We start from the raw sequence: 47,266 nt of genomic DNA on the forward strand, positions 1-47,266 counted from the left end.
CGGACCATATAATTAGCCCCTGACACGTTAATCATCAGGGGCTTTTTAAAATTTCATGCGTCAAAACACGTTACTTTCTGCGCTTGTAAACCACGCAGAAGTTGCCACGCTTGGTGCGACACTTAGAGCAACGTTCGCAGTCCACTTCGGCGCGGTTACCGTCTTTCCAGCGCTTGATCAATTGTGGCTCTGCCAATAACGGGCGAGAAAGCGCGAAGAACTGAATCTTGGTATTTTCAGCCAAGTCTTCAATCGCGCAGAAGTCGTTTAAGCCACCTACGGTAATTACCGGTACGTTCACATCTTGGCTGATCACTTGACCGTATTCATGGAAGTAGCCTTCTTCTTGTAGCGTGTAACCGTCGAACGAATCACCTACCATGGTACTTGCGTTGCCGTGAATGTTACCCGATACGATGATCGCATCCACGCCCACTTCTTCTAGCTTCTTACAAACAATGCGCGTTTCATCGAACGTCAAACCGCCATCGAAGAATTCCGTTGCTGTCAGTTTCACCAGAATCGGGAAATCGTCACCAACTAGCTTGCGTGTTTCGGCATAGATCTCCATAAGGAAACGCATGCGGTTCTCAAGACTGCCGCCGTATTGGTCTTCGCGACGATTGTAATATGGGCTCAAGAACTGGTTGATCAAGTACGTGTGCGCCGCGTGAATTTCTACACCATCAAAGCCAGAATCTTGTGCACGCTTGCTCGCTAGCGCAAATGCTTTAACGATGTAGTCGATCTCATCTTGAGTCATCGCTTTGCCTTCAGTTTTGGTGCCGCGCTCTGGCACTTCACTTGGAGCAAAAATCACACGCTCGCCAACGTTGAAGGTCGTTTTTGTGCCGCCGTAAGCGATCTGCATGACGATCTTAGCGTCATGTTCGTGGACAAGGTCAGTCAGCTTTTTGTATTCATCGATGAAAGAGTCGTTGTAGATCCCCATCATGCCTGCGTTCGGCTTCTCTTCTTCTACGATGTTTGCGTAGCCGGTAACGATCAGCCCCACTTCACCTTTGGCAAGTTCTTCATAAATGTCGTACAACTTCTCGGTCATGTGACCGTCTTCTGTCGCCATATTTTCCCACGTTGCACTACGTACAAAGCGGTTCTTTAGTGTCATGTTGCCAATGCGGGCTTCTGAAAACAAAATGCTCAAGTCCAGTCCTCTTAAAATCTGTCTTTTTAGATACATCACTACCGAGCAGGAACGAAAAAGGAACAGCGATACACAAAGCATGGCTGTTCCTTCTCTGAATTTCTGTTCAGTGCGATGAGCGACGCGAACCTTACCGCCGAAACCGCGGCAAAACTTTAATCTGGATTAAGGTTTGGTGAGATAAATAGGTAAGCGAACAAACTCTATTCTACCTCTTCGTGTTCTTTTACTGAGCATTCTGGCTGCATGATTTTTCCTTTGTTGAATGAGACTTCACAGTCGACAAGGACACTCCCACTTTGCAAATAAAAATAATCCAATACAAAAAACAGCTTAGTGCCTCGTTTTCCGTAATCTTCGACAAAAACGCCTGCAGAGTCAGTGAAAGCTAAAACCTCTTTATCTAATAGAATAGCGTTTATTTTCTTGGAGTCGTTTAGCGTATAACTGGGTGTATCAATGGTATCGACCTCAATTAAGGGATTTACTTCCATATTGTGAATCGCAATCCTCACTAACTGCTCATTTACTCGATAGCTACTTACAGAGCTTAAAGATGCAGGGAGTGCACCGTAAACACTATAAGGAATCAAAAAAACGATGCACATCAAGATTGAGAATAGGTAGGTCCTTTTTACGATTGAAAACAATAGAAGAGCCTGGATTTTCTTTACATCACTACTTTTGTTAGCTCTATTTTTTCCTACTGGTTTCTCTATTGTTAATAGCACTTTATATTGCCTAGTCGAAATATGATCAAACTCATCGATGAACAAACATGTTAAACGTGACCAATTTAACTAGGCTTTACTTAGTAAGAAAATTTAGGCATTACTTTTTCGATACTAGCTTAATAAAAATGCAATATATATGTTTATCATAAAAAGCAAATCACGTAGATACGCTCTTTAATGAATAAACGGCAGTGGAATCAACTCTAAGCCAAGCACGCCGCTGATGCTCATTACGACCAATAACGACACCTTAAACACCGCTTTGGACCATTGGATGTAGTTGTTGTAATTCACTTTTTGGAATGTCACTCGTGTCCACATAAAGCACACCGCTGCCGAGACCGCTAAATACTCGTACCCAGCTTCACCCAACATAAACAACCCGATAGCAACTACACCAAAAGCAACCACGTACGCTTTCATATGTTGATGCGCTTTAGCGATCCCCTCTTTAACAGGAAGTACTGGAATGCCTGCGTCACGGTAATCTTGCATGCGGAACATGGCAATCGCGTAAGAGTGCGGCATCTGCCAAAGGCAAAACATAATGAAGAGTAAAATCGCTTCTAAGCTGATGTAGTTCGTCACAGCAAGGTAGCCCACCAGCGGAGGAACCGCGCCAGAAATGCTGCCGACTAAAGTGCCATAGACCGAATTTCGCTTGTACCACATGGTGTAGAAGAAGACGTAAAACACGTAACCCAAGAGTACTACCACAGCCGAGAGCGGATTCACCAATTGGAACAATAACGCTGTGCCGTTAAGCAGCAATACCAAAGCGTAAACAAACGCCGCATCGATGTTGATGTTTCCCATCACCAATTCACGGTTTTGCGTGCGCTTCATTTTTTGGTCGATATCGCGGTCGAAGATGTTGTTCACCACGCATCCTGATGCAATCACAAGCCCCACGCCAACTAACGTTGTTAGCAACAACAGAAAGTTAGCGGGTTCTGATTTTGCGGCGAGGAAGAACCCCGCCGCAACAGAAATCAGGTTGCCGAAAATGATGCCCGGTTTAGTAATAGACAAATAACTTTTCAGCATACTCTAGCCTACAACTTCATGTTGACGTTCATGTTGTAGATGATCCAGATCGAACCAGCGATCAGAATCAACACAACGATGGCGGTAAACATCAATGACACCACGTTCCACTGACCTTCTGACGTTTTCACTTCCATGTGCAGGAAGTACTTAAAGTGCACGAAGATCTGCACAATCGCACAACCAAATAACACAGCATAAGTTGCGGTATCTGGCAGCACTTGCGCCCACACACAGTAGAAAGGAATCACGGTCAGGATCAGAGACGCAATAAAGCCTTTTACGTAATCAGAGGCACCTGTATCTAGATGTTGTTCCATTACATAACCCCCAATAAGTAAACGATGGTGAATACACAAATCCAAACGATGTCTAGGAAGTGCCAGAACAAGCTCAAGCACTGGAATCGCATCGACATATTATCGTTCAAGCCTTTGGTTGAAAGTTGGTGGTAGCACACGGCTAGCCAGATCAAACCAAAGGTTACGTGCAGACCGTGTGTTCCAACCAAAGTGAAGAACGCAGATAGAAATGCACTTTCTTGTGGACCATAGCCTTCAACAATCAGGTGATGGAACTCGTACACTTCCATTCCGATAAAGCCAGCGCCAAGTAAGAAGGTCACTTTTAACCAACGTTTTAACCCTGCAACGTCTTTGCGCTTCATCGCAATCATGCCGAAGCCAAATGTGATACTACTGAACAGCAGCAACATGGTTTCTACAAACACGAACGGCAGTTCGAAAATGTCTTTACCGGTTGGCCCCGCAATAGAGCCGCTTTCTAGTACTGCGTAAGTCGCGAATAAGGTCGCAAACAATACACAGTCACTCATTAGGTAAATCCAGAATCCAAACAGCTTAATGCCCGCAGAATCATGGTGATGATCGTGGTCGTGAACCGCAACATTAGCTTGCATAGGTCACCTCCAGATCGTCTTTCTTATCGTTGTCTTTCACTTCGTTTTTCTTCGCTTCTTCAAGTTGAGCTCGACGCTCCGCTTCAATCGCTTTGATTTCTTCTACTTCAACGTAGTAATCCACGTCGTCGTTGTAGCTGTGTTGGATACACGTCACGATGATGCCAACAAAGCTTGCTGCTGCTAGCCACCAGATGTACCAAATCATCGCGAAGCCAAATACCAATGCCCATGCAGAAACATAAATACCTGTTGGTGTGTTCTTCGGCATGTGAATGCGTTCGTATTCCACTTCTTTGGTTGGATCGAATTCACCACTCTGCTTTTGGTACCAGAACGCGTCTAGCACATCACCTTTTGGTAGGTGCGCAAAATTGTAGAACGGCGGTGGTGAAGACGTCGCCCACTCAAAGGTACGACCGCCCCATGGGTCACCCGTTAGGTCACGGTTTTGTTCGCGGTCACGAACACTCACGTAGATTTGAATGAACTGACAAGCTACGCCAAGCGCAATCACTGCCGTACCCGCTGCTGCAACTGCCAACAATGGGAAGAACTCTGGGTTAAGGTCTTGGCTTAGACGACGCGTCATGCCCATAAAGCCCAGTGCATAAAGCGGTAGGAACGCCATTAGGAAACCAACGATCCAGCAAATGAATGCACGTTTGCCCCATGTTTCGTTCATGGTGAAGCCAGTTGCTTTCGGGAACCAGTATGTGATTGCCGCGAAACAACCGAATACCACACCACCGATGATTACGTTATGGAAGTGCGCAATCAGGAACACTGAGTTGTGCAGAACAAAGTCCGCGCCCGGTACTGCCATTAGTACGCCCGTCATACCACCTACAGAGAAGGTAATTAGGAAGCCAACCGTCCACATCATCGGAGTGGTAAAGCGGATTCGGCCTTTGTACATGGTGAATAACCAGTTGAAGATCTTCACCCCGGTCGGGATAGAGATAATCATGGTGGCGATGCCGAAGAACGCATTCACATTCGCACCTGAGCCCATGGTGAAGAAGTGATGCAGCCAAACGACGAACGCCAAAATCGTAATTACGATGGTCGCCCATACTAGTGAGGTGTAACCAAACAGCTTCTTGCGTGAGAAGGTTGCCGTTACCTCAGAGAACACACCAAAAATAGGCAAGATCAGGATGTACACTTCTGGGTGACCCCATGCCCAAATCAGGTTGACGTACATCATTACGTTGCCGCCAAGATCATTGGTGAAGAAGTGCGTACCGATGTAGCGATCCAGTGTTAGTAGTGCGATCGTTACAGTTAGGATTGGGAATGAAATGATGATTAGGATGTTGGCACACAGGGACGCCCACGTGAACACTGGCATCTTCATCATTGGCATAGACGGTGTACGCATGCGCAAGATGGTTGCGAAGAAGTTCACGCCCGTCAGCGTGGTGCCGACACCGGATATTTGCAGCGCCCATATCCAATAATCCACCCCAACTCCCGGGCTTGCCTCAATACCAGACAGCGGCGGATACGCCAACCAACCAGTACGACCAAACTCACCCAAGCCAAGTGACATATTGGTGAGGATCACGCCCACAACAAACAGCCAGAAACTCAGGTTGTTTAAGTAAGGGAATGCCACATCACGCGCTCCAATTTGCAGCGGTACAATGATGTTCATCAAACCAATCACCAACGGCATTGCCACGAAGAAAATCATGATTACGCCATGGGCAGTAAAGATTTGATCGTAGTGATGTGGTGGTAGATAACCGGTCTCACCTGCCGCAGAAAGCAGCTGTTGGCTACGCATCATGACCGCATCAGCAAAGCCACGAACCAACATCACCATCGCCACAGCGATGTACATAAAGCCTAGTTTTTTGTGGTCTACCGAAGTAAACCATTCATTCCATAAGTATTGCCACTTACCCGCTTTGGTTATCGCCGCAACGACAGCCAAACCAACGATCGCGATCACCGCTAGAGTGACGACAATAATCGGCTCGTGATAAGGGATTGATTCAAGTGTTAATCTTCCAAACATTGCGATTATCCTAGATTTTCCGGCAAACAGTTCATTGAACCCGGATGCTGGGTCACGACGTCGGTGAACAAAAATGGTGGAATACTAGAGAACGTCTTCACAGGCTCCGCCACCGTAGGTGATGCAAGCGCACGGAATTGCTCCCAGTCTTCGATTCGATCAGGGCTGGCTTTCACTTGCTGTACCCAATTCAGGAATGCAGTGCGATCTTCCATTGCTGCTGCGGTAAATTTCATCTGCGAGAAACCCTTACCGCTGTAGTTAGAAGCAAAGCCTTTGTAATCCCCAGTGTGGTTCGCAATCAGATTCAACTTGGTCACCATACCTGGCATCGCGTAAATCTGAGTACCGAGACGCGGGATAAAGAACGCGTTCATGATGTTGTCTGAGGTCAGTTTGAACTGAACCGGAACATCTTTCGGAAACGCCACGTAGTTCACTGTCGCAATGTTCTCTTCTGGGTAGATGAACAGCCATTTCCAATCGAGTGACACCACCTCAATGGTGATGGGTTTGACGTCACTTGCGATGGGCTTGGATGGCTCTAACTCGTGAGTAGAACGCCAAGTGATGGTTGCCAGAATCGCGATGATGATGATTGGAATCGTCCACACCACCACTTCGATCTTGGTCGAGTGCGCCCACTCTGGAGCGTATTCCTCGCCAGTGTTCGACTCTCGGTAGCGGTAAGCAAAATAGATTGTCATTAAAATCACGGGGATCACGACAATCAGCATCAGTAAAAGCGCTGTAATGATCAGTTCTTTTTCCTGAACGCCAATACTACCTTTCGGGTCAAGTAGAGCAGAGTTACACCCTGAAAGCATAAGAATGGTTCCTGCCAAACTTATCCTCGCTAAGATGCGTTTGTATCTTGAAGCTTCCATTAACTTTCTCGATGGTTAGCCAACAACAGAGCAAGCCCTGCGATTGGTTGTCTTGGTCATTAGAATATTTTTGTGTTGAGCTTGTGCAGCAATGGACTTCTTGGTGGGAGGTATCAAGTTGCTTGATGGTTAAACCACACTCACAACGTGAGTTTATTGTTACACTTTGAAATACATTGTTACATTCGAGCGCATTATGCGGAGGGAAAAAGGAAAGCTCATTAGCCACAGATGGAAACTAACGTTCCATTTATGAAAGCTAATATTGATATAGGAATAGCAAAGCAGGTGCACAACATTAACGTACTACAGTGTATATTCTTTTCTTTACAGTAACTTAAGTAACGCAAACGAGAAGAGTAATCAGTTGCGTATTCGGCGCGAGAGTGTGAGCTACATTAGAAAGTGCGAATTAAGGAAAGCGTGACCAGCATCATAGTTATGAATTCACATAGTATTTACATGGCATTTCAAATTTCAATCACCGAGAACAACCTATCATTCATGAGCGCTATATTTTAACGAGTAACGGGGAAATCGCCCACTGAACTGTTAACTCAATTTAACACTAAGTAGCGACGTCTTTAGCTTGAGAACATTTCATTCTGTACATTTAAATTCGTGAGTTCATTCGAGGCTAGGAAGCTAACAGTCTTTGTTGGGCTTACGATGAGTTTATTGTTTGATTACGGTGAAAAATCAGGCATTACGGTCATGTCCAAACTTCTTATTCTAACGTTCTATTACGTCATCATTTTTTCTTTCACAGTGTGCCTCTGGTCTGACGCAGACGACTCGACTAAAACTGGTTTGTTTTATTTCGTGTTCGGAATAGCATTCTTCCAAAATGCTTATCACACACACAAAATTGAGACACTCAAAAACAAGAAAGAGCCGTAATCGGCTCTTTCTTCACATTCTAATCCCACCATCCACTTCGAGCACTCGCCCTGTGAAGTAGTCGTTTTCAAGAATGTATTTCACGGCATGAGCAATCTCACTCGTCTCTCCCATCCTACCGACGGGTATCATCTTTTGCAGTCGGTCTATGGCTTCTGGTTTCATTTGATCTGCCATTGCCGTTTTGACGACACCGGGCGCAATAGCCGCAGAGCGAATACCATATCTGGCGAGTTCTCTTGCCCATGTTGTTGCCATGGTTGCGACGGCAGCTTTCGATGCAGAGTAATTGGTTTGTCCAATATTGCCCGCTCTTGCGACGCTGGAGATGTTAATGATGGCGCCTTTCGAGCCACTCTCGATCATTTTGACTGCCGCTTCTCGACCACACAAGAAAGTGCCCGTGACATTGACGTTCATCACTAGGTTGAACTGCTCAAGCGACATCTTGGTGATCTCACCGTCTTTGGCTTTGACTAATAACCCATCTCGCAAAACGCCAGCGTTATTAACTAAGCCATTTAGCTGCCCAAAGTCTTGAAGAATCTCATTAAAGGTATCCTCCACTTCAGATTCATTGGTGACATCAAGTCGATAGATCAATGCTTTGGCACTGAGCATCCGGCATTGTTCTTGGGTATTCAGCAGTCCCGTTTCGTTAACATCAAGCAATGCTAAATCTGCGCCCGCTTGAGCAAGGCTGACCGCCATCATCTGTCCTAACCCTTGCCCCGCACCTGTGATTGCAATGACACTGTTTTTTAAATCCATATCTGTACTCCATTACTGGATGACTTCCATGCTTAAACGCCTATAGGGAATCTTGCTTTTAGCCCTTCTGGTTCTTATAGAATTCAAACAAGCTAGAGAAATCGAGTTCTGCATGACCTGCTGCGTTATGGAATGCATAAAGATTACGAGCCAAAGAGCCCATAGGAACCGAAGAGTTGGTTTGCAGCGCCGCATCCAAGCCTAAGCCAAGATCTTTGAGCATCAACTTGCTCATAAAGCCCGGATTGTATTGATTGCTCGCTGGCGCAGAGTCCATCACACCTGGGCATGGGTTATAGAGCTCCAGCGCCCAGTTTCGACCAGAGCTTTGCAGCATGATATTAGATAAGACTTTCGGGTCGAGACCATGGTCAATGCCGAGATTGAGCGCCTCACAGGTTCCCGACATCAAGATACCCAACATCAGGTTATTACAGATTTTTGCCATCTGACCGTCGCCCGCTTTACCAGCGTGGAACACGTTCTTACCCATGTATTGCAAGATCGCATTGGCTTTGGAGAACGCTTCGTCCGAGCCACCAACAATAAAGGTCAGCGTTGCTGCTTTTGCGCCTGCTACACCACCGGAGACGGGAGAATCGACAAACAACAATCGTTTGTTCTGCGCTTCGTTCGCCACCAAGCGAGCAGAATCTGGATCAATGGTCGAGCAGTCAATCAGCAATGCGTTGTCCTGCACAATGTTGAGCAGACCGACACCACCGTGTAAATCCCCCAAATACACCGCGCGCACGTGTGCACCTGCTGGTAGCATGGTGATGACCGTTCCTGCGCCATCTACGGCTTCTTCTAACGTACTGGCAACCACCGCGCCAAACGGTTCAAGTTGCTTCGCCGCGTTCACATCCACATCGAACACTTGCACGTGAAACCCTGACGCCAATAGGTTTTGTGCCATTGGACTGCCCATGTTGCCCAAGCCAATAAATGCAATGGTACTCATGTTGTTTCTCCTTATTTTCCTAGCTGTGCAAGTGGATGTTCCTCTTCTGACCAAAGAGAAGTGAACAAGGTATCGATGACGCTCTCGTCGACTTCACTGACGCTGTTAAACATCCATTTTGGATTGCCATCTTTATCAACTAATCGAGAGCGCACGCCCTCTTCAAATTCACCGAGTAATGCGCTGCGAACTGACAAGGTTAGCTCTAGACGGAAGCAATCCGCCAACGATAAACGGTGGTACTCTTTGACTTGTCTAAAACAGATATGTGCGGTGATCGGACTGCCCGCAACAAACGATTTTTGTGCGTTCTCAAGCCATTGGGTGTCGCCTTCCATTGCTTGAATACGTTGGGCAATCTGATTTAAGTCATAGCCTTTGCAGGCTTCTTTAATTTGGTCGAGATAAGGGCAAATTTGTGTTGTCGGCTTACTGTCGATAACTTGATCTTCCATCAATTGAAGTAACGCACTGACAAGCGATTTGGCATCGGCAGAGCCCCAGTCGACTTGTTTCAGCTCTTCTAACAGTGCCAGATATTGCTCTTCCAACAGCAACCATTCTGCCAAACCAATAGTGACAGCGTCACTTGAATTCACCATTGCGCCAGTTAGCCCAAGGAACAAACCTACCTCTGGATCGATTTGGCTTAAGAACCAAGTGCCACCTACGTCTGGGTAAAGCCCGATATTGATCTCTGGCATCGCAAGACGAGATTTAGGGGTGACGACTCTGTGGCTGGTGCCCATAAACAAGCCCATGCCACCGCCCATCACGATGCCCTCTCCCCAGCCAATGATTGGCTTTTGGTAGGTATGAATCAGGTAGTCGCATTCGTACTCAAGCGAGAAGTAGTTAGAACAGAACTCGGCAGTTTCTTCTTTGCTTTTTTCGTGCATGACGTGGTACATGGTTCGTACATCGCCCCCTGCGCAAAACGCTTTCTCACCCGCTCCATTGAGGATGACACACACCAAATCAGGGTCCTCTTGCCATTCGATAAGTTGGTCGTTGAGCTCTGCCAACATGTCGTAAGTCAACGCGTTCAAAGAAGCCATATTGTCTAACGTCGCGATACCAATTCGGTGCACGCCGTCTAAGCAATCTACTTCGCTAATGGTTACTTTCCCTGTCATGCGACCTCCTATTGATTCTTCCAGTTGGGTTTACGTTTTTCTAAGAAGGCACGAACCCCCTCGGTTTGATCTTCGGTATCGAATAAGTTTAGAAACAGCTCTCGCTCTTTAATCAGACCATGTTTGAGTGGCGCTGAACGCATGTTTTGGATAAGTGCTTTACATGCGGTTACCGAGGACGGCGATTGATTGGCAACTGACTCTGCAAGCTCAATGGCTTTATTAAGCGCTCTACCTTTTGCCACCACTTCTTCTACTAGTCCAAGTTCTCGAGCTTGTGCTGCTCCGACTTGTTCACCGCACAATATGATGCGTTTCGCCCAACCTTCACCGACCAGTGCGGTCAGGTTTTGCGTACCACCAGCACAAGGCAGTAAGCCCACTTTCGCCTCTGGTAGTGCTAGTACGGCTTGTTCTTCCACTACACGAATATCACACGCCAACGCGACTTCTAATCCGCCTCCCATGGCATAGCCGTTGATGGCTGCTATGGAAACCCCTCGAAATGCAGACAGCGTTTCAAAGGCTTCACCAAAGATGCGCGCCATTTCTAACGCAACTGCTTTATCGCCATCGGCAAACAACTTGAGGTCTGCACCTGCAGAGAAAAACTTCTCACCATTCCCTGTGAGCACTAGAGCGTAAACGTCTTTATTGTCGTTTAGCGCCAGCACTAGCTCTTTCAACGCGGTTAAGCTTTGTGACGTCCAAGTGTTGGCGGGCGGGTTGTTCATGGTCACCACCGCAACATGATTGCTGATGGTATGTTGAATGGTTTGTTGTTCTGTTAGTGACATATCTCTGAATCCTTTCTTGATGAAAATGACCTGAGCTTTATGAATAAAAGCAGAGCTTGTCGGCTGCACTTATAGCAATGCGGACTCTTCTGCGAGCAATCGACGCGCGATGATCAACCGCATGATTTCGTTGGTGCCTTCCAAAATCTGGTGCACTCGAACATCACGGAAATAGCGCTCCATTGGGTATTCTTTGATGTAGCCATAGCCACCGTAAAGTTGCAGCGCTTGGTCACAGACTTGAAAGCCGACATCGGTTGCAAAGCGTTTTGCCATGGCACAATAAGTCGTGGCATCTGGGTCACCTCGGTCTAACTTGCTGGCGGCGTACCGCACCAGTTGGCGGGCAGCGACAAGCTCGGTTGCCATGTCTGCCAGTTTGAACTGCAATGCTTGGAATTGAGCTAATGATTTGCCGAACTGTTTACGGTCTTGCATGTACTGCGCCGCTTGATTCAACGCTTGCTGAGCCGTACCGACAGAACAGGTCGCAATGTTGATGCGTCCGCCATCCAAACCTTTCATAGCGAACACAAACCCTTGTCCCTCTTCACCCAACAAATTTGACGCAGGAATAGAAACACTATCGAAAGTTACCGCGCGTGTTGGCTGGCTGTTCCAACCCATTTTCGGCTCTTTACGTCCGTAGCTAATCCCGTCTGCATCGGCGGGGACAACAAACGCAGATACGCCTTTCGCACCAGCATCACCGGTTCTCGCCATCACGACTAAAACGTCGGTATCGCCTGCGCCAGAGATAAAGGTTTTGCCACCGTTGAGAATGTAGTTATCACCTTGTTTAGTCGCAGAAGTCGTTAGAGACGCCGCGTCCGAACCTGCGTTTGGCTCGGTTAAGCAATAAGAGCCGAGAAATTCACCCGTAATGAGTTTTGGGCAAAATGCGTCTTTCACTTCATCGGTCGCAAAGCTCGCGACCATCCAAGTCACCATGTTGTGAATGGTCATAAATGCGGTGGTCGATGTGCACCCCATTGAGAGTTGCTCGAAGATGATGGATGCATCCAAACGGCTTAAGCCCAAACCACCTTGTTCTTCTGGGGTGTAGAGGCTCAAGAAACCGAGTTCCCCAGCCTCTCGTAGGATGTCTTTGGGGAAGATTTGTTTCTCATCCCACTCTGCTGCCATTGGCGCTAAACGCTCTGCGGCAAACTGCTGAGCCGTGTCGGCAAACATACGTTGATCTTCGTTGAGTTCAAAATCCATATGAGCTCCTTACTTCGTTAGCGCAAGTTAATGGTGAGGTTTGGACCGGTTGGGATATCGTCATCAAACCAACGAGCCGTCACGGTTTTGGTCTCGGTGTAGAAGCGCACCGCTTGTTTGCCGTAGGCGTGCAAATCACCGTAAAAACTGCCGCGCCAACCCGTAAATGAGAAGAATGGCAAAGGCACGGGAATAGGCACGTTCACACCTACCTGACCGACTTGGATCTCATGTTGATACTTTCTCGCCGCCGCACCATTTGCAGTGAAGATGGAGGTTCCGTTGCCGTATGGATTGCGATTCACGAGCTCTATCGCTTCTTGTAACGTGTCGACCTCAATACACGCCAAAACAGGTCCGAAGATTTCTTGTGTGTAAATCGACATCTCGGTGGTGACGCCACTGAATAAGGTTGGACCAACCCAGTTACCCTCTGGGAAGCCTTCGACTTCGCATTGGCTACCATCAAGTTCACACACCGCGCCTTGTTGTTTGCCTTCTTCAATCAAACTAAGTACACGCTGTTTTGCTTGTGCGCTGATCAAAGGACCATACGCGGCATTTTCGTCATCCCAAGCTCCGGGGTGCACTTTCGCCATTTCTTGTTTTAAATCGGCAATCCACTCTTTCGAACTGCCTACAAACACCGCGACGGATATCGCCATACAACGTTGCCCTGCCGCACCAACCGAAGAGCCAACTAAGTTGTTCATCACTTGGTTTTTGTTCGCATCTGGCATTACTACCATGTGGTTTTTCGCGCCAGCAAAGGCTTGAACACGTTTGAAGTTCTGTGTGCCTGTGGTGTAGATGTATTGCGCTACAGGAACAGAACCAACGAAAGAAACCGCTTGGATATCGGGATGCTTTAGCAGCAAGTCGACCTGCTCCTTACGACCGTGCACAATTTGCAGCACACCTTTTGGTGCGCCCGCTTCTTCGAACAGCTCAGCCAAGCGAATTGACGTGAGAGGCACTTGTTCAGAAGGTTTTAGGACAAAGGTATTCCCGCTCGCAATCGCAATTGGGAACATCCACAAAGGGATCATGGCGGGGAAATTAAATGGCGTAATACCGCAGCACACCCCAAGCGGTTGAATCAGCGAATAACTGTCGATATCGGTCGCAACGTTCTCGACGGTTTCTCCCATCATGTTGCTGGCAATATTGGCAGCTTGCTCGACAACTTCAATACCACGCCATACGTCCCCTTTGGCATCCGCAAAGATCTTGCCCGTCTCGTGAGACAGCAGCGTCGCCAATTCATCATGATGTTCTTTCAGTAAGTATTGGTAGCGCAGCATTAAACGCGCACGCTCCGAAACAGCGACATCTTTCCAACAGGTAAAGGTGGCTTTTGCACTCTCAATTGCCGCGTGCATCTCTTCATCCGTTGCGCATGGCAAGCGCGCAATCACGTCATTAGTGGCAGGGTTTGTCACTTCTACCCAATCCGTTGCTTGAGATTCACGAAACTCACCATCGATGAATAAGGGAACCGTGCGAGTCATAATCTAGTCCTTCTTTACGTTATTCGATAATTGGAATTAAAGCGGTATCTCGATACCAATAGCAGTGGCTTCACCACCACCGATGCAAAGTGATGCAACACCTCGCATCACTTTTTTATTGTTGTTGTCGCCATCTACACCAAGCGATTGCAGTTGGCGTAGGCTATGAATGAGGGTTACTAAAATACGAGCTCCGCTTGCGCCAATTGGATGCCCAAGCGCACACGCGCCGCCTTTGATGTTTACTTTGTCTTTATCGATGTCTAATTGGCGTACCGCGATTTGCGTGACAACAGCGAACGCTTCGTTGATCTCCCAAAGATCAACCTCGTCTACTGACCAATCGAGTTGAGATAACAACTGCTCTATTGCAAAGACGGGAGCGAGGGTAAATTCGGCAGGCTTTCTGGCGTGGGTTGAGTGTCCTTTGATGATTGCTAATGGCGTTAAACCTTGATGCTGTGCCACCTGCGAGTCCATTAACACCAAGGCTGCAGCACCATCGGATATCGCACTTGAGTTTGCAGCCGTCACCGAGCCGTTCTTATCGAATGCAGGTTTGAGTTGAGGGATCTTATCGAGCTTGATGGAGCGTGGATGCTCGTCATAATCCAATGTTGAAGTGCTATGACGCGTCGTGATTTCTATCGGCGAGATTTCATCGTCAAACAGACGCTGCTCTTGCGCTTCCAATGCTCTGGTCGCGGATAGGATTGCCCATTCGTCCATTTGTTCACGAGTAAACTCAGAGCGTTCAGCTGTTTGCTGAGCATAGACTCCCATCAAATGCCCTTCATACGCATCTTGAAGACCGTCGAGAAACATATGGTCGTGAGTAGATTGGTGACCCATTCGCATGCCATTGCGCGCTTCTTTGAGCAGATACGGCGCATTAGTCATGCTTTCCATACCTCCAGCTACAGCACTGCGAATGCTGCCCGCTTTGATAAGATCGTGAGCCAACATGACGCTTTTCATGCCAGAGCCACACACTTTATTGATGGTGGTACAGCATGTCGTCAACGGAAGATCTGCACCTAGCGCCGCTTGTCTAGCTGGTGCTTGCCCGCACCCCGCAGGTAATACGCAGCCCATATAGACTTCGTCGACTTCGCTAACACCACTCGCATCCATTGCCGCTTTGATAGCAAATGCCCCTAATTGAGGCGCTGAATAGCCTTGTAACTGACCTTGAAAGCGCCCGATTGGCGTTCGCTTTGCATTGATAATCCAGATGTCGTTTCCCATGATCTCGTCCCTTCTGACGATAATTCACAATTCACGAACTCATCCCTCACACCTGCTACCACGGAGCTTTCACACAGAATGTGGTGTCACTCCAGCCTCTCATAAAACGATGAATTTTTGCACTGTGATTTCTTGACGTTTACGTAAGCATAGCACTAACATTTACGTTAACGTAAAGAAACAGATTAATAACAACACAAATTTACTCTCATGCTTTTAGCTAGCCCATTTAGTTCAAGGCTTGAAGGGATTTTAAGAAGCCAAAACTATTCATTAGAGGGAAAAACCGAGTGGATAAATTCAAGATAAGTGACCTCGCCAAAGAGTTCGACATCACGACCCGAAGCATTCGTTTTTATGAGGATGTAGGCCTTATAGAGCCGGAACGAAAAGGCAACATTCGCGTATATCAACGCAGAGATAAGATCCGTCTAAAGTTGATTTTACGTGGTAAGCGATTGGGCTTTTCGCTTGCGGAAATTCGAGAGTTGTTCGAGCTGTACGATACCCAACAAAGCGATGGTCAGCTGCTTAAAATGCTAACCATCATTGATGAAAAACAAGCACACTTACAGCAACAACTGGATGATATTAGCGTTGTAATGAACGAGCTAGAAACCGCCAAAGAGCGATGCAAACAAGCGCTAAGCGACAATAAAACTAACAGCCAATAACTAAAAACTTGTAACGACTAAAACAAACAAGAATAACCATAATTTCCAAGCCCAAGCAGTGTAACTCGAACCTTATCCGTACTAATAAGTACTTTCAACAGGGAAATGTTATGAAAAGCAGCTACACCCCACTCAACTTTGGGCTTGGTGAAACCATCGATATGCTCCGAGACCACGTCAACGCGTTCGCCACCGAGCATATCGCCCCCATCGCCGCAGATATCGACCGCGATAACCAATTCCCCAATCATTTGTGGGCCAAGTTTGGTGAAATGGGTTTGCTCGGCGTAACCGTCGACGAAGAGTTTGGCGGTGCAGGCATGGGCTATCTTGCTCACGTTGTTGCTATGGAAGAGATCAGCCGAGCTTCGGCGTCTGTCGCACTCAGTTACGGCGCACATTCCAATCTTTGTGTTAACCAAATCTTTCGCAATGGCTCCCCTGCACAACGAGAAAAGTACTTGCCCAAATTGATCGATGGTTCTCATGTTGGCGCACTAGCCATGAGTGAGCCGAACTCAGGTTCTGACGTGGTTAGCATGCAGCTGCGAGCCGAAGATAAAGGCGACCACTATCTGATGAACGGCAACAAAATGTGGATCACTAATGGTCCTGATGCCGATACCTTAGTGGTTTACGCAAAAACCGATCCCAATGGCGGCTCTCGTGGTATCACGGCATTCATTATTGAGCGAGAATTCGAAGGCTTTAGCCATGCTCAAAAGCTCGACAAACTCGGTATGCGCGGCTCCAACACCTGTGAATTGGTGTTCCAAGATTGTGCCGTGCCAAAAGAGAATGTGTTAGGCGAGTTAAACCGTGGTGTCGAAGTGTTGATGAGCGGTTTGGATTACGAACGTGTGGTTTTAGCAGCTGGACCGCTTGGCATCATGCAAGCCTGTATGGACGAAGTGGTTCCGTATGTTCATGACCGCAAACAGTTCGGCAAATCCATTGGTGAATTCCAACTGGTACAAGGAAAGCTTGCTGACATGTATTCACGAATGAACGCTGCCAAAGCTTATGTTTATGCTGTTGCAGCCGCCTGTGACCGAGGTGAATGTACACGTAAAGATGCCGCTGGCGTGATCCTTTACAGCGCCGAACTTGCCACACAAATGTCGCTCGATGCTATTCAACTTTTAGGCGGCAATGGCTACATCAACGAATACGCGACCGGGCGTTTACTCCGCGACGCCAAACTGTATGAGATTGGCGCGGGCACATCTGAAATTCGCCGCATGTTAATTGGACGAGAGCTGTTCGAAGAGTCTCGCTAACCCACCGACAAGGAAGTCACTATGGCAATCATTAAAAGTAAAACCAAGCCAACCGACGAACTGTTTTTGTCGAACAAAGCGGTCATGACCGAGTTGGTGAACAACCTTAATGCCAATATTAAAGCTATCAAGCAAGGTGGCGGACAAAAAGCCATTGACCGCCAACGCCTGAAAGGAAAACTGCCCGTTCGTGAACGTGTTATGCATCTTTTAGATGAAGGCAGCGAGTTTCTTGAAGTCGGACAATTCGCCGCGTGGAACGTCTACGAAGAGTCTATTCCATGCGCAGGTGTCGTCGCTGGCATTGGCACCATTGAAGGTATTCAATGCATGGTGATCGCCAACGATCCTTCCGTTAAAGGCGGCACCTACTACCCACTTACGGTGAAAAAGCATCTGCGCGCGCAAGAGATCGCACAACGTTGCCAACTACCTTGCGTCTATTTGGTGGATTCCGGTGGTGCAAATCTCCCTCATCAAGCGGAAGTCTTTCCTGATAAAGAGCACTTTGGGCGCATCTTCTTCAATCAAGCCAGAATGTCGGCGCAAGGTATTCCTCAAGTGGCGGTTGTGATGGGGCTTTGTACCGCAGGCGGCGCTTATGTACCTGCGATGGCGGACGTTTCCATTATGGTCAAAGAGCAAGGCACCATCTTCTTGGCTGGTCCGCCGTTAGTAAAAGCCGCTACGGGAGAAATCGTCACCGATGAAGAATTGGGCGGTGCCGATGTGCATTGTCGTAAGTCTGGCGTTGCCGATTACTACGCAGAAAACGACCAACACGCATTGCAACTGGCACGCGAAGCCATCTCGAATACCAACCAATCACTCCCACTTCAAAGCGACAAAACGGTTTTACCACCACGTTACGACGCCGAAGAGATGTACGGCATCGTCAATGCAAATCTGCGCTTGTCTTTTGATGTTCGAGAGATCATCGCTCGCGTGGTGGATGACTCAGATTTTGATGAGTTCAAAGCACTTTATGGTAAGACTTTAGTATGTGGCTTCGCCCGAATCCACGGCAACCTGATTGGCATAGTGGCGAACAACGGCATCTTGTTTTCTGAGTCCTCACAGAAAGGCGCGCACTTTATTGAGCTGTGTGCCAAACGCAAAATTCCCCTACTGTTTTTGCAAAATATCACTGGGTTTATGGTGGGTAAAAAGCTTGAGGCGGAAGGCATTGCCAAACACGGCGCGAAATTGGTGATGGCGGTTGCGTGTGCGGATGTGCCTAAGTTTACCGTGATTATTGGCGGCTCTTACGGTGCCGGCAATTACGGTATGTGTGGTCGTGCTTATGACCCAACCATGATGTGGATGTGGCCAAACGCACGAATCTCCGTCATGGGCGGAGAACAAGCCGCAGGCGTGCTCACTCAAGTGCGTCGAGAAGTGAAAAAACGCCAAGGTGAAGACTGGCCAGAGCCCGAAGAAAGTGCATTTCGAGAATCTATCGTAGACTTGTATGAGTCTCAGGGGCATCCCTACTACGCCAGCGCACGTTTATGGGATGACGGCATCATCGACCCGAAAAAGACGCGTCAAGTATTGGCTCAAGCCTTAAAAGCCGCGCTCAATGCGCCAATTCCTGACAGCAATTTTGGCATATTCAGAATGTAGAAATGTAGAGAAGAAAGGACGTCACATGCAGGATCATCAACCGAGTATCATCCCCAATACCCAACGACAAGATGAAGTACTTTGGAACGTCGATGAATTCGGCGTCGCAACGCTTACGCTCAATCGCACAGAGAAGCACAATGCGTTTGATGCCTGCATGATTGACTTGCTGATCCACAGACTGGACTACCTTGCTCTGCGCACCGATGTTCGATGCTTAGTGCTTCGAGGAAACGGCAAACATTTCTCCTCTGGTGCTGATTTGAATTGGATGAAATCCATGGCAAGTAGCACCAGAAAGCAAAACCTAGAAGACGCGCAGAATCTTGCACGTCTGATGCATACATTGGACGCTTTCCCTCAGCCTACTATTGCGGTTGTGCAAGGTTCCGCTTTTGGCGGCGCATTGGGCTTGATCTGTTGCTGTGATATCGCCATCGCAGCGGAGAATGCGAACTTCTGCTTGAGTGAAGTCAAACTGGGACTGGTTCCAGCAACCATCTCTCCTTATGTCATGCGAGCAATGGGCAACCGACAAGCTCGTCGTTACATACTCAGCGCGGAAGTGATTAACGCTGACAAAGCAGAAAAGTTTGGCATTGTGCATGAGGTTCATAAGTTGGTTAAAATCGAAGCCGTGGTAGAAAGCTTGATTGATTCGTTGCTGATCAATAGCCCAGATGCGATGCGAAAAGCCAAAGCCTTGTGTCATCAATGCCACCAAAATCCGATTGATGGTCAGCTTATCCAATATACGAGCCAACTTATCGCCGACATTCGCGTATCGCCGCAAGGACAAGATGGATTGCAAGCCTTTCTGGAGAAACGAGAACCGGGTTGGATAAACAAGCCAGCTAAGGGCAAGAAATGAATTTGCCAAACAAGGTAAACATTGTCGAAGTGGGTGCGAGAGACGGTCTGCAAAACGAATCACCGGTGTCCACGCAAGCCAAGATCCGCTTAATCGACTTGCTCTCGGATACAGGGCTCACCCATATTGAGGCAGGATCTTTTGTGTCGCCTAAATGGGTACCTCAAATGGCGGATTCATTCGATGTAATGAAGAAAATCACCCGCCGCCACAACGTCATCTATTCAGCATTAACGCCTAATGTGCAAGGCTTTGAAAAGGCGCTAGAAGCCGGCGCTAACCAAGTCGCCATCTTCACCTCCTCATCGGAGGGCTTTTGCCAACACAACATCAATTGCTCGATTGCAGATAGTCTTACCTGCTTTGAACCAGTAATGGAATTGGCAGCAAAGCATAACATTCCCGTTCGGGGTTACTTATCTTGCGTGGCAGACTGCCCTTACGACGGGCCAACCAAACCCGAACAAGTCGCAAGAGTTGCCAACCTGCTAATGGAATTAGGCTGCTATGAGGTTTCACTTGGAGATACCATAGGTACAGGCACGCCGATACGCATCGCTAAAATGTTAGAAGCCGTACAAGTGAAAGTCCCAACCAATAAGCTTGCGGTGCATTTTCACGACACATGGGGACAAGCGTTGGCGAATATCTACCAAGCCTTAACGATGGGCATCAATACCATCGATAGCAGTGTGGCTGGGCTTGGGGGCTGCCCTTATGCTCATGGCGCGTCAGGTAATGTTGCTACCGAAGATGTGCTCTACCTTTGCCAAGGCTTAGGAATCGAGACCGGAGTAGATTTAGAGTTGCTCGCCAAAGCCGGATGGATGATCAGTGAAGAATTAAACCGCCAGCCGACCTCAAAAGTCTCGCTGGCGTTAAAGCAGCGTTAGACCTCGTAATTCGCTTTGATACCGATATCGAAATGCAGCGGCATACGCCATTTAGCAAAAGACAGGAAGCCCATTACTAATCCAGCCAATAACATAGTGATGGCAGCAAGGATTGGAAGGTTAAACCACAGCGCAAACGTTGCGACAGCGAGAAACGCGGGCACCATCTTCAAGCCTGGCACTTTAAAGCAAAAAGACTCTTTAAGCGCAATGCCCGAAAAGGTCACAAAGATAAAGCCAAGCCCTAACCAAGTGCGCTGAAACTCCAAGTCACTCACCATCAATACCAAGCCAATCCAAGACGCCCAACTGATCACGGCTCGTACGTGTTTACTGTAAAGATGTACGTTCGCGGCAGATAACGCACCGGCCACACAAAGCGCAATGACTGAGGTTTGGTAAACCAATGGTGAACTAGAAATTGCACCAGAGACAAGAACCGAAAAAACAAGCAGCGCCATTGCAAACAAAGTGATACCAAAGCGATACAAGCACACGCTGATTTTATCGAGTGAATCCAGCGTCTCTTGATGTTCTGTGTTTGCCATGGAAAGCATCCTGCCTAAAAATGAAAAGGAATAAAAAGCCAACGAGGGTGAAATCGTCGGCTCTAAAAACTGAATTACGCCCGTTTTGGAAAGCGGAGTTTACCGCCAGTTCGGTAGATCACCAAAGAGAATAAGATAAGCGCACAACCGACGAATTTATTAGAGGTAAGCACTTCGCCATACCAAATCACACTCAGAATTACAGTCCACACGGGTTCAAGGATCATAATCAGTGCAGCGTTACCCGCTTGGACAAACTTTTGCCCTATGGTTTGCATCACGTAACGCAAACTGGTTGCCAAAAGCGTGCTCAACGCAAACCAAATCCAAATTGATGTGCTTACCTCTGTCGGCACCGTTTCCACCAAAGATGAAATCAGCAAACCAATCAAACCCGTGACGAACAGCTGGGTACACGTTAGCAACAACACAGGCAATTTTTGCGAATACTTGCTGTTTACGTTGAAGTGCAGAGCGAGCATCAAAGCCGCGCCCAAGAACCAAAGCTGACTGCTAGATTGTTGCCAACCACCAGCCAAAGACAAACATCCTAGGCCAAGAATCGCGATCGGTAGTGACACCCAAAAAATTCGTTGAGGTCTTTGACGAAACATAATCCAAGCGACAATGGGTACGAACAGCATCGACAGGCTCATGATGAATGCGCCCTCACCTAACGTGTCACTAATTGAAATCGCGTAGATCCAACACATCAGTGCACCACCTAAAAGCACACCTACACCTGCCGCGGCAACAATATCTTTCTTATTGGCAGCACGAAGTGGTTTGATACACAGAGGCAGCAAACATAGTGAAGCAATGGTGAATCGCAGACCGATAAATCCGAATGGTGGAAGACCTTGAATGGTTTCTTTGGAGAAGATCCACCCTAATGCCGCGATCATCGTAGTAGCGACGAGCACGAATGCAGCTTTGCGTTCTGAGTTAAGCATAATTACTCACAAAAAAAAGACCCTGCGAGGGATTCGTCAGGGGTTTATTTATCATTGATTTTAATGCGTGATAGCTAGTTATATTTGCATCGCAAATGCTGACAGGATGTGTAATTAGATTGGAGGAATGTTAACGTTTGCGAAACGCTCACAGTATACATTGTGACATGCTTCTCATCGAGTAAATTGCTGTGAAATCCCTTCATTATTTTTGTGGTTTATGTGGTTAACGAAAACGCTCACAATCAGGTTTTAGCTCAAATAATATACGGAATAATCTCATCACCTGTTGGTGTTCAAAATGCTAAAATCGAAACACAGTAGAACAGACGACAGGAGGTGCTTTGTGAGACACTCAACCGTACTCTTTTTCATTCTGATCGCCCTGCTTATTCTGGCGCCAATGGTGCTTGGTTCGTTGTTTAATCTTGTCTCTTCATTACGCATCGGCAGCATCGAGGCTGACCCAATTTCCATCACTCATATCTACGACATGATGATGTACCGTGGACGTTAGTTTGTTTTTATAACTCTCTCTTTCACAACCGCTCTTGCCTCGAATCATGAGCGGTTTTCAATTTTACGCCTTCTTTCCAAAACCGCCGCTTAACACTTCTAATTCAATAAAACTCACCACTTTTCACATGTGTATCGCTAAGCGATTCTTTTCACATTAGTTTTATTGAGATTGATTTTGTCCAATCCACAAGCCTCACACGTATTAGTAATTAAATTCACAACTAAATCGGCTCGTACGTAGCGATATTGTCAGTACCTGCTTACTCTTTAACCTACAACTATAAAAAATACGCCAGTACATTCACGCCATCAACAACAGTGAAAATCTGGAATATCAAGACCCAAGTTAGTGAAACACGCATTCAAATTACTAGGGAATCAGTGATGAGATTAAAGAACACCCAAAACATGAGCGCAGCTTTGAGGACGGCTCTCGTCGCCGCTGTGTGCTTCTCTCCCCTCACCTTTACTGCAGAAGGTGATGAGCAATTCGAAGTCGGCAAAGAAAAAGCGAAAGTTTGTATGACTTGCCATGGTGTCGATGGCATATCGACCATTGATGCGTACCCCAACTTACGCGGCCAGAACAAAACCTATCTGATTTCTTCCCTTAAGGACTACAAAGCGAGGGAGCGAACCAGTGGTCTCGCGGTGCTGATGCAACAGCAGGCCGATGCCCTCTCTGATCAAGACATTGAAGACATTGCCCACTACTACTCTCAGCTAGGCAAAGAAGCTCAACCTTAAACGAGGAGCGTTCTTATGGAACAAGCAGCAACTCAATACAACACTAAAGTTGTGAAGTATTTTGTGTTGGCATCGTTAGTTTGGGCTATTGTCGGGATGATCATTGGTGTGATCCTCGCGGCGCAGTTGTATTGGCCAGTACTTAACTTCGATTCTCAATACTTCCAATTCGGTCGACTCAGACCACTACACACTTCCGGCGTAATATACGGCTTTGTAGTCAACATTTTGATGGGTACCTCTCTCTACATCGCTCAACGCACCGGACGCTGTAATCTCTTTAACCAAAGCTTATCTTGGATGGTTTTCTGGGGTTGGCAACTGGTACTCTTTTTGGCGTTAATCAGTTTGCCCGCTGGCTACACAACTTCAAAAGAATACGCTGAGTTAGAGTGGCCAATCGACCTTTTGATCGTCTTAGTCTGGGTGCTTTATGCGGTGCTTTTCTTCGGCACAATCGCCAAACGAAAAGTCGACCACATTTTCGTAGCCAATTGGTTCTTCGCAGCGTTTATCATTGTCATTTCCATGATCTTCATCGTGAACAACTTGGCCATGCCTGTATCGTTGATGAAATCTTATTCCGTCTTTGCTGGAGCGCAGGACGCCATTGTGCAATGGTGGTGGGGTCACAACGCAGTGGGCTTCTTACTGACTGCTGGTGTGATTGGTATGAATTATTACTTCATACCAAAAGTGGCAGACCGCCCTATTTACTCTTACCGTTTATCTGTCATCCACTTTTGGGGCTTGGTTGGTTTTTACACTTGGGCAGGTACCCACCACTTGGTTTATTCATCGGTGCCTATTTGGGTGCAAAACATCGGCATCATCATGTCACTCATTCTTTGGCTTCCATCTTGGGCGGGCGCTTTCAACAGTGCGATGACACTGCTACAAAACAAAGAGAAGCTTAAATCTGACTACATTTGCCTGTTCTTCTTCTCTGCCATTCTTTACTACTGCTTAGCCACATTCGAAGGGCCTCTACTGGCAATTCGCTGGTTCAATATGCTCGCGCACAATACTGAATGGGTCATCGGTCACGTTCATTCCGGCGCATTAGGTTGGGTCGGTATGTCAGGCATTGCGGTGTTCTACTACTTCATTCCTCGTCTATGGAACAAAACAGAGTTGTGGTCAAAGCGTTTGATAAAATGGCACTTCTGGCTCGCGCATGCTGGTGTTGCGATTTACGCCATCGCGCTCTGGGTTGCTGGTATTGGCGAAGGCTACATGTGGCTAACTCAGAATGAGAATGGCGAACTGGTTTACAGCTTTATTGAAGCCATGAATTTTAAGGCTCCATGGTTGTTCCTGCGGTTCTTTGGGGGCGCACTCTTTGTACTTGGCCTATTCCTGATGGCATTCAACTTGTACAAAACCGTGCGTTCTCCATCGGTGTTAGTGGCAAAGGAGGCATAAGATGAGCAAAGACTTTACTCACTCAGTGGTCATTTTGATCATCACAACAGTGGTTGTGGCCTCCTTCTCACTCGCAGTTTGGGTTGTGCCGAACATTCTTCGCACCGACGACATCGCTAAGGGCAGTTTAGCCAAGCCGTTGACCGCCATTGAGCTTGCGGGTCGCGATATTTACATCAGTGAAGGGTGTCATGTCTGCCACACGCAGATGGTTCGTCCTCTAGAGCCTGAGACCAAACGCAACGGTCGCGCAAACAAGGAATCAGATGACATTTACGAATTCCCTAACCTATGGGGTTCAAAACGCACAGGTCCGGACTTAACCAACCTTGGCCGTAAATACTCTGACCAATGGCATGTATTGCATCTCATCGATCCTCGTCAGGTCATTCCAACGTCCATAATGCCGGCCTACCCTTGGTTGTTCGAACAAACTCTCTCGGGCGATGCAATTGTCGACAAGATGGAGACACTACGCATATTAGGGGTTCCATACACAGACCAAGAAATTTCCGATGCGCGCTTGCAAGTTCGCGGTAAAACCAAAGGCGAAGCGCTAATTCGTTATCTTCAAAGTCTTGGTCAAGATACAGCACAGGAGGTGGCACCATGAGCACATTCTGGAACTGGTGGGCCGTTGCCTGCACCATAATCTTCTTTGTTCTGATGGTGGGCGTTATCGTCAAGTATTGGCGTAGCAACCACAAAGCGGACCAAGACCACACTATTGCCTCTTTTGATGGGATAGATGAAAAGGACGCACCACCACCTAAGCTCCTCTTCGTTAGTTACGCTGTCGCGTTTTTACTCTCTGCGGGGTATTTGGTTCTGTATCCGGGGCTTGGTGAATGGAAAGGCTTGGCGAACTATGACCAAGCGGACGACAAACTTAGCTCACCATCAACCACACTCGACCAGCAATTTAGTCAAGTAGCCGACACCTCTTTGGCGGCACTTGCGCAAGATGCCGACATTGTCCGTAGCGGTCGTATGTTGTTTCAAACCCATTGCGCAGCCTGTCATAGAGATAATGCACAAGGTCAAAAACACTTCCCTAACCTTATCGACAAAGAATGGATGTACGGCGGAGATGATGAAGCCATCATTCATTCCATAGCGAAAGGCCGTAACGGTACGATGCCCGGCTGGGTTGAAGTGATGAGAAAGGACGAAGTGGACAAGGTTTCTTACTATCTTGCGTCGCTCAATCAACGCCACAGCAATGTGCCTGAAGTTAAAATAGAGTTGGGTAAGACCTTGTTCGTTCAATACTGTGCCTCATGCCATGGAGACGGTTCTATCGCTAATCAAGAAACGGGAGTGCCCGACCTTTCTGATAGCGTATGGCTTCATGGTGGCAGTATTGAAGAGATTCAACACACCATCAATTACGGTTTGAACAACTTGATGCCTGCGTTTGAAAACCAACTCTCAGAGCACGAGATCCTCGCGATTGGTGCTTACATCCGCAAAGCCGGCGAAGAAGAAGAGCAGAAACTCGCAGTACTTAACGCTCAATCTGTCGAGCGTGGTGAATATCTGGCACACGCGGGGGATTGCGTCGCTTGTCACAGTGCAGAAGGTGGCGAACCTTTTGCCGGCGGCCTACCGTTTGTTACGCCATTTGGCACAATCTATTCGACCAATATTACTCCTCACGCTAGTGAAGGGATTGGTGAATACGATTACGACAACTTCCGTGATGCTTTGGTACACGGGAAAGGCAAACATGGTTACTTGTACCCGGCGATGCCTTACACCTCTTATCAATACCTTACGGAACAAGACATGACGGATTTGTGGGAGTATATGCAGTCTATTCCTGCCGTGGCGCGTCGTAACGATGAAAACCACATGATGTTCCCATCGAATATTCGTCTTGGCCTCCTTGGCTGGAACATTGTCTTTATGGACACCGACCCTATCGACTACAACCTACCCTCAGAGCTTGAGGGCGCGGTGGATGACGTAGAGAAGTGGCAGAAAGGCAAATACTGGGTTGCAGGCTTAGGACACTGCTCAGAGTGCCACACGCCGAGGAATATTGCTCAAGCATTGATTCCTGAGCGCATCTTCCAAGGTAACTTGATTGACGGCTGGAACGCACCTCACATTACGTCCACGGAGCTGTATGTGGGCGGTTGGGATGAGAAGACTCTGACCGACTTCTTGCACACAGGTCACTCAGATAAAGGCACTGCTTTTGCTGGGATGGCTGATGTGGTCAAAAACAGTTTGAGCTTAATGACTCGTGAAGACGTTGAGTCTATGTCCTACTATCTACTCAATGGTGACGTAAATAACTTCATTGCCGCCGATGCCGTTCCTTTGGAGCCTAAAGGGTTTGATGAAGCGGCTTATCAAGAGCCAATCTATGCAACTTACAAGCAAACATGTGGAGCATGCCATGGTAACGATGGTAAAGGACGAGATCCGATAGCACCAACGCTCTTGAACAACGGCATTATCATGCACAGTGACCCGTTTAACACCATTGCTGTAACGGTACGAGGTTTACAACCAACTTACATTGACCCTGAACGTAACTTTATGCCAATGGCAAGCTTTGAAGACATTTTATCAGACGCTCGTTTGGCAGAATTGATTACCTTCGTACGTAAACACCTGGGCGATCAACAATCGCCTGTTACGCCAGCAGACGTTCGAGAAGTAAGGGAAACCTTAGAAGCCGCAGGTTATGCCGGAGGACTGCATACCACACCAGATATGTATGACCGACGAGATAACAACATCCATATCAAGTAACTAAAGTGGCGAGTATCAGGTACAAAAAAAGCCCTTTCCAATCGGAAAGGGCTTTGACTTAGTTCCCAAAATTTTTGCCGTTTTACAGCAGTTCTACCGACTGTTGAGCGATAACCCACTCTTCATTGGTAGGAATAACCAGTGCTTTCGCACCAAGCAACTCAGATGTAGCAACAACACCTGCGTTACCAAATCGAGCGTCTTCGTTACCTTTCACATCTTCAACAAAACCTAGCAGTTTAAGGTTGTTTAAGATTTCACGACGAATTGGCATAGAGTTCTCGCCAATACCGCCAGTGAAGATGATGCCGTCAAATGAATCTAGAGCAGCAAGGTAAGACGCAATGTATTTAGACACACGGTATGTAAACACTTGGAACGCTAGAGTTGCACCTTCGTGACCCTCTTCCATCGCTTCCAAAATACCGCGTGCATCACTTGTTAGGCCAGAAACACCTAAGAAGCCTGAAGCCTTGTTTAGTGAGTTAAACACTTTCTCTTGAGACCAACCTTTCTTCAGAAGGTACTCAATGATACCTGGGTCTAGGTCACCACAACGTGTGCCCATCATCAGGCCAGACAGCGGCGTGAAACCCATAGATGTATCTACAGACTCACCGTTGTTGATTGCACAAACAGAAGCACCGTTACCTAGGTGAACAGAAATGAAACTTGATTCTTCCACTGGTTTATTCAGCATCTTCGCAGCTTCACGGCTTACGAAGTAGTGGCTCGTACCGTGGAAGCCGTAGCGACGAATTCCAAAGTCTGTGTAAAGTTCTTTAGCAATTGCACCGGTGTAAGCTCTTGCAGGCATTGTTTGGTGGAACGCAGTATCAAACACAGCAAACTGAGGGAGCTCAGGGAATGCAGCCATAGAAGCACGCATACCAATCGCATGAGCAAGGTTATGTAGAGGGGCTAAGTCACTTAACGCTTCTACGTCTGCAATAACAGACTCATCTAAACGGACTGTCTTGGTAAACTTCTCACCGCCGTGAACCACTCGGTGGCCAACAGCAACAACATGGTCAATTAATTTGTACTCTTTTACTAACTCAACTAATTTTGCTACTGCAAGTTGATGGTGGTTCTCATTGCCTTTAATAGCAAATTCAAATTTTTCACCGTTGAATTTCCAGCTCATACGAGCGTCTGATAGACCAAAGCATTCGCCCAGACCACTTAGCACAGCATCGCCAGATTGTGAGTCGATGACTGCAAATTTTAGTGATGAGCTACCTGAGTTGATCACCAGTACAAACGAATTAGACATGAAATAGTTTCCTGTTGTGGAGCAAAGGTTGTAATTGCGCATCCGCGCTTCGTACTTCTTGTTTGTGCTCTCTATTATTCAATAATTTTTTAATCTTTCAACTATCTTTTAGTGTTAGTTGCTCGTTTGCGTAATTTTTGTTGATCTATGACAAGTTTAAAATTTATTTGAGCAGTGAAATATATCGAATTCACTCAACTAAAGTGGAATCAGACACTTAAAATCATCAATATATGAGTAAGAAAACAAAAATATTACGAATTTTTTTGAATGAATAGAGTATAGAAGAACAGAGACAAAAAAGCCGAGCATTTCGCTCGGCTTTCATATTCAACTATTTTTTAATGCAATAGTGTGCAGATATTATGCGTCTTGCGTGCGACGACCACGGCCGTGACCACGTTCACCACGGTATGCACCACGGTGATCACCGCCACGGTTACGATCGAAACGACGCTCGCCACCTTCACGGTTACCTTCGCGGTTGCCACCTTCACGGTTGCCATCGCGGTTACCACGGAAGCCACCTTCGCGACGACCGCCTTCACGACGATCACCACCACGGTTGCCGTTGCCGCCTTCACGGTTGCCACGGTAACCGCCGCCATCGCGACGACCACCGTCACGACGACCACCACCACGAGACTCACGGAAGTCATCGAAGTCACAAACTACAGCACCAACTTCTTGTTGACGGATGCGAAGCTTGCTTAGCTTGCTTGCTGCGTCTGAAGTCATAGCTTTTGGTAGCTGAACAAATGTGTGACCTTGAGCTAGCTTAATCGCACCGATAGAGCCTTTGCCTAGACCAAGCTCGTTAGCTAGAGCACCAACGATGTCTTTTACTTGAACACCTTGCTCACGACCAACTTGAAGCTGGTAAGTATCCCAATCTTGTGTATTGAAGCTGCGACCGCCTTCACGACCGCCTTCGCGACGCTCTTTACGACGTTGCTTGTCACGTTCAATCGCTTCAACCATTGGGTCTTCGCCAATGTAGAATAGAGGACGTTTACCTTGTTGACGCTTAAGAAGCATTGCCGCAAGCATCGCTGGGTCGATTTCTAGAGAAGTTTGTAGCTTCTCTACTAGCTCAGCGAATTTGTCTAGAGACTTGTGCTCTTTCTCAGCTTCTAGTTCAGCAGCTAGCTTGCTTAGACGAGCTTCAGCAACTTGGTCACGTAGAGGAAGTTGGATTTCTTCCATAGATGACTTAGTTACGCGCTCGATAGTGCGAAGCATGCGGATTTGGTTAGTGCGAACAAGCAGGATCGCTTTACCTTTACGTCCCGCACGGCCAGTACGACCGATACGGTGGATGTAAGACTCAACATCGAATGGGATGTCGTAGTTAAATACGTGTGTAATACGTGGAACGTCAAGACCACGTGCAACTACGTCTGTTGCAACTAGGATATCGATAACACCTTGTTTGATGTGATCAACAGTACGCTCACGTAGAGACTGAGGAATATCACCGTGCAGTGCAGCAGCTTTAAAGCCACGTGCAGATAGCCAATCAGCTAGACGCTCAGTGTCTTGACGAGTACGTACGAATACGATTGACGCGTCAGTTTCTTCAGTTTCAAGAAGACGAGACATTGCTTCATCTTTCTCTACACCCTTCACTACCCAGAACTGTTGTTGAACTTTGTCTACAGTGTGGTTTTTACCAGCAACGTCAACAGTTACAGGATCACGTAGGAAGCGCTCAACAATGTTTTTCAGCATTGGTGGCATAGTTGCAGAGAATAGAACGCGTTGAGCTGATTCAGGAGCGTGCTCCATGATTGCAGTTACGTCGTCCACGAAACCCATGTTTAGCATTTCGTCCGCTTCATCAAGTACGAAAGTGCTAACTTCGTCTAGATGTAGACGTTCACGGTTGATAAGGTCTTGAACACGGCCAGGAGTACCTACAACAACGTGTGCACCGTTTTTAAGAGCGCGCATTTGATCCACGATAGAAGCACCACCGTAGATTTCTAGAACTTTAAGACCTTTGATATTTTTACCAAGGTTTTTCATTTCAGCCGCAACCTGAATCGCTAGCTCACGAGTTGGAGCAAGAACGATTGCTTGTGGTTTACGCTGATCAAGATCTAGCTTGTTTAGAAGAGGCAGAGAGAATGCTGCCGTTTTACCTGTACCCGTTTGTGCCTTGCCCAGCGCGTCAGCACCTTCCAATAGGTGTGGGATTGCCGCAGCCTGAATTGGAGTTGGTGACACGAAACCCATTCCGTCTAGAGCAGAAAGGATAGAATCATTCAGAGATAAATCACTGAATTGAATAACAGAATCTTGCATTGGGATCCTACTTAATTAAACAAAAAAACAGTCCCATATGCTCTTCCAATTCGATACTGATCCATCCAGATACTAAATCCATTCAGAAAGGAATTAGCACAGTACACAACCGCGATAAGCCATTAGGGACGACTAAGGGAGCCGGATTATTCCTTAAATGCATAAAAAAAGCTAGAAAAAATTGAATTACATCACAATTTATTCTCACTAATGGTAATATTCGCATAAAATTCCACCTACCCCTCCATTCTCCGTAGAGAAAAGCACCACAACGCTGTTCAATTCATCAATAATTCACAGTGAATTTGGGGGCTTTAGGTAGTAATAATAGCCCGCAATGATTATAGTGTGCCCAATTCCATTGGTAAGTTAAGAAAAGATGTTTCAAGATAACCCTCTATTAGCTCAGCTTAAGCAACAAATCCAAGAAAACCTGCCTAAAAAAGAAGGCTCAATCAAAGCAACCGATAAAGGCTTTGGCTTCCTGGAAGTGGACAGCAAAACCAGCTTCTTCATCCCACCAGCGTACATGAAAAAGTGCATGCACGGCGACAAAGTCGTTGCCATCATCCGCACTGAAAACGAACGTGAAGTCGCAGAACCACAAGAGCTGCTAGAACAAGCTGTAACTCGCTTTATTGGCCGAGTAAAAATGTTCAAAGGCAAGCTAAACGTTGCACCTGATCACCCACAGCTGAAAAAGCTCTCTCTTAAAGCGAAACTAAAGAAAGGCTTAAAGCCTGATAATTTCGTTGAAGGCGACTGGGTTGTTGCTCATCTTATTCGTCACCCTCTTAAAGGTGACAACTCATTCTTCGTAGAGATTTCTGAGAAGATTACCGATGCAAACGACAAGATTGCACCTTGGTGGGTAACGCTTGCACAAAACGATTTGCCAAACTCAGAGCCTGCTGGCATTGATAACTGGGAATTGAAAGACGATGCGGATCTAGAACGTGTTGATATGACACACGTACCTTTCGTCACCATTGACGGCGAATCAACCAAAGATATGGACGATGCGCTGTTTGCGAAGAAGACAGAGTCTGGCGACTTTGAACTGACCATCGCAATTGCCGATCCAACTGCATACATTACACCAGAAGACGAAATGGATAAGGTTGCACGTGAACGTGGTTACACTATCTACCTTCCAGGTCGTAACATCCCTATGCTTCCACGTGACCTTGCAGATAACCTATGTTCACTGATTGAAGATGAAGTACGCCCTGCGATTTGCTGTACTGTGACAGTAAGCAAAGAAGGTGTCGTTGGTGATGACATCAACTTCTTCGCAGCAAACATTAAGTCTCATGCGCGCCTTGCTTATGACAATGTGTCAGATTGGCTAGAAAACGGCAGCTCAGACAAGTGGCAACCATCAGAAGAAATCGCAACCATCGTGCGTGACCTATATGACTTTTCTCTTGCTCGCGCTGATTGGCGAGAAAAGAATGCCGTTATCTTCCCAGATCGCCCAGACTACCGTTTTGAACTAAGCGAAGACAACGACGTTATTGCTATTCACGCGGACATGCGCCGCAGCGCAAACCGTCTTGTAGAAGAATCGATGATCACTGCAAACATCTGTGCAGGCCGTACACTACGTGACAAATTTGAAACGGGCGTGTTCAACACACACGCAGGCTTGAAAGCTGAGAAAATCGAAGAAGTCGTTCAAATGGTAAACCCTGAAGGTACACTTGAATTCACAGCAGAATCAGTTGCGACACTAGAAGGCTTTGCGGCACTTCGTCGTTGGTTGGGCGAACAGGAAACGACATACCTAGATAACCGTATCCGTAAATTCCAAACGTACAGTGAAGTAGGCAACCAACCACTTCCTCACTACGCAATGGGTCTAGATATCTACGCGACTTGGACTTCCCCAATCCGTAAATACGGCGACATGATCAACCACCGCATGCTGAAAGCCGTTATTCTTGGCAAAGAACCGGTTCAAACACCTGATGATGAAGTCGGCGAAGAATTAGCACTGCACCGTAAGCACCACAAAATTGCCGAGCGAAACGTGTCAGATTGGTTATATGCTCGTACTCTTGCAGAAGAGCCAAGTAAGAAAACGTGTTTCACAGGTGAGATTTTCGATATTAATCGTGCTGGTGCACGTGTTCGACTTCTCGAAAATGGCGCAGCGGCCTTTATTCCTGGTAGCTTGATTCTTGATAATAAAGAAAGAATTGAGTGTAACGGTGACAACGGTACCATTTCTATCGATAAAGAAGTGGTATACAAACTGGGTGATACATTGGAAATTGTTCTTTCGGACGTAAACCAAGAAAACCGCAGTTTAGTTGCAAAACCGACCCAGGTATTCGCTGATAAGCCAGCGACACAAACAGAAGAATCTGTGAGTGAATAATACCGGTTAAAGTTTAAAGGCGCTCAACTGAGCGCCTTTTTTATTTGTCATGTAAAAACGATAAGAACGAATATGCCGAACATTGAGATCATTCGCTTTAATCACTTCACTGCTCGCAAAAGTGAACGCTACACCGCCACCCACAACGGGTTATATGTTGTTGAGGAAGGCACCCTTGTTATCAACCAGCCAAGTGGCGAACAATTTGAACTGAAAGCAGGAGATTTCACCCTTTATAACTCAGCGGACTTAAGAAGTGCAGAAGCCAAACCTGGCGGTTTTAAAGCGATTGCCTTGGTCTTTGACATTGGTTTGTTCAGTGAATTCAAATCGGCCCACCCCACGATTACATCAGACACCGACGATCGTCGCTTTTATCCATTTTCAGCTCAAGGCCACCTAGTTATCTCGCAGCTTAAGAGCGCGTTAATTGAATTAGCAGATAACAAAGCACCACAATACGCTCAAAGCCATATTGCCCTCGCCCTGTTGTCACTGATGGTAGAAGTTCAGCCAGACATATTATCTATCATTGATGACGCAAGCAGCCTAACCGCGTCTCAGAAGGCGATTAAGTATATTGAAAAGAACATAGAAAAAGACATTACGTTAGAAGCGCTAGCAACGCACATGAGTATGTCTATCGCCACACTCAAGCGTAGATTGGCAGCGGAGAACCTTTCGTTCTCTCATATTTTGAAAGTGAAGCGCATCAACCATGCAGCAACCCAACTTCGTGTCTCTCAGAAATCCATTACTCAAATTGCCTTTGAATCTGGATTTAAAAGCGCAGCACATTTTAGTACCGCATTTAAATCGATTTACAGCATCACGCCAAAAGAGTTTCGTAGCCAAATCGCAAAATAATAGGGGTTGAAGATAAGTTAGCCATCAATCCCAAAAACACGCTTGAGGATCGCTTTCCAGTTCGGCGAGAAGCACCTCAAGCGTTTGACTACTTGGTAGCTTCTCGTAAGGTATCCATACCAGTTCTTCTTCACGATAGATCGGAACATAAAAGCACCAAAGTTGAGTTTTAGCATCAAATAGGATTTTAGCGATGGGAGATGTGTACTCACTGTGTTGTGAATCAAGTAAGAAGTGCGCATGATAAAGCTCGACACCGTTCTCTATAGGCTCGTACAAGCACTTCCCCAGCGCTTCTACTGGCAAATTGACATTTCGTCTAGCGCAAAGCGTTTGAACCAACTTATGTAGGCGACTGGTCGCCATTTGAGACACGGACATGAGCGTACTCCTGATATGTTGTTCTTAGTATATACCCAAGTGCCTGAGAGAGGCAGAAATCACCATCGGGCATGCGCCCGCTCAAGTCTAGAATAGCATCGCATTTGATGCCGAAAAGCTAACTGCGTCACCTCTTTCACTTCAAATCAGTGAAACCCTCCCATCCGAACTTATTGATAGTTATCAACATAAAACGAGCGCAATCGATAATTCGCTATGGATATCAATCTGCATTCACAAAAGTGTAACCTGAACGAAATATGATGAGCGCTGCGATATACCGTATATGGAGTTCAATATGTTACGTTTTACTGTGGCAACTGTATTAGCCATGGCTCTTTCCCTTCCTTCTGCTGTGGCAAAAGAAGTGAATATTTCAGGTTCTACCTCCGTTGCACGAGTAATGGATGTACTTGCAGAAGAATATAATAAAACACACCCTGATGATTATATTGCCGTGCAAGGTATTGGCTCAACCGCTGGTATCACTATGGTAAATAAAGGTGTGGTTGAGATGGGGATGAGCTCTCGCTATTTAACAGAAAGAGAGAAAGGAGAAGACTTAAACGTATTCCCTATCGCTTATGATGGTCTTGCTGTTGTTGTTAACCGCACTAACTCTGTAGCCAACCTTTCGGAACAACAACTGTTTGATATCTACAAAGGTAAAGTCGACAACTGGAAGCAAGTTGGCGGTACAGACCAACCTATCGCAGTCGTCACTCGTGAAGCCTCTTCTGGTTCTCGTTACAGCTTTGAAAGTCTACTTGGATTAACCAAGATCGTGAACGACCGCCTAGTCTCTGATATCAATCCGAACAACCTTGTCGTCAACAGCAATAGCATGGTAAAAACCATCGTAAACCATAACCCTCACGCGATTGGTTTTATCTCTGTTGGCTCAGTTGACCGGTCAATAAAAGCGATTCAATTTGAAGGCACTGCTCCTACAGCGAGCAATATCGCTAACCACAAATACAAGTTAGCTCGCCCATTTTTAGTTCTGTACAAGGTAGATGGATTGGAAAAAGCAGGTAAAGACTTCGTGAAGTTTCTGAAGTCGCAAGAAGGTCAAAAAGCGATTGCAGATTACGGTTACACACCGGTAAAAAGCTTCAATCAGTAAACCGCGGATACAAAAAAAGAGAGCCTAGTTGAGCTCTCTTTTTTGTTTGAATCTTTTTATTCCAATTAGAAATGCAACTGAATCACAGAAACAACTACCGCTCCAGGTCGACGAATACCTTCAATTTCTACTTTGATTTCACGCTCAATCTCAAGGCCTTTCTTGATTGGTGTGATTTTAGTAAGCGTACTTGATGCACGTACATTGTTACCCGCCTTCACAGGGTACGGGAAACGTACTTGGTTTAAACCTAGGTTCACGACCAACTTTGCTGTTGGGAACATTGGTTTTTCTGGATCAACAGAGTCTGTCAGCTTCGGCAAAAGCGCCAACGTCAGGAAACCATGAGCAATCGTAGTTTTAAATGGTGATTCTGTTGAAGCACGTTCTGGATCGGTGTGGATCCATTGCATGTCTTCCGTTACCGAACCAAATTGGTTGATACGTTCTTGAGAAACATGAACCCAGTCACCCACGTGGATCACTTCACCAACCTTGTCGCTCAACTCATCGAAAAGCACTTGTGCTTCTGGTTTTAGGACAATTGGATCAGGTTGAGAAATCACTTCCTCATTCACAGCAGGCTGCTGATGATCACGTACTTTAGAAAAAAGAAAGCTGCTTTGTGCTCGACCTAAAAAGTCACCCCAATAATCGCGTAGCGTTGGAGACATCCAATTCATAAACTCTGATTGGTGAGCAGAGATCGCACCAACTTTGTCTTTAAATAGATTCGTGACTTTCATAAAAACCCTTCGATAAATTCAAGCACAACTGGCTATACCAGTTAATTTTGAATTAACTCACACTATGTTGCAAATACTTTCGGGCGAACACATGTATACTCAAAGTCATTTAATTCTTATTTTTCATAAAGATAGCAATAAAACACTATTTTATTAAGTAACCACAACATAAAGTAAATACTCTACAGTATATCGTAACAATCATCTTTTCTACGGTAATTTGTGATATTCACCTTCTAGAAGTGTGACTATAAAACGCGCAAACAGTTCTTTTAGATGAAATCAATACTTTACAACGTTTTCTACTCACCCTATTATACGTCCCGCAACGGAGAGATGGCTGAGTGGTTGAAAGCACCGGTCTTGAAAACCGGCATACGTTAATAGCGTATCTAGGGTTCAAATCCCTATCTCTCCGCCACATTCTAGTAAAAAGCCCGCTAAGAGATTAGCGGGCTTTTTCGTATTTCAGAGATTTAAAGGGATTAGCCCAAATCCCTCCTTGAATGCAAGCCCAGACTAGGCGTCCCCGAACTCCCCCACATTTAGAAAGCTCGCTGAGAAATCAACAGGCTTTCGTCATTTTGAATCTTGTAAGATACAGAACAGCTTGTTCCCTAGTGGTTTGCTCCCCCACTACATACTCTTCCCTTTCACCTTCTTCTAGATTTACTGACCAACTCCGCACTTATCGCAATCGACGAAAAAATCCGCACATCAATTCGTTCTATGCAAACTCAAGACTTGTTATAACTAGGAGCAAGATAACAATAAATCATGGAAGACAGACACAATGCCGATTCAATTTCATCAGCTTACTGCAAAGGAAAACACTTCTACTCTCTCTATCGACGATTGGCAGATTGAAGCCGGGCAATCTTGGGGTATATTCAGTTCTGAGGGCGATATTGGTTCGATGCTTGGTGACTTACTGTGTGGTGAGATTAAACCTGAATCAGGTAAACTGAACATCGAAGATTGTCATATTGCTCAGGTCTCCCTTTCTGAGCAACAACGATTATTGGAACTGGAGATAGAAAAGGACGATACCGACTTTCTCGACCGTATTGACCAGGGCAGTTCCGTTTACCAGTTAATTTTTGAAGTCTGCCAAGATGAAGCCTTCACACAGACTCTGATTGAAGATCTCGACTTATTATATTTAGCAGAAAGCGGTTTTCGAGTGCTTTCAACGGGTGAAACACGACGCGTTATGCTTGCCCGAGCGCTAGCGACCAAGCCTGACTTAGTGTTGCTAGACAACCCGTTTACTGGTTTAGATATCGCTCACCGTGCGTCATTGGCGACTTACCTTCAAACACTCTCTCAATCAGTACAAATGCTGATTAGCTTCTCTCGTGAATCTGACATGCCTGACTGGATAGAACGTATTGCGCTGTTCAACGCAGGCAAGCTTGATAGCACCATGGATAAGCAAAGCTGGGACCTACACCCTGTCATAGCGCAAATAAAAGCGCAGTCAGAGAAACAAAGTGAAGAGATGATGGCGTTGATTCGTCAGCATCAGCACTCGACGCATTTCGACAACCCTATCTTTGAGTTAAAGAACGGTAAGGTGGAATACACTGAGAAAACCATTTTCACCGATTTGAATTGGCGTATCGATAAAGGTCAACACTGGCAAGTGAAAGGACCAAATGGCTGCGGAAAAAGCACACTACTAGGCCTGATTTTTGGTGATCATCCCCAATGTTACAGCAACGACATCCACATCTTTGGTAAAAAGCGCGGTACTGGTGAAACCATATGGGAAATCAAGCAATACATTGGCATGGTTTCTTCCGCACTACATCTGCAATATCGAGTCAACTGCAGCGCACTAGATGTCATTCTATCAGGGTTTTATGACTCAATTGGGTTGTACTCCAAACCAAGTAAGAAAGAACTCAACATAGCTAAAGAGTGGCTGACAATCTTGCATATGGAGCAGTATGAGAAAACGTCGTTCAAACAACTGGAATATGGTCAACAGCGCTTGCTCTTAATAGCTAGAGCGATTGTAAAACAACCAACGTTGTTAATACTGGATGAGCCCTACCAAGGTTTAGATTACCTTGGTCGAGTGCTGGTAAAAAACACCCTTGAGTTAGTTGCAAAAGAAAACCTAAGCCAGCTCCTATATGTTTCTCACTATAAGGAAGATGGCTTAGAGAGTATTCAGAATTATCTAGAATTCAGATTCGACGAACAGACTCAATGCTATAAAGGGAGTACTGAGTAACCATTTACTGAGAGCCAACCACTTCCGAATAAGGAAGTGGTTTAGCATAGAAATAGCCTTGGTGTAGGTTCACACCTAACATCGTCAAGTGTGCTGCTTGCTCCCGAGTTTCGACACCTTCTGCAATCAGATCGACATGTAGATCCTCAGCCAATCTAACAATTGCATTCAATACCGTGGAATTAACGCTGTCAATCCCGATGGTATCAACAAAACACTTATCAATTTTCAGATAATCGACCTTCATATGTTGCAGAACTGCCAATGCAGTTTGCCCTGTGCCAAAGTCATCGATCAACACCTGAATCCCATGTAACCTGAGCACCGCAATATGGCACCTTGCCTCCCCATCAATCAATTGCCTCTCGGTAATCTCAATGCTCATCTCAACATTGTATTGTTTCAGTTTCCGATGAATGGTCTCGATTTTTCTTATTACGTGAGCGCCAGCAAGATAACCTGGTGGGACATTGATGCCTAGATGGACTGGCTGTTCGAACTTAAATTGAGAAAAATCCTCACACGCTCTTTCTAATACGAAATCAGTTAGCATCTCCACCAACCCGCTCTCTTCTGCCGCAGGTACAAATTCATCTGGAGAAATAAAACCCTTCTGTTTGTGAGGCCAACGCACTAAGGCTTCATAGCCAAACGTTTTACCAGTACTCGAATTTACTTGAGGTTGGTAATGCAATAAGAGCTCCCGCTTCTTAATCGCTTTGCGTAAGTCAGAAACTAAACTTCGCTGAGGATCGATGAAGCGATTTACTAAGAAAATTAAGAGATAAAAGAGTAATAATATTGGAAGCGCTGAAATCACATATGAAAAGCGCTTCTGCTCAACGTAAAAATCGCTGGCTTCCACTAGAGCCTCGTAGTCAAACAGCTTAGAGTAGCCAAGTGATACTGCGTTTTCTCCCTGCATAGAAGCATCTTTGGGCGCAGAATCCTTACCAACAAACATAGCCGAACGCTTTAAACGTACATCATTACGATAACCAATCGTCGCGCCAAAGTAGTCTCTATCCACGATAGTAACGGCTTGGTATTCCGGTGCATCCTCTTTGGGGGTGATCAGAAATAAGACTTGGTCAGCATAGCCAGTGATATGACCTAGCGTAAGTTCACCTTTGCGATATAGCTGAACATAGTTCTCCATCGGACGATTCATTGATCCCAGTTTCGAGGAACAAATGATCTGACCATTTTTTACAATCAAGGTCTCGTCAATGTGTCTCTCAAACATTAAATTTTGTTGTATTGCTTCACAACGCTCCGGATTGATCAATGCTGTCCGGTTTTCTGTCTCTATTTGAAACAGGATTTCATCCGCAACTTGCAGATTTTTATCAAGAATATGGTCAAGGTTACGTTGAACACTTTGATGCGCTAAATAGAAAACTTCCGCGACAATAAGGGGCAGCGGGAGCAAGTAAATGATGGCTTTTTTCAAAAGCTCTTTATTTATCATCGAGGAATAATCTCTTCTCAATCAAACTTACAAACAAAATACAAATAACGCTTCCCTATCAGATACTTAAGAAACCACTTCAAAAGCAACCGCCAGAACCTATCCACTGATTGAGTATGGTTAACAAGTAATAAAGCCGCAAATATAACAATGAGTTATTGATACATAGCTCATTTGAGAGACAGAGTTTACCAACTTTCATGACTGGAATGCGATCTGTGAAGGGGAATTCACACAAAAATTGCTAATTTAACCAGTAGGTAAAGGTGAAGTCTGCAGGAAGAAAAATCATGACCCGATGCTTAAATGGCGAGCCCTCCTCTTAAAGGAAAAACATTAATATGGCTTTTTCTCATTATATGAGAATATCCAATCCCAATTATTTTCCTTTTCTCAACGTTTAAGAATTATAGTTGTTGCATACCCATTATCACGTTACAACATGCTCATGACGACAAACAAAGCCAACGCTAATCAGGTAAACGAAAAGGCGCTGCAATTGCTCATGCAAGTCGCAGTTAGTCCATTCCCAGTCTCTGCGAAAACACTCAGTGAACAACTGGCTGTTCCTTTGAGTAGTCTTTATCGACATTTAAAGCTGCTTAAAGAATGGAACTTGATAGAGGAAAGTGTCCACGACAAGACATTTGTAGTCGGCCCAGCCGCTTTGTTGCTAATGCATAGCTATGAGACCGCACAACATGGCTTAGATATGGTGGAAACCATTTTAGCTCGCCTAGTTCAACAAACAGGCGAAATGGCCGCTTACATGGTGCCTTCTGGTTACCGCGCGCTTTGTGTCAGACAGAAAGAGAGTATGCAGGCGCTTCGATGCAGCTACGTCCAGGGTCAAAGTCAACCATTGCTTCGTGGCGCCTCATCTAAGGTGATGCTGGCTTTCATGCCTCAAAGCCGTTGCGAAAAAATCTTGCGTCATTTTGGGCAAGATCATCGCCTCAGCGAATGGGAACAAGAGCTCAGTACCATCCGTAAGAACGGATACGCTGTCAGTACATCAGAAATCGATCCTGGTGTTTCTGGCATTAGCGCACCAGTCATGAAAGGAAGTAAATTGATTGGCGCAGTCTCGGTAATGGCTCCGGCTCACCGAGTCGAAAAGGATAAGCAGCGTATCATTTTGCATGTGTTGCAGGCAGCGAGAGCGTTGCCGCCAGAAAGGTAATTCATCATGTTAGGCTTTTTCAAACGCTACAAACTTCATCGAGCTCATAAGTCCGTCCACCATTACCCTTTTTCTTTTATGACGGTTTGTGAGCATTTAGCCCCGATGAGCAGTGGCACGTTTGATTTAGCCGATCAAAGTTTAGAGAATGCCAGTGACTGGCTCTATCAACAACACGATCAAGGCTCAGCCGCAAACCTTGGGCACTTTTCCCATCCCCAGATTGAGAGTGGCGATTTTCAAGAGGCATTAAGCTTGTCTCTTTCGCGCCACTCCATACCGGTTGTCTTATCGAATTGTACCGAAGCCATTCTATCCATGTTGCCAGTTGTGGTTTGCGATAATGACGAAATAGGCATCATAAATATCGGACACCGAGTGAGCCTAAAACCGACACTAGACCCTCGCCTTGGCTCCGCTTTTCATTTTGCGCTGTCACGCTACCCAAATGTCCGCATGTTCTTTGCTGGCGCGAGTGAGCAAGATACCAAACAAGAAGCTTGGGACTATGCCGAAGATCAAGGGTGTGATTGGGTTACCGACCGCGAATTTACCTTTCGTTACCGCAATCACCTCAAGCAACAAGTCGGAAACTATTTAGACCATTGTGATCAGATCGTCATATCAATTGATTTGGCATCACTACTGACAAAAAACAGTCTAGATGGAACACCCGCGCTGGATATACAAATGGTTCTTCGTACGATTCGTTTGTGTCTGGTATCAGGAAAGGTAAAAGCGGTACAACTTGTCGGAGACAAAGATCGTCTTGTCTATTCGAAACAAACGAAAGCAATTCTCCAAGAGCTTTATCAAATGGCTCCTTTAATCGACCATGCCGCATAAGACGTGCTTCTACATCAGAGCCAACATTAAGGTGTTGGCTCTATCAGTTTGGTTACATATAACCCTTTCTTATTATTTTCTAACAATTTGATACGCTAAAAGTGCGACACATACCCACCAAAACTATTGAACTAAGATCACATTCACGTTTTAATAGACTCATATAAACTTGGTATGACATACGAATAAAAAGCAACCAAAGTTCAATAACTAAGCGGGCATACTATAAAAAGCTAAACCGCAAACTTAACTTCGATGAGCCTTTTGCTCACACTCGCTTGGTGCCATTAAGTTCCACTAGATTTAGGATACTTGATGATGCTAAAACAAATATTCATCACACTCGCATCTATTTTTTCCCCCTACGCTCTGGCAACAGTGTTTGATTTAGCTGACATTAAAACCGGTGATGAGGTCGGTTTTTGCCCAGAGAAGATACAGATACAAGAACCTATCGACCAAAAATATGATAAAGCGTACTACTGTCATGGAAACATAACACTTGAGCTAGATGAACAAATAATCAACACCCAAGATACCAAGATTCAGCTTCGTGCTTTTACCGGCTTGAACTTTAAAGGTAGAAATAGCATTGGCTCTCCAGAAAACCCGATAGGTATAAAATCCCTATCCCAAGGCGTAATAGTTAGCAATGCCAACCACGAAACCGACTACACATACATTTATGGCGATGTAAAAACGGATTATACGATTTCACTTGAAAACGTACTTATCGATGGTGATGTAGATTCAAGAGGCATGACTGTCGAGCTAAAAGGCCTCTACAACGTTGTCAATGGTCAAGTAACTGCAAGTCAAAACCTCAAGCTTGAGAACGCTCAAGTCTGCGGAGATGTTTGGTCGTCAGGCGGTTTAGTAGAAGTTGGAGCGAACAAGAATGTTATTGTCGGCGGCCTCTTTTCTTTACAAAATCTAACGCTCTCAAATACCGATGTTTTTGGTGCAATAGAATCCAAAGGTGCAAACATCACACTAGACAATACTTCGGTTTATGCAAAATATAATGCTATTAAAGCGTTTCATACTGCAAGTTTTGTGGATGGTATCGGCCAAGTGTGTGGGAAAATAGAAGCCCACCGAGTCAACAACGACATCACTCAATACTGCGGAAAAGATGATCAAAACTGCTCATATGCAACCAGAAATTGCCCAGAGAAAGAAGTCCCTGTTTGCGAGTTAATCCCACCGAGTTATGACGATTTCGACCTTATCGTCACACCAACAGAAGACATCGCACTATTGTGTGGTGATGAACTCCCTCAGTTTACCGTGACTACAACCAACAATGATGAAGTAACGAGTGCTAAAGTATTGGCTACTCTCTCTCATCCTGACCTATTCACGCTTGAAATGGTCGAAGGAAAACAGAAAATTGACGACAACAACTTTATCTCGAAAGATGATGGGACGTTGGTAATAAAAGTCATCCCGCATGATATCGATTCGATTTCACTAGATTCAAATTACACACTGACTTTCACCATGGTTGAAGATACGAACAAAGCACAAACCGTGCAGTTTATGTTTACACCATTTATGTTTGAAGCTTATGAAGAAAACTTGAGCTCGATGAAAGAAATTCACGTTGTGGCAGGTAAATCAAAAACCGTGAACACTCGTTTGCTAGCGTGTGCCACTACAGGTGAACAAGTCATTGCGACTAATTACAATGGCACTCCTAAAGTCACTCATCCTCTCATCAAGCCAGCGGGAGGGAGCGAAGGAAACTTTCGTTACTCCGCAGAGTTTTCAGATGGCCTTTCTAGTCATGGTTTAGTCACGAATGAATCCGGATTGTTCTCTGTAAAAATGTCCGATAGATTCGAGTGCTTAGGTTTCGCAGAATGTCCAGATGATGGCTCTGTATACGTTGAAGGTACATTTGATGTCAAATCTCGACCATGGACACTGGCCATTTGCGACGGTTCAACCACACTAGCTTCCGGTACTTCGAAAAGTGGTCCTGGATTTATTGCCGCCGGAGAACACTTCTCACTGACCGTTAAACCCATCATTTGGCAAAGTGGTGGCTCTGTTACTGGTGAAGTAAATACAAAGAGTTATTGCGACGCAGATGTTACTGGCAACTTTATGTTGGAAGATGCACCCTCGGCAAGCATCGTATTAAGCAGTAAACAAAAGACACCGACCGAAACAGCAAACCAATCCGAGAAGTTACTGGAAAGTACCTTGTCACTCACTCGCAGCCATACCGAGAGTGAGAACTCTAAATACACCTTCTCCGGCTTGTACTGGGAAGAAGTTGGCAGCCTAAAGATCAAAGCAAGTTTAAGTAGTCAGTACCTTGATATGACGGTTAACACTGGCTTTCGAAATGTTGGTCGCTTCTACGCCAAATACTTTAAGGTGAGAGAGGCAGAATGGACGTACCCGACGAAACAAAACTTCATTTACATGAATCAACCATTTGAAGAGGTTCGTTATGACGTGGTTGCCCTTAATGCCAAACAAGAAGACATCGAGAATTACGTGTATTTCGATGCCAATCTTCGAGAACACTTCCATTTGGGCGAATTGAGTGACTACGTAGACCGTTTCATTCCACCAGCAGCGCACTCGGTTGAGTGGAACTTGGTGGGTGACGCAAGTGTTGGCAGTTTCACAATTGAAAAAGCTACTGGCAATGCGAATTGTGACAATAGCCCTTGCTGGGAGAAGGATGCAACTGATGGTCAGTATCCAGACGGCCCATTCAATAAAGACTCAAAATCAACAAAGAGTGAAATAGGTCTAACTCACACAAACGTCGTCGATGAAATACACTTCTTTGATGACCGACATATCTTAAAAGAACAACCGGATATCCGCTTTGGCAGGCTTAATTTTAAAGACGTTGGCGGCAACCAAGGTATGACCATCAAGGTCCCACTTGACGTCGAAGTTTGGCAAGGTAGCCGCTTTGTGACGCACTTTGAAGACAGCGCAACCACTGCCAACGGAGAACATCACTCCAGAACCCCTATTTGGTCGAATTCTTCACCAAATAACACCAAGCTATCTGGCGAAGGGACGATGCTAGCAGGCAGAACGTATGACCTTGTCGCAAGCCAAGTGGACTCTGCACGAGAACAGGTTCGCTTTCATTTAGACCTAAGCAGTGGCGGCAATAACTTACCTTGGTTGAAATACAATTGGGATAAGACCAATAAAGAAGAAGATAACCCGCCAACGGTCGTGACCTTTGGCATTCATCGTGGTAATGACCGTATCATCTATCGAGGAGAGCCCAATTTTATAGGGATGAATTAACCTCTTCATTTTATAGATAAAAAAGCGCCCCTCGGTTGAGGGGCGCTTTTCGTAGAATGTCCTTTTTCAATAAACGATGATTAGTTTGATGAACGACGTGCTTTCAAACGTTTTACCATCGCTAAACGACGTTCTGCTGAGCCTTGGTCCGTAGCCGATTGGTTCGGGTTATTACGTCGACCTTGACGATTTTTGAATGCCGGTTTTGAATTCAACTTCTCGATGTAAGCTTCACGTTGTTTTGGTTCGTAACCAGCTAGTTCGATTCGACGAATATGCTGCTGGATTAGATTTTCCACCTGTACAACCGTCAACTCTTCTTCACGGTTAACAAACGACACGGCATGACCTTGCTTACCAGCGCGACCAGTACGACCGATACGGTGAACATAGTCTTCTGCTAAGAATGGCATGTCGTAGTTGACTACGTGAGGTAGATCTTCGATGTCCAAACCACGAGCAGCAACGTCCGTCGCTACCATTACGCGTACTTTGCCTGTTTTGAACTCTTCCAGAGCACGACGGCGAGCACTTTGCGCACGGTCACCATGACAAACCACCGCTTTAATGCCATCCAGCTTCAGCTCTTTAACTACGTCGTTTGCGGTTTCTTTATAGTTGACGAAAACCAGCACTTGCTTCCAGTTTTTACGACCAATAAGTTCAGAAAGTAGTTCTGTCTTACGCTCCTGGTCTACTGGGTACAATACGTGAGCAATGGTTTGAGCCGTAGTATTCGCTCGTTCTACTTCGATACGCTTTGGCTTACGTAAAATGTCTCTTGCTAGAACGTTCAATTGGCTAGAGGTTGTTGCTGAGAACATCATGATCTGTGGGTCGGTATCCACATCTAACATGATTTTACGAACCGCATTGATAAAGCCCATATCCAAGATTCGGTCTGCTTCATCAAACACAAGAAAATCAATGTTTGCTACTGAAACGTTACCTTGTTCAATGTGCTCTTCTAGGCGTCCTGGCGTTGCAACCAGAATATCCACACCATTTTCTAGTGCTGTCACCTGTGATGACATCTTGCGACCACCAAAAATAGCCGCAACAGAGAGGTTCGTATACTTAGTGTAAGCTTTGATGTTATCAGCGATTTGCTCTGCTAATTCACGAGTCGGAGCCATGATAAGTGCACGTGCTGTCTTACGAGACGCGTTACGACCACTATCAAGCAAACGTTGAATCATTGGCAAAGAAAAGGCTGCGGTTTTACCCGTACCCGTTTGTGCAGTAGCGAAAATATCATGGCCTCGACGAGCCATTGGAATCGCCTTTTGTTGGATTGGCGTTAACTTCTCATAACCGCATTCTGCCAGTGCTTTAACCACTTCTGGCGCAAAACCTTGAGATGAAAATGACATTGAGCGTATTCCTTAAACAAACCACTAGATAGCTTTGAAAATTTAGCCGTGCACTATACCCGAATTCAAGTGATTTATCTCACTTTTTTCAACACCTAATCTGCAAAAAAGGTCACCTTTTTCTTAATGCCACTCGCTTAAGA

The 47,266-nt window shown here is 45.9% G+C and carries 39 protein-coding genes and 1 tRNA gene; 18 read left to right on the forward strand and 22 right to left on the reverse strand.

Annotated features, from left to right (window positions below; all coding sequences use genetic code 11):
• Window positions 1–70 precede the first annotated feature (70 nt).
• The 14 genes from BCT11_RS01045 to BCT11_RS01115 all read right to left on the reverse strand — a co-directional run bounded on the left by BCT11_RS01045 (window position 71) and on the right by BCT11_RS01115 (window position 15,329).
• Entirely contained in the window at window positions 71–1,165 is a 1,095-nt protein-coding gene (locus tag BCT11_RS01045; RefSeq protein WP_102386879.1) for an NADH:flavin oxidoreductase, read from the reverse strand.
• Between the two features lie 203 nt (window positions 1,166–1,368).
• Window positions 1,369–1,896: a hypothetical protein gene (locus tag BCT11_RS01050; RefSeq protein ID WP_102386880.1), complete on the reverse strand. Its 528-nt coding sequence runs from the start codon at window positions 1,894–1,896 to the stop codon at window positions 1,369–1,371.
• A 177-nt stretch (window positions 1,897–2,073) separates the two neighbouring features.
• Window positions 2,074–2,946: a heme o synthase gene (cyoE, locus tag BCT11_RS01055; RefSeq protein WP_042605322.1), complete on the reverse strand. Its 873-nt coding sequence runs from the start codon at window positions 2,944–2,946 to the stop codon at window positions 2,074–2,076.
• Window positions 2,947–2,954: 8 nt separating this feature from the next.
• Window positions 2,955–3,266, reverse strand: a complete 312-nt coding sequence (gene cyoD, locus BCT11_RS01060; protein ID WP_005443825.1) for a cytochrome o ubiquinol oxidase subunit IV — start codon at window positions 3,264–3,266, stop codon at window positions 2,955–2,957.
• Window positions 3,266–3,865, reverse strand: coding sequence for a cytochrome o ubiquinol oxidase subunit III (gene cyoC, locus BCT11_RS01065; RefSeq protein WP_005451611.1), 600 nt, complete (start codon window positions 3,863–3,865; stop codon window positions 3,266–3,268). Before cyoC ends, cyoD begins: the two co-directional genes overlap by 1 nt.
• Window positions 3,855–5,891 carry a cytochrome o ubiquinol oxidase subunit I gene (gene cyoB, locus BCT11_RS01070; protein ID WP_042605320.1) on the reverse strand — a complete coding sequence of 679 codons (2,037 nt, stop codon included), beginning with the start codon at window positions 5,889–5,891 and terminating at the stop codon, window positions 3,855–3,857. The genes cyoC and cyoB overlap by 11 nt, the downstream gene beginning before the upstream one ends.
• A gap of 5 nt (window positions 5,892–5,896) precedes the next feature.
• The gene (gene cyoA / locus BCT11_RS01075; protein WP_080869660.1) at window positions 5,897–6,778 is read right to left on the reverse strand and encodes a ubiquinol oxidase subunit II; all 882 of its coding nucleotides are present in this window, start codon (window positions 6,776–6,778) and stop codon (window positions 5,897–5,899) included.
• A 912-nt stretch (window positions 6,779–7,690) separates the two neighbouring features.
• Complete coding sequence (locus tag BCT11_RS01085; RefSeq protein WP_102386882.1) at window positions 7,691–8,449, reverse strand: SDR family oxidoreductase; 759 nt, start codon at window positions 8,447–8,449, stop codon at window positions 7,691–7,693.
• Between the two features lie 58 nt (window positions 8,450–8,507).
• Window positions 8,508–9,413 carry a 3-hydroxyisobutyrate dehydrogenase gene (gene mmsB / locus BCT11_RS01090; protein WP_005451602.1) on the reverse strand — a complete coding sequence of 302 codons (906 nt, stop codon included), beginning with the start codon at window positions 9,411–9,413 and terminating at the stop codon, window positions 8,508–8,510.
• 11 nt (window positions 9,414–9,424) lie between these two features.
• The gene (locus BCT11_RS01095) at window positions 9,425–10,549 is read right to left on the reverse strand and encodes an enoyl-CoA hydratase/isomerase family protein (protein ID WP_102386883.1); all 1,125 of its coding nucleotides are present in this window, start codon (window positions 10,547–10,549) and stop codon (window positions 9,425–9,427) included.
• Between the two features lie 8 nt (window positions 10,550–10,557).
• Window positions 10,558–11,346, reverse strand: a complete 789-nt coding sequence (locus BCT11_RS01100) for an enoyl-CoA hydratase (RefSeq protein ID WP_102386884.1) — start codon at window positions 11,344–11,346, stop codon at window positions 10,558–10,560.
• Between the two features lie 69 nt (window positions 11,347–11,415).
• Window positions 11,416–12,570 (reverse strand): acyl-CoA dehydrogenase family protein, encoded by a 1,155-nt coding sequence (locus tag BCT11_RS01105; protein ID WP_102386885.1) that lies wholly within the window; start codon window positions 12,568–12,570, stop codon window positions 11,416–11,418.
• Window positions 12,571–12,587: 17 nt separating this feature from the next.
• Window positions 12,588–14,081, reverse strand: coding sequence for a CoA-acylating methylmalonate-semialdehyde dehydrogenase (locus BCT11_RS01110; protein ID WP_102386886.1), 1,494 nt, complete (start codon window positions 14,079–14,081; stop codon window positions 12,588–12,590).
• Between the two features lie 36 nt (window positions 14,082–14,117).
• On the reverse strand, window positions 14,118–15,329 hold the full coding sequence (locus tag BCT11_RS01115) for a thiolase family protein (protein ID WP_102386887.1): 1,212 nt from the start codon (window positions 15,327–15,329) through the stop codon (window positions 14,118–14,120).
• A gap of 290 nt (window positions 15,330–15,619) precedes the next feature.
• Here BCT11_RS01115 and BCT11_RS01120 point away from each other — a divergent pair, with 290 nt between their 5' ends.
• The 5 genes from BCT11_RS01120 to BCT11_RS01140 all read left to right on the forward strand — a co-directional run bounded on the left by BCT11_RS01120 (window position 15,620) and on the right by BCT11_RS01140 (window position 20,673).
• Window positions 15,620–16,003 (forward strand): MerR family DNA-binding transcriptional regulator, encoded by a 384-nt coding sequence (locus tag BCT11_RS01120; RefSeq protein WP_009704658.1) that lies wholly within the window; start codon window positions 15,620–15,622, stop codon window positions 16,001–16,003.
• 110 nt (window positions 16,004–16,113) lie between these two features.
• A complete protein-coding gene (locus BCT11_RS01125; RefSeq protein WP_102386888.1) occupies window positions 16,114–17,283 on the forward strand; it encodes an isovaleryl-CoA dehydrogenase in 1,170 nt (389 codons plus the stop codon).
• Window positions 17,284–17,304: 21 nt separating this feature from the next.
• Window positions 17,305–18,909: a carboxyl transferase domain-containing protein gene (locus BCT11_RS01130; RefSeq protein ID WP_102386889.1), complete on the forward strand. Its 1,605-nt coding sequence runs from the start codon at window positions 17,305–17,307 to the stop codon at window positions 18,907–18,909.
• Window positions 18,910–18,934: 25 nt separating this feature from the next.
• Window positions 18,935–19,780 carry an enoyl-CoA hydratase-related protein gene (locus tag BCT11_RS01135; protein ID WP_102386890.1) on the forward strand — a complete coding sequence of 282 codons (846 nt, stop codon included), beginning with the start codon at window positions 18,935–18,937 and terminating at the stop codon, window positions 19,778–19,780.
• Window positions 19,777–20,673, forward strand: coding sequence for a hydroxymethylglutaryl-CoA lyase (locus tag BCT11_RS01140; RefSeq protein ID WP_102386891.1), 897 nt, complete (start codon window positions 19,777–19,779; stop codon window positions 20,671–20,673). Before BCT11_RS01135 ends, BCT11_RS01140 begins: the two co-directional genes overlap by 4 nt.
• On the opposite strand, the gene BCT11_RS01145 is transcribed toward BCT11_RS01140, so the two are convergent.
• The gene (locus BCT11_RS01145) at window positions 20,670–21,221 is read right to left on the reverse strand and encodes a DUF2301 domain-containing membrane protein (protein ID WP_102386892.1); all 552 of its coding nucleotides are present in this window, start codon (window positions 21,219–21,221) and stop codon (window positions 20,670–20,672) included. The two genes, BCT11_RS01140 and BCT11_RS01145, sit on opposite strands and share 4 nt — an antisense overlap.
• A gap of 74 nt (window positions 21,222–21,295) precedes the next feature.
• The gene (locus BCT11_RS01150; protein ID WP_102386893.1) at window positions 21,296–22,174 is read right to left on the reverse strand and encodes a DMT family transporter; all 879 of its coding nucleotides are present in this window, start codon (window positions 22,172–22,174) and stop codon (window positions 21,296–21,298) included.
• Between the two features lie 346 nt (window positions 22,175–22,520).
• Between BCT11_RS01150 and BCT11_RS28085 the strand changes: the two genes are divergently transcribed.
• The 5 genes from BCT11_RS28085 (at window position 22,521) to BCT11_RS01170 (ending at window position 27,631) form a co-directional block, all read left to right on the forward strand.
• Window positions 22,521–22,691: a hypothetical protein gene (locus BCT11_RS28085; protein ID WP_009704664.1), complete on the forward strand. Its 171-nt coding sequence runs from the start codon at window positions 22,521–22,523 to the stop codon at window positions 22,689–22,691.
• Between the two features lie 386 nt (window positions 22,692–23,077).
• Window positions 23,078–23,440, forward strand: a complete 363-nt coding sequence (locus BCT11_RS01155; protein WP_102386894.1) for a cytochrome c — start codon at window positions 23,078–23,080, stop codon at window positions 23,438–23,440.
• A 15-nt stretch (window positions 23,441–23,455) separates the two neighbouring features.
• On the forward strand, window positions 23,456–24,865 hold the full coding sequence (gene ccoN, locus BCT11_RS01160; protein WP_102386895.1) for a cytochrome-c oxidase, cbb3-type subunit I: 1,410 nt from the start codon (window positions 23,456–23,458) through the stop codon (window positions 24,863–24,865).
• A gap of 1 nt (window position 24,866) precedes the next feature.
• Window positions 24,867–25,478 carry a cbb3-type cytochrome c oxidase subunit II gene (locus BCT11_RS01165; protein WP_045420816.1) on the forward strand — a complete coding sequence of 204 codons (612 nt, stop codon included), beginning with the start codon at window positions 24,867–24,869 and terminating at the stop codon, window positions 25,476–25,478.
• Window positions 25,475–27,631: a c-type cytochrome gene (locus tag BCT11_RS01170; RefSeq protein WP_102386896.1), complete on the forward strand. Its 2,157-nt coding sequence runs from the start codon at window positions 25,475–25,477 to the stop codon at window positions 27,629–27,631. The genes BCT11_RS01165 and BCT11_RS01170 overlap by 4 nt, the downstream gene beginning before the upstream one ends.
• Window positions 27,632–27,713: 82 nt before the next feature.
• Here the strand turns inward: BCT11_RS01170 and BCT11_RS01175 are convergent, their stop codons facing one another.
• The gene (locus BCT11_RS01175; RefSeq protein WP_038866598.1) at window positions 27,714–28,907 is read right to left on the reverse strand and encodes an acetate/propionate family kinase; all 1,194 of its coding nucleotides are present in this window, start codon (window positions 28,905–28,907) and stop codon (window positions 27,714–27,716) included.
• A gap of 363 nt (window positions 28,908–29,270) precedes the next feature.
• Complete coding sequence (locus BCT11_RS01180; protein WP_102386897.1) at window positions 29,271–31,214, reverse strand: DEAD/DEAH box helicase; 1,944 nt, start codon at window positions 31,212–31,214, stop codon at window positions 29,271–29,273.
• A 379-nt stretch (window positions 31,215–31,593) separates the two neighbouring features.
• Here BCT11_RS01180 and rnb point away from each other — a divergent pair, with 379 nt between their 5' ends.
• A complete protein-coding gene (rnb, locus tag BCT11_RS01185) occupies window positions 31,594–33,597 on the forward strand; it encodes an exoribonuclease II (RefSeq protein ID WP_038866600.1) in 2,004 nt (667 codons plus the stop codon).
• 72 nt (window positions 33,598–33,669) lie between these two features.
• Window positions 33,670–34,464 carry an AraC family transcriptional regulator gene (locus BCT11_RS01190; RefSeq protein WP_038877240.1) on the forward strand — a complete coding sequence of 265 codons (795 nt, stop codon included), beginning with the start codon at window positions 33,670–33,672 and terminating at the stop codon, window positions 34,462–34,464.
• A 24-nt stretch (window positions 34,465–34,488) separates the two neighbouring features.
• Here BCT11_RS01190 and BCT11_RS01195 read toward each other — a convergent pair whose 3' ends face one another.
• Window positions 34,489–34,845, reverse strand: coding sequence for a DUF3024 domain-containing protein (locus BCT11_RS01195; RefSeq protein ID WP_102386898.1), 357 nt, complete (start codon window positions 34,843–34,845; stop codon window positions 34,489–34,491).
• Window positions 34,846–35,143: 298 nt separating this feature from the next.
• Between BCT11_RS01195 and BCT11_RS01200 the strand changes: the two genes are divergently transcribed.
• Complete coding sequence (locus BCT11_RS01200) at window positions 35,144–35,971, forward strand: phosphate ABC transporter substrate-binding protein (protein ID WP_038877242.1); 828 nt, start codon at window positions 35,144–35,146, stop codon at window positions 35,969–35,971.
• Window positions 35,972–36,036: 65 nt separating this feature from the next.
• Here the strand turns inward: BCT11_RS01200 and BCT11_RS01205 are convergent, their stop codons facing one another.
• Window positions 36,037–36,717 carry a MaoC family dehydratase gene (locus BCT11_RS01205; protein WP_038866605.1) on the reverse strand — a complete coding sequence of 227 codons (681 nt, stop codon included), beginning with the start codon at window positions 36,715–36,717 and terminating at the stop codon, window positions 36,037–36,039.
• Window positions 36,718–37,047: 330 nt separating this feature from the next.
• Between BCT11_RS01205 and BCT11_RS01210 the strand changes: the two genes are divergently transcribed.
• Window positions 37,048–37,138: transfer RNA gene (locus BCT11_RS01210), tRNA-Ser, on the forward strand.
• Window positions 37,139–37,510: 372 nt separating this feature from the next.
• Window positions 37,511–38,959 carry an ATP-binding cassette domain-containing protein gene (locus tag BCT11_RS01215; RefSeq protein ID WP_042605304.1) on the forward strand — a complete coding sequence of 483 codons (1,449 nt, stop codon included), beginning with the start codon at window positions 37,511–37,513 and terminating at the stop codon, window positions 38,957–38,959.
• Between the two features lie 4 nt (window positions 38,960–38,963).
• Here BCT11_RS01215 and BCT11_RS01220 read toward each other — a convergent pair whose 3' ends face one another.
• Window positions 38,964–40,430 (reverse strand): EAL domain-containing protein, encoded by a 1,467-nt coding sequence (locus tag BCT11_RS01220; RefSeq protein ID WP_102386899.1) that lies wholly within the window; start codon window positions 40,428–40,430, stop codon window positions 38,964–38,966.
• Between the two features lie 448 nt (window positions 40,431–40,878).
• On the opposite strand from BCT11_RS01220, the gene BCT11_RS01225 reads away from it, so the two are divergent.
• The 3 genes from BCT11_RS01225 (at window position 40,879) to BCT11_RS01235 (ending at window position 45,750) form a co-directional block, all read left to right on the forward strand.
• Window positions 40,879–41,613, forward strand: a complete 735-nt coding sequence (locus BCT11_RS01225) for an IclR family transcriptional regulator (RefSeq protein ID WP_038869667.1) — start codon at window positions 40,879–40,881, stop codon at window positions 41,611–41,613.
• 6 nt (window positions 41,614–41,619) lie between these two features.
• Window positions 41,620–42,459 (forward strand): arginase, encoded by an 840-nt coding sequence (locus BCT11_RS01230; RefSeq protein ID WP_102386900.1) that lies wholly within the window; start codon window positions 41,620–41,622, stop codon window positions 42,457–42,459.
• Between the two features lie 318 nt (window positions 42,460–42,777).
• Complete coding sequence (locus BCT11_RS01235; RefSeq protein WP_102386901.1) at window positions 42,778–45,750, forward strand: DUF6701 domain-containing protein; 2,973 nt, start codon at window positions 42,778–42,780, stop codon at window positions 45,748–45,750.
• Window positions 45,751–45,830: 80 nt separating this feature from the next.
• Here the strand turns inward: BCT11_RS01235 and BCT11_RS01240 are convergent, their stop codons facing one another.
• Window positions 45,831–47,123, reverse strand: coding sequence for a DEAD/DEAH box helicase (locus BCT11_RS01240; protein WP_038869656.1), 1,293 nt, complete (start codon window positions 47,121–47,123; stop codon window positions 45,831–45,833).
• Window positions 47,124–47,266: the final 143 nt, after the last annotated feature.

The sequence above is a fragment of the Vibrio sp. 10N.222.52.B12 genome (assembly GCF_002875385.1).
Lineage (GTDB): Bacteria > Pseudomonadota > Gammaproteobacteria > Enterobacterales > Vibrionaceae > Vibrio > Vibrio jasicida.

Bases quoted from the DNA above. Each gene is read 5' to 3' on its own strand.
- cyoE (WP_042605322.1), bottom strand. From the start codon at position 2,946: ATGCTGAAAAGTTATTTGTCTATTACTAAACCGGGCATCATTTTCGGC.
- cyoD (WP_005443825.1), bottom strand. From the start codon at position 3,266: ATGGAACAACATCTAGATACAGGTGCCTCTGATTACGTAAAAGGCTTT.
- cyoC (WP_005451611.1), bottom strand. From the start codon at position 3,865: ATGCAAGCTAATGTTGCGGTTCACGACCACGATCATCACCATGATTCT.
- cyoB (WP_042605320.1), bottom strand. From the start codon at position 5,891: ATGTTTGGAAGATTAACACTTGAATCAATCCCTTATCACGAGCCGATT.
- cyoA (WP_080869660.1), bottom strand. From the start codon at position 6,778: ATGGAAGCTTCAAGATACAAACGCATCTTAGCGAGGATAAGTTTGGCA.
- BCT11_RS01085 (WP_102386882.1), bottom strand. From the start codon at position 8,449: ATGGATTTAAAAAACAGTGTCATTGCAATCACAGGTGCGGGGCAAGGG.
- mmsB (WP_005451602.1), bottom strand. From the start codon at position 9,413: ATGAGTACCATTGCATTTATTGGCTTGGGCAACATGGGCAGTCCAATG.
- BCT11_RS01095 (WP_102386883.1), bottom strand. From the start codon at position 10,549: ATGACAGGGAAAGTAACCATTAGCGAAGTAGATTGCTTAGACGGCGTG.
- BCT11_RS01100 (WP_102386884.1), bottom strand. From the start codon at position 11,346: ATGTCACTAACAGAACAACAAACCATTCAACATACCATCAGCAATCAT.
- BCT11_RS01105 (WP_102386885.1), bottom strand. From the start codon at position 12,570: ATGGATTTTGAACTCAACGAAGATCAACGTATGTTTGCCGACACGGCT.
- BCT11_RS01110 (WP_102386886.1), bottom strand. From the start codon at position 14,081: ATGACTCGCACGGTTCCCTTATTCATCGATGGTGAGTTTCGTGAATCT.
- BCT11_RS01115 (WP_102386887.1), bottom strand. From the start codon at position 15,329: ATGGGAAACGACATCTGGATTATCAATGCAAAGCGAACGCCAATCGGG.
- BCT11_RS01125 (WP_102386888.1), top strand. From the start codon at position 16,114: ATGAAAAGCAGCTACACCCCACTCAACTTTGGGCTTGGTGAAACCATC.
- BCT11_RS01130 (WP_102386889.1), top strand. From the start codon at position 17,305: ATGGCAATCATTAAAAGTAAAACCAAGCCAACCGACGAACTGTTTTTG.
- BCT11_RS01135 (WP_102386890.1), top strand. From the start codon at position 18,935: ATGCAGGATCATCAACCGAGTATCATCCCCAATACCCAACGACAAGAT.
- BCT11_RS01140 (WP_102386891.1), top strand. From the start codon at position 19,777: ATGAATTTGCCAAACAAGGTAAACATTGTCGAAGTGGGTGCGAGAGAC.
- BCT11_RS01145 (WP_102386892.1), bottom strand. From the start codon at position 21,221: ATGGCAAACACAGAACATCAAGAGACGCTGGATTCACTCGATAAAATC.
- BCT11_RS01150 (WP_102386893.1), bottom strand. From the start codon at position 22,174: ATGCTTAACTCAGAACGCAAAGCTGCATTCGTGCTCGTCGCTACTACG.
- BCT11_RS01155 (WP_102386894.1), top strand. From the start codon at position 23,078: ATGAGATTAAAGAACACCCAAAACATGAGCGCAGCTTTGAGGACGGCT.
- ccoN (WP_102386895.1), top strand. From the start codon at position 23,456: ATGGAACAAGCAGCAACTCAATACAACACTAAAGTTGTGAAGTATTTT.
- BCT11_RS01165 (WP_045420816.1), top strand. From the start codon at position 24,867: ATGAGCAAAGACTTTACTCACTCAGTGGTCATTTTGATCATCACAACA.
- BCT11_RS01170 (WP_102386896.1), top strand. From the start codon at position 25,475: ATGAGCACATTCTGGAACTGGTGGGCCGTTGCCTGCACCATAATCTTC.
- BCT11_RS01175 (WP_038866598.1), bottom strand. From the start codon at position 28,907: ATGTCTAATTCGTTTGTACTGGTGATCAACTCAGGTAGCTCATCACTA.
- BCT11_RS01180 (WP_102386897.1), bottom strand. From the start codon at position 31,214: ATGCAAGATTCTGTTATTCAATTCAGTGATTTATCTCTGAATGATTCT.
- rnb (WP_038866600.1), top strand. From the start codon at position 31,594: ATGTTTCAAGATAACCCTCTATTAGCTCAGCTTAAGCAACAAATCCAA.
- BCT11_RS01190 (WP_038877240.1), top strand. From the start codon at position 33,670: ATGCCGAACATTGAGATCATTCGCTTTAATCACTTCACTGCTCGCAAA.
- BCT11_RS01195 (WP_102386898.1), bottom strand. From the start codon at position 34,845: ATGTCCGTGTCTCAAATGGCGACCAGTCGCCTACATAAGTTGGTTCAA.
- BCT11_RS01200 (WP_038877242.1), top strand. From the start codon at position 35,144: ATGTTACGTTTTACTGTGGCAACTGTATTAGCCATGGCTCTTTCCCTT.
- BCT11_RS01205 (WP_038866605.1), bottom strand. From the start codon at position 36,717: ATGAAAGTCACGAATCTATTTAAAGACAAAGTTGGTGCGATCTCTGCT.
- BCT11_RS01215 (WP_042605304.1), top strand. From the start codon at position 37,511: ATGCCGATTCAATTTCATCAGCTTACTGCAAAGGAAAACACTTCTACT.
- BCT11_RS01220 (WP_102386899.1), bottom strand. From the start codon at position 40,430: ATGATAAATAAAGAGCTTTTGAAAAAAGCCATCATTTACTTGCTCCCG.
- BCT11_RS01225 (WP_038869667.1), top strand. From the start codon at position 40,879: ATGACGACAAACAAAGCCAACGCTAATCAGGTAAACGAAAAGGCGCTG.
- BCT11_RS01230 (WP_102386900.1), top strand. From the start codon at position 41,620: ATGTTAGGCTTTTTCAAACGCTACAAACTTCATCGAGCTCATAAGTCC.
- BCT11_RS01235 (WP_102386901.1), top strand. From the start codon at position 42,778: ATGCTAAAACAAATATTCATCACACTCGCATCTATTTTTTCCCCCTAC.
- BCT11_RS01240 (WP_038869656.1), bottom strand. From the start codon at position 47,123: ATGTCATTTTCATCTCAAGGTTTTGCGCCAGAAGTGGTTAAAGCACTG.